The organism is Flavobacterium sp. MK4S-17 (assembly GCF_009848495.1).
In the GTDB taxonomy this organism is placed as follows: Bacteria; Bacteroidota; Bacteroidia; order Flavobacteriales; family Flavobacteriaceae; genus Flavobacterium.
Window position 1 is genome coordinate 57,672 of record NZ_WWEP01000011.1, and the last position, 57,671, is coordinate 115,342.

46 protein-coding genes, 2 tRNA genes and 2 pseudogenes (1 of these 50 only partly in view) are annotated in these 57,671 nt (G+C 41.2%); 31 read left to right on the plus strand and 19 right to left on the minus strand.

Annotation, left to right across the window (positions count from 1 at the left end; all coding sequences use genetic code 11):
- The 3 genes in view from GSF09_RS05070 to GSF09_RS05080 are tightly spaced (each overlapping or abutting the next) and all read right to left on the minus strand, a layout consistent with a single transcriptional unit that may run on beyond the window.
- Positions 1-688: the 5' portion of an HpaII family restriction endonuclease gene (locus tag GSF09_RS05070; RefSeq protein WP_159799854.1), read on the minus strand. It extends 383 nt beyond the left edge of the window; the window shows 688 of its 1,071 coding nt (coding positions 1-688); its start codon is at positions 686-688; its stop codon lies beyond the left edge, outside the window.
- Entirely contained in the window at positions 672-1,949 is a 1,278-nt protein-coding gene (locus GSF09_RS05075) for a DNA cytosine methyltransferase (RefSeq protein WP_159799855.1), read from the minus strand. Before GSF09_RS05075 ends, GSF09_RS05070 begins: the two co-directional genes overlap by 17 nt.
- Positions 1,949-2,170: a helix-turn-helix domain-containing protein gene (locus tag GSF09_RS05080; RefSeq protein ID WP_159799856.1), complete on the minus strand. Its 222-nt coding sequence runs from the start codon at positions 2,168-2,170 to the stop codon at positions 1,949-1,951. The genes GSF09_RS05075 and GSF09_RS05080 overlap by 1 nt, the downstream gene beginning before the upstream one ends.
- A gap of 166 nt (positions 2,171-2,336) precedes the next feature.
- Here GSF09_RS05080 and GSF09_RS05085 point away from each other — a divergent pair, with 166 nt between their 5' ends.
- From GSF09_RS05085 to GSF09_RS05095, 3 genes are read left to right on the plus strand one after another with little or no spacing between them, the layout of a single operon-like run.
- Positions 2,337-3,368 (plus strand): ligase-associated DNA damage response exonuclease, encoded by a 1,032-nt coding sequence (locus tag GSF09_RS05085; RefSeq protein ID WP_159799857.1) that lies wholly within the window; start codon positions 2,337-2,339, stop codon positions 3,366-3,368.
- The gene (locus tag GSF09_RS05090; RefSeq protein ID WP_159799858.1) at positions 3,365-4,969 is read left to right on the plus strand and encodes an ATP-dependent DNA ligase; all 1,605 of its coding nucleotides are present in this window, start codon (positions 3,365-3,367) and stop codon (positions 4,967-4,969) included. Before GSF09_RS05085 ends, GSF09_RS05090 begins: the two co-directional genes overlap by 4 nt.
- Position 4,970: 1 nt before the next feature.
- Positions 4,971-7,430, plus strand: coding sequence for a ligase-associated DNA damage response DEXH box helicase (locus GSF09_RS05095; protein ID WP_159799859.1), 2,460 nt, complete (start codon positions 4,971-4,973; stop codon positions 7,428-7,430).
- Between the two features lie 13 nt (positions 7,431-7,443).
- On the opposite strand, the gene GSF09_RS05100 is transcribed toward GSF09_RS05095, so the two are convergent.
- Positions 7,444-7,641: a YqaE/Pmp3 family membrane protein gene (locus GSF09_RS05100; RefSeq protein WP_159799860.1), complete on the minus strand. Its 198-nt coding sequence runs from the start codon at positions 7,639-7,641 to the stop codon at positions 7,444-7,446.
- A 56-nt stretch (positions 7,642-7,697) separates the two neighbouring features.
- Here GSF09_RS05100 and pdeM point away from each other — a divergent pair, with 56 nt between their 5' ends.
- From pdeM to GSF09_RS05130, 6 genes are all read left to right on the plus strand, one after another.
- On the plus strand, positions 7,698-8,339 hold the full coding sequence (gene pdeM / locus GSF09_RS05105) for a ligase-associated DNA damage response endonuclease PdeM (RefSeq protein ID WP_159799861.1): 642 nt from the start codon (positions 7,698-7,700) through the stop codon (positions 8,337-8,339).
- A 164-nt stretch (positions 8,340-8,503) separates the two neighbouring features.
- The gene (locus tag GSF09_RS05110) at positions 8,504-9,583 is read left to right on the plus strand and encodes an acyl-CoA desaturase (RefSeq protein ID WP_159799862.1); all 1,080 of its coding nucleotides are present in this window, start codon (positions 8,504-8,506) and stop codon (positions 9,581-9,583) included.
- 144 nt (positions 9,584-9,727) lie between these two features.
- Complete coding sequence (locus tag GSF09_RS05115) at positions 9,728-11,122, plus strand: dicarboxylate/amino acid:cation symporter (RefSeq protein ID WP_159799863.1); 1,395 nt, start codon at positions 9,728-9,730, stop codon at positions 11,120-11,122.
- A 101-nt stretch (positions 11,123-11,223) separates the two neighbouring features.
- The gene (locus GSF09_RS05120; protein ID WP_159799864.1) at positions 11,224-11,721 is read left to right on the plus strand and encodes a DinB family protein; all 498 of its coding nucleotides are present in this window, start codon (positions 11,224-11,226) and stop codon (positions 11,719-11,721) included.
- A gap of 292 nt (positions 11,722-12,013) precedes the next feature.
- A complete protein-coding gene (locus GSF09_RS05125; protein ID WP_236564851.1) occupies positions 12,014-12,907 on the plus strand; it encodes a glycosyltransferase family 9 protein in 894 nt (297 codons plus the stop codon).
- An 87-nt stretch (positions 12,908-12,994) separates the two neighbouring features.
- Positions 12,995-13,630 carry a response regulator transcription factor gene (locus GSF09_RS05130; protein WP_159799866.1) on the plus strand — a complete coding sequence of 212 codons (636 nt, stop codon included), beginning with the start codon at positions 12,995-12,997 and terminating at the stop codon, positions 13,628-13,630.
- On the opposite strand, the gene GSF09_RS05135 is transcribed toward GSF09_RS05130, so the two are convergent.
- Positions 13,631-16,633 carry an ATP-binding protein gene (locus GSF09_RS05135; protein WP_159799867.1) on the minus strand — a complete coding sequence of 1,001 codons (3,003 nt, stop codon included), beginning with the start codon at positions 16,631-16,633 and terminating at the stop codon, positions 13,631-13,633.
- A 341-nt stretch (positions 16,634-16,974) separates the two neighbouring features.
- Here GSF09_RS05135 and GSF09_RS05140 point away from each other — a divergent pair, with 341 nt between their 5' ends.
- On the plus strand, positions 16,975-17,142 hold the full coding sequence (locus GSF09_RS05140; RefSeq protein WP_159799868.1) for a hypothetical protein: 168 nt from the start codon (positions 16,975-16,977) through the stop codon (positions 17,140-17,142).
- 130 nt (positions 17,143-17,272) lie between these two features.
- Here the strand turns inward: GSF09_RS05140 and GSF09_RS05145 are convergent.
- The 3 genes from GSF09_RS05145 to rseP form a co-directional block, all read right to left on the minus strand.
- Positions 17,273-17,344 (minus strand) — tRNA-Arg (locus GSF09_RS05145).
- Positions 17,345-17,387: 43 nt separating this feature from the next.
- A tRNA-Asn gene (locus GSF09_RS05150) sits at positions 17,388-17,461 on the minus strand.
- Positions 17,462-17,618: 157 nt separating this feature from the next.
- The gene (rseP, locus tag GSF09_RS05155) at positions 17,619-18,968 is read right to left on the minus strand and encodes an RIP metalloprotease RseP (protein ID WP_159799869.1); all 1,350 of its coding nucleotides are present in this window, start codon (positions 18,966-18,968) and stop codon (positions 17,619-17,621) included.
- 221 nt (positions 18,969-19,189) lie between these two features.
- Between rseP and GSF09_RS05160 the strand changes: the two genes are divergently transcribed.
- Genes GSF09_RS05160 through GSF09_RS05195 form a run of 8 tightly spaced genes read left to right on the plus strand, consistent with a single transcriptional unit; the run spans position 19,190 to position 26,465 of the window.
- Positions 19,190-19,570 carry a DoxX family membrane protein gene (locus GSF09_RS05160; protein WP_236564852.1) on the plus strand — a complete coding sequence of 127 codons (381 nt, stop codon included), beginning with the start codon at positions 19,190-19,192 and terminating at the stop codon, positions 19,568-19,570.
- Positions 19,571-19,586: 16 nt separating this feature from the next.
- Positions 19,587-20,672 carry an NADH:flavin oxidoreductase/NADH oxidase gene (locus tag GSF09_RS05165; RefSeq protein ID WP_159799870.1) on the plus strand — a complete coding sequence of 362 codons (1,086 nt, stop codon included), beginning with the start codon at positions 19,587-19,589 and terminating at the stop codon, positions 20,670-20,672.
- Between the two features lie 3 nt (positions 20,673-20,675).
- A complete protein-coding gene (locus tag GSF09_RS05170) occupies positions 20,676-21,719 on the plus strand; it encodes a Gfo/Idh/MocA family oxidoreductase (RefSeq protein ID WP_159799871.1) in 1,044 nt (347 codons plus the stop codon).
- Positions 21,720-21,730: 11 nt separating this feature from the next.
- Entirely contained in the window at positions 21,731-22,681 is a 951-nt protein-coding gene (locus tag GSF09_RS05175) for an aldo/keto reductase (protein WP_159799872.1), read from the plus strand.
- Positions 22,682-22,697: 16 nt separating this feature from the next.
- Positions 22,698-23,678 (plus strand): D-glycerate dehydrogenase, encoded by a 981-nt coding sequence (locus GSF09_RS05180; RefSeq protein WP_159799873.1) that lies wholly within the window; start codon positions 22,698-22,700, stop codon positions 23,676-23,678.
- A 17-nt stretch (positions 23,679-23,695) separates the two neighbouring features.
- Positions 23,696-24,193 carry a cupin domain-containing protein gene (locus tag GSF09_RS05185; protein WP_159799874.1) on the plus strand — a complete coding sequence of 166 codons (498 nt, stop codon included), beginning with the start codon at positions 23,696-23,698 and terminating at the stop codon, positions 24,191-24,193.
- Positions 24,194-24,228: 35 nt separating this feature from the next.
- A complete protein-coding gene (locus GSF09_RS05190) occupies positions 24,229-25,443 on the plus strand; it encodes an MFS transporter (RefSeq protein ID WP_159799875.1) in 1,215 nt (404 codons plus the stop codon).
- Positions 25,444-25,469: 26 nt separating this feature from the next.
- Positions 25,470-26,465 (plus strand): aldo/keto reductase, encoded by a 996-nt coding sequence (locus tag GSF09_RS05195; RefSeq protein ID WP_159799876.1) that lies wholly within the window; start codon positions 25,470-25,472, stop codon positions 26,463-26,465.
- A 24-nt stretch (positions 26,466-26,489) separates the two neighbouring features.
- Here GSF09_RS05195 and GSF09_RS05200 read toward each other — a convergent pair whose 3' ends face one another.
- Positions 26,490-28,409 carry a M1 family aminopeptidase gene (locus GSF09_RS05200; protein ID WP_159799877.1) on the minus strand — a complete coding sequence of 640 codons (1,920 nt, stop codon included), beginning with the start codon at positions 28,407-28,409 and terminating at the stop codon, positions 26,490-26,492.
- A 132-nt stretch (positions 28,410-28,541) separates the two neighbouring features.
- Here GSF09_RS05200 and serS point away from each other — a divergent pair, with 132 nt between their 5' ends.
- The 5 genes from serS to mgtE are packed head-to-tail and all read left to right on the plus strand — an operon-like array spanning position 28,542 to position 34,144.
- A complete protein-coding gene (gene serS / locus GSF09_RS05205) occupies positions 28,542-29,813 on the plus strand; it encodes a serine--tRNA ligase (protein ID WP_159799878.1) in 1,272 nt (423 codons plus the stop codon).
- Between the two features lie 57 nt (positions 29,814-29,870).
- Complete coding sequence (locus GSF09_RS05210) at positions 29,871-31,649, plus strand: tetratricopeptide repeat protein (protein ID WP_159799879.1); 1,779 nt, start codon at positions 29,871-29,873, stop codon at positions 31,647-31,649.
- A gap of 11 nt (positions 31,650-31,660) precedes the next feature.
- Entirely contained in the window at positions 31,661-31,981 is a 321-nt protein-coding gene (locus GSF09_RS05215; protein WP_159799880.1) for a DUF4286 family protein, read from the plus strand.
- Between the two features lie 41 nt (positions 31,982-32,022).
- Entirely contained in the window at positions 32,023-32,802 is a 780-nt protein-coding gene (gene rsmA / locus GSF09_RS05220; protein ID WP_159799881.1) for a 16S rRNA (adenine(1518)-N(6)/adenine(1519)-N(6))-dimethyltransferase RsmA, read from the plus strand.
- Complete coding sequence (mgtE, locus tag GSF09_RS05225; RefSeq protein WP_159799882.1) at positions 32,792-34,144, plus strand: magnesium transporter; 1,353 nt, start codon at positions 32,792-32,794, stop codon at positions 34,142-34,144. Before rsmA ends, mgtE begins: the two co-directional genes overlap by 11 nt.
- On the opposite strand, the gene GSF09_RS05230 is transcribed toward mgtE, so the two are convergent.
- Entirely contained in the window at positions 34,141-35,088 is a 948-nt protein-coding gene (locus GSF09_RS05230; RefSeq protein ID WP_159799883.1) for a hypothetical protein, read from the minus strand. The genes mgtE and GSF09_RS05230 overlap by 4 nt on opposite strands.
- A 107-nt stretch (positions 35,089-35,195) precedes the next feature.
- Here GSF09_RS05230 and GSF09_RS05235 point away from each other — a divergent pair.
- Positions 35,196-36,158 (plus strand): annotated as a pseudogene (locus GSF09_RS05235) (2-hydroxyacid dehydrogenase); the annotation flags it as partial.
- A gap of 81 nt (positions 36,159-36,239) precedes the next feature.
- Positions 36,240-36,569, plus strand: coding sequence for a VOC family protein (locus GSF09_RS13830; protein ID WP_370515980.1), 330 nt, complete (start codon positions 36,240-36,242; stop codon positions 36,567-36,569).
- A gap of 29 nt (positions 36,570-36,598) precedes the next feature.
- On the opposite strand, the gene GSF09_RS05240 is transcribed toward GSF09_RS13830, so the two are convergent.
- Entirely contained in the window at positions 36,599-38,419 is a 1,821-nt protein-coding gene (locus GSF09_RS05240) for a lysophospholipid acyltransferase family protein (protein ID WP_159799885.1), read from the minus strand.
- A 190-nt stretch (positions 38,420-38,609) separates the two neighbouring features.
- Here GSF09_RS05240 and GSF09_RS05245 point away from each other — a divergent pair, with 190 nt between their 5' ends.
- Entirely contained in the window at positions 38,610-39,371 is a 762-nt protein-coding gene (locus GSF09_RS05245) for an exodeoxyribonuclease III (RefSeq protein ID WP_159799886.1), read from the plus strand.
- Positions 39,372-39,396: 25 nt separating this feature from the next.
- Positions 39,397-40,356: an OmpA family protein gene (locus tag GSF09_RS05250; protein WP_159799887.1), complete on the plus strand. Its 960-nt coding sequence runs from the start codon at positions 39,397-39,399 to the stop codon at positions 40,354-40,356.
- 42 nt (positions 40,357-40,398) lie between these two features.
- On the opposite strand, the gene GSF09_RS05255 is transcribed toward GSF09_RS05250, so the two are convergent.
- Positions 40,399-41,364, minus strand: a complete 966-nt coding sequence (locus GSF09_RS05255; protein WP_159799888.1) for a succinylglutamate desuccinylase/aspartoacylase family protein — start codon at positions 41,362-41,364, stop codon at positions 40,399-40,401.
- A gap of 87 nt (positions 41,365-41,451) precedes the next feature.
- Here GSF09_RS05255 and uvrC point away from each other — a divergent pair, with 87 nt between their 5' ends.
- Both uvrC and GSF09_RS05265 read left to right on the plus strand, forming a co-directional pair.
- Positions 41,452-43,245 carry an excinuclease ABC subunit UvrC gene (gene uvrC, locus GSF09_RS05260; RefSeq protein WP_159799889.1) on the plus strand — a complete coding sequence of 598 codons (1,794 nt, stop codon included), beginning with the start codon at positions 41,452-41,454 and terminating at the stop codon, positions 43,243-43,245.
- A 1-nt stretch (position 43,246) separates the two neighbouring features.
- Positions 43,247-45,448, plus strand: a complete 2,202-nt coding sequence (locus GSF09_RS05265; protein ID WP_159799890.1) for a patatin-like phospholipase family protein — start codon at positions 43,247-43,249, stop codon at positions 45,446-45,448.
- Here GSF09_RS05265 and dinB read toward each other — a convergent pair.
- Together dinB and GSF09_RS05275 are read right to left on the minus strand one after the other, a co-directional pair.
- Positions 45,445-46,536, minus strand: coding sequence for a DNA polymerase IV (gene dinB / locus GSF09_RS05270; protein WP_159799891.1), 1,092 nt, complete (start codon positions 46,534-46,536; stop codon positions 45,445-45,447). The two genes, GSF09_RS05265 and dinB, sit on opposite strands and share 4 nt — an antisense overlap.
- A gap of 38 nt (positions 46,537-46,574) precedes the next feature.
- Positions 46,575-48,611: a recombinase gene (locus GSF09_RS05275; protein WP_159799892.1), complete on the minus strand. Its 2,037-nt coding sequence runs from the start codon at positions 48,609-48,611 to the stop codon at positions 46,575-46,577.
- Between the two features lie 147 nt (positions 48,612-48,758).
- On the opposite strand from GSF09_RS05275, the gene GSF09_RS05280 reads away from it, so the two are divergent.
- Entirely contained in the window at positions 48,759-49,232 is a 474-nt protein-coding gene (locus tag GSF09_RS05280; protein ID WP_159799893.1) for a CYTH domain-containing protein, read from the plus strand.
- Positions 49,220-50,200 carry a YpdA family putative bacillithiol disulfide reductase gene (locus GSF09_RS05285; RefSeq protein WP_159799894.1) on the plus strand — a complete coding sequence of 327 codons (981 nt, stop codon included), beginning with the start codon at positions 49,220-49,222 and terminating at the stop codon, positions 50,198-50,200. The genes GSF09_RS05280 and GSF09_RS05285 overlap by 13 nt, the downstream gene beginning before the upstream one ends.
- On the opposite strand, the pseudogene GSF09_RS05290 reads toward GSF09_RS05285, so the two are convergent.
- The 5 genes and pseudogenes from GSF09_RS05290 to GSF09_RS05310 form a co-directional block, all read right to left on the minus strand.
- Positions 50,186-51,233: pseudogene (locus GSF09_RS05290) on the minus strand (PA0069 family radical SAM protein). The gene GSF09_RS05285 and the pseudogene GSF09_RS05290 sit on opposite strands and share 15 nt — an antisense overlap.
- 170 nt (positions 51,234-51,403) lie before the next feature.
- Entirely contained in the window at positions 51,404-52,795 is a 1,392-nt protein-coding gene (locus GSF09_RS05295; protein ID WP_370515979.1) for an efflux transporter outer membrane subunit, read from the minus strand.
- A gap of 11 nt (positions 52,796-52,806) precedes the next feature.
- The gene (locus tag GSF09_RS05300; protein ID WP_159799896.1) at positions 52,807-55,956 is read right to left on the minus strand and encodes an efflux RND transporter permease subunit; all 3,150 of its coding nucleotides are present in this window, start codon (positions 55,954-55,956) and stop codon (positions 52,807-52,809) included.
- A gap of 9 nt (positions 55,957-55,965) precedes the next feature.
- A complete protein-coding gene (locus GSF09_RS05305; protein WP_159799897.1) occupies positions 55,966-57,129 on the minus strand; it encodes an efflux RND transporter periplasmic adaptor subunit in 1,164 nt (387 codons plus the stop codon).
- Between the two features lie 10 nt (positions 57,130-57,139).
- Positions 57,140-57,652, minus strand: coding sequence for a GbsR/MarR family transcriptional regulator (locus GSF09_RS05310; RefSeq protein ID WP_159799898.1), 513 nt, complete (start codon positions 57,650-57,652; stop codon positions 57,140-57,142).
- Positions 57,653-57,671 lie beyond the last annotated feature (19 nt).

Genomic DNA, 57,671 nt, shown 5'->3' on the forward strand with positions numbered 1-57,671 from the left:
CAATTTCCGCTAATATATCAGGTAGTAAACTATCAATCAGTATTAAATTATTTCCAAAGACTTCTTTATTGGTTTTAAAAAAATTTATCTTGGTACCCTGTCTTAATATCGCATTTAATCTGTCTTTAATTTTGCTTCCAGTACTAATGCTATTTATTAAATCAATTTCGGCGTTCGAAAAATTATATCCAGTTATTTTATATATAAAATTAGTAGTTTCTCCTGCATTTAATAAAGTTGAGTTGCCTCCAAGTTCTGATTTTATACTAAAGCCTAAATCTGCTGTTTGTCCTATTCTTAAATCATGTATAACAATTCTTATATCCGTTTTTGAAGATGATTTTGCTTTTAATTTCCTTGAATTAAAAGAATGCATAAAGTTTTCAATGTCTGAATCTCCAAACGTGCCTTCTTGAGATTTTATTAGTTGGAGTAACTTGACCGCATTGGAGGCAAAATCATCAACCGAAATTCTAAATTCATCGTATATATTGCTGATTATTACTAAATCACCGTCAATTGTATATTCACAGTTAATACCTAATTCATTCTTTATAATTTTTATTATAGGAAAGAATAGGTTTGTAATCTTATTTAGATTTTTATCTCCAGGATATAGTTTTCCGTCCCCAAGAAGTTTAAATAAGGCATATACTTCACTCCATTCACCTTTATTTCCTCTTAGCATGAAATTCAATTTTAGCAGTTTCTAAGATTTTTTCGGCAGTTGCCTGTATTGCAGGAACTGCTACAGAATTGCCGAATTGTTTATAAGCTGAAGCATCGGCAACTGGAATTATAAAATTATCAGGAAAGCCTTGTAGCCTTGCCCATTCTCTAGGTGTCATTTTCCTAATGCCTTCACGGTTTACCTCTCCTTTAATTTTAGTAGTAGGATTAAAATCTGTAAGCCGGTCATCATATACAAGATTTCTTTCTCTCCCCATACCGCCTACAACAATTGCATTTGCAATTCCGTCGTCAGGAATGATATTATATCCAAAGCCATTGCCTTTTTTCTCATGTCGGGCTTTGTGTTGTTTTAAAGTGTCTAAATATTGAGTTGATAAATAATATTTAGTAGCTACTGTTTGTCCCTCTTTTACATTTTTACCAAATGTTACATGTATCCCTTTTGGTTCTGGATAAATAAATTTTTCAATGTTTAAGTTTTTATGAAATCCTACAATAAATATTCGCTCACGGTTTTGTGGAACTCCGAAATCTTTTGCGTTTATAATTTGAGGTTCAGGTACAAAATAGTTTAAGTCATTACGTAGTACATTCAAAATTGTAGCAAGCGTTTTGCCTCCGTTGTGATTCCGCAAACCTTTTACATTTTCAAGAAAAATTGCCTTTGGTTTTTTTCTTTTAATAATTTCAGCAACATCAAAGAAAAGTGTGCCACGTGTATCTTCAAAGCCCCCTCTTTTACCAGCGATTGAAAACGCTTGGCATGGAAATCCCGCACAAAGAATATCAAAATTGTCAGGTATGTAAGCTTTATTTTTTTCTTTAGTAATATCGCCGAAAGGGACTTCCCCATAATTTGCTCGATATGTTTTTTTTGCTTGCTCATCCCATTCTGATGTATAAACGCATTTTCCCCCTAAATTTTGTAATGCCATTCTAAATCCACCAATCCCAGCAAAAAGATCTATAAATTTAAATGAGTAGTTTTTTGGAGTAGGAAAAGGTACATCATTGACTTCAAATAAGAGTTGCTGCATCGCTTCTTCAGCAACTATTTTCAACTCTTCTTCATTATATTTATAACTTAAAAAATTATTTAAATATTCTTTTGCATCTTTCTCATAATACTTTGCAACCCCATTTTCAATATTATGTAAGTAATGAGTAATAACGGCTTTACCGTCATCATCAGGCTCAACTAGACGTATTTTATATTTTTTTCCGTCAAGTTCAGTTATTGATATATTCTCTTTCATTATTTTTTAAAGCTTTTATCATTAAAAAAAGTTGTAAGATCAGTGTCAAGAGCATGAATTATCTTTTCCATAATTACAATTGAAACATTACGTTTACCTTTCTCAATGTCGGATATATAATTACGGTCTACGTTGGAAATATTTGCCAAGTGCTCGATTGACAACCCCTTATTTTCTCGCAGATTCTTAACCTTTAACCCAAATTTTTCTCTGATATCCATAAGCTTTTAAAATTATTACCATGCATACAACTGGCCCGCCTACAATTGGCCTCAAAACTTCCTATTTATTAACATGTTCATAGTCAACAAACGTTAAACTTACCTCAACCTGCTTTCAAAAAATACTTACAGTTTGTAATTTTATTTAGTTGTAAAACTTTGATTTATGAGGCAGCCCCTGCTCGCATTTAACGATAAAGGCATTTATTGTGCCCGTGCCAATGTATATCTGGATCCCTGGCGCCCGGTAGATAATGCCATTATCACCCATGGGCACAGCGACCATGCACGCTGGGGGCATTCCCGCTATATAACCCATCACCAAAACATACCTATAATCAGGCACCGCCTGGGCGATATTATAGTTTCGGGTAAAGACTGGGGCGAAACCTTTACTATTAACGGCGTTACTTTTTCGCTTCATCCCGCGGGCCATATTATCGGCAGCGCACAGGTACGGGTAGAATATAAAGGTGAAGTGTGGGTTTTTACGGGCGATTATAAAACTGAAGAGGATGGTATTTCAACGCCTTATGAGGTGGTAAAATGCAACACTTTTGTAACTGAGTGCACGTTTGGGCTTCCTGCATTTAAATGGCAGCCTCAGGCCGAGGTATTTAATGAGATAAACGCCTGGTGGGCACAAAACAGGGCGGAGGGGAAAACATCTGTTTTATTTGGTTATACGCTGGGCAAGGCACAACGCCTTTTAAAATATCTTGACACTGATATTGGTAAGATTTTTACGCACGGCGCAGTGGAAAATATGACGGAGGTAATTCGCCCCATGGCTGATTTACCGCCCACTACACTTATAACCCGCGAAACCAAAAAAGAGGAAATAGCAGGCAATATAGTTATTGCACCACCCAGCGCACATGGCAGCCCCTGGATAAGGAAAATGTCGCCCTACGTTACAGGAACGGCAAGCGGCTGGATGGCTTTCCGCGGGGCACGCCGCCGCCGCGCCATTGATAAAGGTTTTGTGCTTAGCGACCATTGCGACTGGCACAGCCTTTTGGAAAGCATTAAGGCAACCGGGTGCGAAAAGGTAATTTCAACACACGGTTACAGTGATATTTTTTCGGCTTACCTGCGGGAACTTGGTTATGATGCCCGTACCGAGCATACACAATATGAAGGTGAAACGGATGAAGGAGAAGGCAAAACACCGGCAGAAAAAGCAGAGGAATCATGAGGAATTTTGCACAGCTTATAAAAACCCTTGACAGCTCCAACAAAACCAACGTAAAGGTAGAAGCGTTAACGAAGTATTTTCGGAATGCCAACGATAAAGACCGTGTGTGGACAATTGCCATACTTTCGCACCGCCGCCCGCCCCGTCCTGTAAATACTACTTTACTGCGGCTATGGGCCAGCGAGCTGGCAAACATTCCGCTGTGGCTATTTGAAGAAAGTTACCATATTGTTGGCGACCTTGCGGAAACCATTGCACTGGTTATCCCTGCCACGCAAAACCAAAGCGATAAAAGCCTTACGGAATTTATTGAGGAAATGATTGTGCTTAAAAAAAAGCCTGATGATGAAAAAAAGGAATACCTGCACCGTAACTGGCTGTCATTAAATTATTATGAAAGGTTTGTATTTACAAAGCTTATAACGGGCAGTTTCCGCATTGGTGTAAGCCAAAAGCTTATGACGAGGGCCCTGTCGCGTGTTACAGGTGTTGATGAGGATATCCTGGCACATAAGCTTATGGGCGACTGGAATCCGCAAACGGTTACTTTTAAAGAGCTGGTGCTTGATGAAAAGGCTGCTGATATGCTTTCCAAGCCTTACCCTTTTTACCTTGCCTATGCCCTGGAAGGTGGAGTTGAGGATTTGGGCAGCCCTGACGAATGGAGTGCAGAGCATAAATGGGACGGGATACGCTCGCAAACTATTATACGTAACGGGCAATTGTATGTTTGGAGCCGGGGCGAAGAACTGGTTACGGATAAATATCCTGAATTCAATATGTTTTTAGGGATTATTCCCGATGGCACTGTGATTGATGGCGAAATACTTCCATGGGTGGATAATGCCATTGGCAGCTTTAATGACCTGCAAACCAGGATAGGGCGGAAAACGGTTTCTCCTGCGGTACTTAAAAAAACGCCTGTAATAATAAAGGCGTATGACCTGCTGGAATGGCAGGGGGAAGATATAAGGCACCTGCCGTACATGAAACGCAGGGAACTATTGGCAGGATTATATACTCAGGTAAAAAATTTCGGGCTGCCGTTGCATTTGTCCGAACAGGTTTTTTTTAAAGACTGGAATGAAGCCTTGCTTGAAAAGGAAAAAGCCCGTGAAGTGCGGAGTGAAGGACTAATGTTTAAAAGAAAAGACTCCCCGTATCTTGTTGGGCGTAAAAAAGGCGACTGGTGGAAATGGAAGCTTGACCCTTACAGTATTGATGCCGTGCTTACTTATGCCATGCGCGGGCATGGGCGAAGGAGTAATCTTTTTACCGATTATACATTTGCGCTGTGGCAGCAAAGTGAGGCAGGTGAAAAAGAATTGGTAACATTTGCCAAAGCCTATTCGGGCCTTACTGATGCAGAATTCCGGATGGTGGATGATTATATCAAAAAGAATACACTGGAACGTTTTGGGCCTGTGCGCAGTGTAGTGCCTAAACTGGTGTTTGAAATAGGGTTTGAGGGCATAGCACTATCCGGCAGGCATAAAAGTGGAGTGGCTACGCGTTTTCCACGCATACTGCGCTGGCGGCATGATAAAAGCATTGAAGAAGCGAACACCATAGAAGATTTAAAAAACTTAATACCCAAATAGGTTGAACCGCGAAGAGTTATATGGCATTGCTACAGGATGGTTTGAAAAGCAGGGGTGGAAGCCTTTTCCTTTTCAAACCCAGGCTTGGAATGCTTTCCTGCAGGGCAAGAACGGCCTGCTCAATGCACCTACAGGCAGTGGTAAAACCTATGCTTTGTGGTTTCCCGTTGTGTTGAATTATATTAAAAACAATCCTGAATATAAAACAAAGCACAAACCCGGGCTGAAAGCCATCTGGATAACACCCCTGCGTGCACTTTCTGTAGAAATTAAACAGGCTGCTGAAAGGGTAGCTAACGATTTGGAAACAGGGCTTACTGTTGGCGTGCGAACAGGAGATACTACTTCTGCCGAGCGCAGCCGCCAAAAAAATAAAATGCCCGACCTTTTGGTTACTACACCGGAAAGCATGCAGCTTATGCTGGCTTCCAAAGGATATGAGTCAGTTTTTAAAAGCTGCTCGGCTATAATTGTTGACGAGTGGCATGAGCTATTAGGCACAAAGCGTGGCGTGCAAACGGAGCTGGCCCTTTCAAGGCTGAAAGTTATAGCACCAAAATTGCGTATATGGGGCATTTCGGCTACAATAGGAAACCTTCAGCAGGCCATGGAAGTTCTGTTGGGGCCGGAATCCAAGGCTTTGGCAAATTCGGTTATGGTAAAGGCACACATCAATAAAAAAATAAATGTGCTTTCCGTACTGCCTGAAAAGATGGATGCCTACCCGTGGCGGGGGCATATGGGGCTGCACCTTATTGATGAAGTAGCAAAAATTATTAAATCGAGTAAAACCACATTGATATTTACCAATGTGCGCAGCGCGTGCGAAATATGGTTTCAGGCATTATTGGATAAATATCCTGAATTTGCCGGTGATATGGCAATGCACCATGGCAGCATAAGCCGGGAAACCCGCCAGTGGGTGGAAGAAGCCATAAGGCAGGAACAGCTTAAGGCTGTGGTTTGCACTTCCAGCCTGGATTTGGGGGTTGACTTTGCACCTGTAGAGACTGTAATACAAATTGGCGGGCCTAAAGGCGTGGCACGTTTTTTACAGCGGGCGGGCCGCAGCGGGCACCGCCCGGGGCAGGAAAGCAATATTTATTTCCTTGCCACGCATGCTATTGAACTGGTTGAAGCCTCTGCCCTGCGCCGTGCCGTTGAAGAAACAGTGGTAGAAGACAGGGTGCCCTACCTTAACAGTTGGGATGTATTGGTGCAGTATCTTGTCACACTTGCGGTATCTGACGGGTTTTATCCCCAAAAAATATTCAGCGAGGTTAAAAGTACATTCTGCTACCAGGCAATGACTGAAGACGAATGGCAGTTTTGCCTTAACTTTATTACCAAAGGCAGCCAGAGCCTGCAGGCTTATGATGAATATAAAAAAGTAGAGATAGAGGATGACGGAAAATTTAAGGTAAACAGCAGGGCAGTAGCATTGCGCCACCGCATGCAGATAGGTACTATAGTGGGTGATGCCGTAATGAACGTTAAATATTTAGGCGGCGGCTATATAGGCAGTATAGAAGAATGGTTCATATCAAAACTCAATCCTGGAGATGTATTTATTTTTGCCGGCCGGAAGCTGGAACTGTACAGGGTTAAAAATATGGAAGTGCTGGTTAGGCGGGCAGAGCCCGGAGCACAGGCAAAGCATGCAAGCTGGATGGGGGGCAGGATGACGCTCTCGGCACAGATGAGTGAACTGCTTAGGGAAGAATTGTATGCCGCCAATACTAAACAGATGTCGAAAGAATTAAAGGCACTTTCCCCTGTATTTAAAAGGCAGCGTAAAGAATCTGTTGTGCCTGATGAAAACCAGTTCCTGATAGAAACCTTTAAAACCCGCGAGGGCTACCATGCCATTTTTTACCCGTTTGAGGGGCGCTATGTGCATGAGGCATTGGCAAGCCTGCTGGCATTTCGCATCAGCCTTTTATCGCCCATTACTTTTTCATTGGCTTATAATGATTATGGTTTTGAGCTGCTTAGTGATAAAGAGATAGACATGCAGCAGGTACTGGATAATGATTTGTTTACACCTGCCTATCTGCACGCCGACCTGCAACGCAGCCTTAATGCTACCGAAATGGCAAGGCGCAAATTCAGGGATATTGCTGTTATTGCAGGGTTGGTATTTACAGGATACCCAGGCAAAGTGGTAAAAACAAAACACCTGCAAAGCAGCAGCCAGCTTATCTTTGAGGTTTTCCGTGACCATGAACCTGATAACCTGCTGTTTCAGCAGGCTTACCGGGAAACATTTGAACACCAGCTTGAGGAAGGAAGGCTGCTGCTGGCACTGGAGCGGATTGAACGGCAGGAAATTATATGGAAACAATGTGAAAAACCTACTCCTTTCAGCTTCCCTATCATCACCGACAGGCTTCGTGAAAGGCTGTCAAGTGAAACCCTGGCAGAAAGGATAAAAAGGATGACTGCCAGTTACATGAAGTAATTTTTGGGATAGTTTATTTTGCCATTGCTTTAATAATAGCCATTGTCCTTCTGTCGGCATACATCCTGTTTAAAGATGTTGCTGCCCATATAAATGCAGGTATCCAGCCTATAATTGTAAGTTGTAAAATAAGGCAAAGCAGGCCGCTGAATATTTTTCCCTGCAAGATTAACGAAAGCCAGGGGAAAAAGAAAGCTATTACATATCGCATAATATATGTTTGTTAATAGGTTTGTAAAGTAAAAACAAACTTAGTAAAATTACACTATGACTTTACAGTTTACAATTAACCATAATAATTTTATACTGCACTGTTCAGGAGCTATGTACTGGGAAGAAAAGCAAATGCTGCTGATATCTGATGTGCACCTGGGTAAAATCTCACATTTCAGGAAATACGGTTCGGCGCTGCCGGGCAATGCTGTCTACAGGAATTTTGAAAAGCTTACTGCTGTAATCAATTACTTTAACCCGGACAGGATATGTTTTTTAGGCGACCTTTTTCATAGCACTCTTAATAATGAATGGGAATTATTTAAGGATTGGGTTCAGCTTGTACCACAGCAAATTATACTGGTGGCAGGTAATCATGACATTATATCTCCGCACCATTACGAAGAGTTAGGTATAAAAGTTTGCAAAGAGTGGGCTGTTGATGGGTTTTATATTTCCCACCATCCTGAACGGCAGGAAGGGCTTTTTACGCTGTGCGGGCATATACATCCTGCAGTACTGCTGCAGGGAATGGGTCGGCAGTTTTTAAAATTACCCTGTTTTTTCCAAAGCCCCGGTCAACTGATACTTCCTGCTTTTGGCGAATTTACCGGTACTTTTATAATGGAACCTACTGAAAAAGACAATATATATGCCATAACAAAAGAAGATGTTATAAAGGTTGAAGGTAAATAATTTTAAAACTTGATTGCTGGCTTGGTTTTTGTTTGTCTATATAGTCCTACACAGGAAATACTGCAATACATCTCTGATACTTTCCCTATTACAGATTATTCGTTTCCGTATTCGCAAACCGTTGTATAGTATAACGGACAGTGGAAAAAACTGTAGTTAATATTATGAATACGAAATTAAAATTCAACAATGCATCCCGGTCACTTTTCTTTGCAACTATCAGGAAAAGGGTTGACCAGTATTTTAAAGATAATGATACAAGCCAGAATGCAAACAGGCAAATGTGGTTTAAAACATTATTTTTTATTACAGGCTTTTTTACGCTTTATGGGCTTATTATTTCCAATGCTTTTAATGTTTGGGTAATGCTTCCGTTAACTGTGTTGTTAGGAATGTTCAGCGCATTTGTAGGCTTTAATGTTTGCCATGATGCCATTCACGGCTCTTTTTCATCCAGTAAGGCGGTGAATAAAATTTTAAGCATGGTGTTTAACCTGCTGGGTGCAAGCCCTTATGTATGGAGCATTTCGCACAACGTGGTGCACCATACATATACCAATATACCCGGCCATGATGAAGATATAGAAGTAGCCCCGGGGCTTATACGCTTATCTGAACAGGAGCCAGTTAACCGGATTCAACGATACCAGCACCTGTATGCTTTTCCGCTTTATGGGCTGGCATCGGTTTCATGGGCTTTCCGGAAAGATTTTGTAAAGTTTTTTCAGCCCAAATTGGGCCAGCATAAAATTAAGCATCCTAAAAGGGAATATTTTAACCTGTTTTTTTATAAGGCAGTTTATTACTTTTTGTTTATTGTACTGCCATTACTGGTGCTTGACATTACCTGGTGGCAGTTCCTTATAGGGTTTGCGGCACTGCACACAGCGCAGGGTGTTACTATGGGGCTGGTGTTTCAACTGGCTCATGTGGTGGAGGGAACCGCTTATCCTGAGCCTGACGCTAATGGTAATATGGAAGAAGCCTGGGCGGAACACCAGATGCGTACCACAGCCAATTTTGCCGGTGAATGTCCTGTTGCAGCTTTTTTCCTGGGCGGGCTAAACCGCCAGATAGAACATCACCTTTTTCCAAAAGTATGCCATATACATTATGCAGAAATAGGTAAAATAGTTAAAGAAACAGCCATTGAGTTTAATATACCTTATATAGAGAACCCAACTTTTTTTGCCGCGTTGCAATCCCACTATAATATGCTGAAAAGGTTTGGTAAGGAAGCATGATACATTTATGCGGAATTTATTAAAAAGCACAGCTTTTTTAGCCTGAAAATTATTTTTCCTTTATTTTTACTGCCAAAGTAATAATTTACTTCTGTTAAAAAGGGAAGTGAATTCTTTATTGCAATAATTTTTAAAGGCTCTTTTATGTTCAAATCAAGGTTTATCAATCTTTTTACACTGGCTGTAATTACCTTAACGGCGATTATATATTCTGTACATTATATATTTGAAAATATACCTGAAGGCGTTTTAACCTTTTTCAGGTGGGCATCTGTAGCAGGGCTTATATTGTACGGGTTTAAAAAGAGAAGCCTTACAACGTGGATACTGGTATGTCTTGTTATAGGGGCATGCGTAGGCTATGAATGGCCCGATGTTGCGGTTAACCTGAGGATACTGAGCAAGATATTTTTAAAACTGATTAAAACAATAGTAGGGCCACTTATTTTTGGTACGCTTGTTTATGGCATTGCAGGACACAGCGATATAAAACAGGTGGGGCGTATGGGTTGGAAATCCTTACTGTATTTTGAGGTGGTTACTACAATAGCACTTTTTATTGGGGTTGCCGCCATTAATCTTTTTCCTGTAGGCAAAGGTATTGAAGCACCCGCTGCCATGCATGAAGAGGTTACCGCTGCAAAAGCACAAACCTGGCAGGATATAATATTGCATATTTTCCCTGAAAATATAGCCCGGTCTATGGCTGAAGGCGAAGTATTGCAGATAGTAGTATTTAGTGTATTATTTGGCTTAGGGCTTATAATGGTTCCTGAAAGGAAACGCAAACCGATGGTAGATTTTACACAGAGCCTATCGGAAGTAATGTTTAAATTTACCAATATTGTAATGTACTTTGCTCCTATAGGCGTGGGTGCAGCCATGGCTTATACTGTGGGGCACATGGGGCTTTCTATACTGGGCAATTTATTCGGGCTTTTGTTTTTACTATATGGGGCACTGGCTGCTTTTGTATTATTTGTGCTATTACCTATTGCCCTTATAGCCCGCATACCTTTAAAACCTTTTTTAAGGGCAATAAAACAGCCGGTATCTATAGCGTTTGCTACTACCAGCAGCGAGGCAGCACTGCCGCGCGCCATGGAAGCTATGGAAAGCATTGGCGTGCCGCGAAAGGTGGTGTCATTTGTTATGCCTATGGGTTATAGTTTTAATCTTGACGGAACAACACTTTACCTCTCCCTGGCAAGTATATTTGTGGCGCAGGCGGCGGGAATAGACCTTAGCCTGGGCGAACAGCTCATCATGGTATTTACGCTTATGGTAACCAGTAAAGGAGTAGCCGGCATACCAAGGGCATCACTGGTAATACTTATGGGTACTGCCGCATCATTCAACCTGCCTGTGTGGCCTATTATGGCTATTTTGGGTATAGATGAATTGATGGATATGGCGCGCACTTCCATAAATGTGGTTGGTAACTGCCTTGCATCCGCATTTGTTGCCCGTTGGGAAGGTGAGTTTGATGCCGATAAAGAAGGTGCTGATGAAGTTTTTGAAGCCGAGCCGCAGGAATAATCAAAAACTAAAAATTTTACCGTTTTAAAAAACCTGCTGACATACGGTTGTCACTTTGCCCGATTAGTTTTGACACATAATATAAACTTAAACTAATTATTATGGAAAATGTTGCAGTAAGGGGAGTACTTACTCCGCAGGAATTACTTGAGCACTGGCAAGGGCACAGGGGGCTTACGCGCCGTGTAATTGAAGCTTTCCCCGAAAAGGAATTATTTAATTTTTCTGTAGGCGGCATGAGGCCATTTGCAGTGCTTGTTATGGAAATGCTGGATATTGCCGGGCCGGGCATGCATGGTTTTGTTACCGGGAAGTGGGATGATATAAATGCCATGCCACACGCAACAGGTAAGGGCATGCCGGAAACTAAAGAAGCATTGCTGGCACTTTGGGATGAGATTACCGAAGTAATAAACAGGCTTTGGCCTGAGCTGAAGCCGGAGAAATTTCAGGAAAAAGTTTTGGCATTCGGCCAGTTTGAAGGTACTCTTACCAGTTCCTTATTATACTTTATAGATAATGAAATACATCACAGGGGGCAGGGCTATGTTTACCTGCGTGCCCTGGGTATAGCACCTCCGCCTTTTTGGGACAGGTAAAATAAAGCAAAAAAACCATGCAGAAAGCATGGTTTTTTTTATTTAACCAAGAGGGTTTATTAAGGAAACATTAAGACTTTATTACAAAACCATTTATTATTTTACACCTTTTTAAATTTATACCTATTAAAAGTGCAATAGTAATAAATGCAATATGCTTGAAAAGGTTAACAGGTTTCGTAAATTTTTAATGATGCGCCTAACAAAAAATGTTGGGTGTAATAAAATTGCCGGCAAACAATGTTCTATAAAGCGCATTTTAATATGCAGGCCTAATCATCGGTTGGGGAATATGCTGCTGATAACCCCGTTGGTACAGGAAGCTTCAAGAACCTTTCCGGATGCTACTATTGATATATTTGTAAAAGGCGGTGTGGCAAATGTAATTTTTCAAAATTATACATGCATAGGCCAAATATTTCAACTGCCTAAAAAGCATTTCAGCCAGTTGCTTGATTATTTAGGTAAGTGGTTTAAGTTGAAAGCTAAAAAATATGACCTGGTTATAAATGTAAGCCCTAAATCATCTTCAGGTAGGCTTGCAACAAAAATAACGCGCGCCCCTTTAAAACTATACGGCGATATGCAGGAAGCTACAAACTGCAGGAAAGATACTGAAATGTGCCATATAGCAAAATACCCTGTACATAACCTGCGGCAGTTTTTGGTAAAGGCGGGTATAACACCGCAAACAGGGGAAGTACCAACAATTAACATGAAGCTTAGCGAAGAAGAATTAAGGGCAGGAAATAAAAAGCTTAAAGAGTTGGCAGGAGGTGATAAGCCTGTTATCAGTATATTTACTTTTGCAACAGGTGCCAAATGTTATGAAACTGACTGGTGGGAAAAAACATACGCAAAGTTAAAGGCGGAATATCCCGGCTATACTATAATAGAGATACTGCCAGTGGAAAATGTTTCGCAAATTAATTTTAAAGCTCCTTCATTTTACAGCAGGGATATACGGGAGATAGCTTCGGTAATTGCTTCAACGGTACTTTTTATAGGAGCCGATAGCGGTATAATGCATTTGGCGAGTGCATCTCAAACTACAGTAATAGGTTTGTTTTCTTTAAAAAACAGCAGGATATATGCCCCTTATGGCAATAATAGTGAAGGGATTTACCTTCCTTCACCTGATACTACAGAATTATTCCGGCTTATCAGCAGTAAGCTTAACGGTTAAGTTTATCAAACAATTATTTTTGCAAAGCGGGAGCTACTATTTTTGCCAAATATTAGTAAGTTTATATGCAAAGTAACATTGTAAATAATGGCTGAGAAAAAAACTATTTTACTGGCAGATGACCACAGCGTGGTGCGTAGGGGCGTTGCACTTATTATAAGGGAAAAATTTCCATTTATTGAAACCATGCACGCTGAAAGTTTTGATGAGGTAAAAGTAAAGCTTAAGGATATGCCTGTAAGCCTGCTTATACTGGATATAAACCTGCCGGGGGGAAATACTGTAAAGATGATTGAGCAGGCTAAACAAATCCAGCCTGAGATGAAAATACTTATGTTTTCAGCGTTTGATGAAGAGCAATATGCGCTGCGTTACATACATTCGGGGGCGGATGGCTACCTGAATAAACTGACCAGCGAAGATAAAATTGCCGAAGCCGTACAGACTATTATTGATGGTGGTAAATATATAAGCGAAAAGGTAAAGGAAAAAATATTTGAAAATGCACTTAATAACACCCATTATAACCCTTTGGAATCCTTATCTAACAGGGAGATTGAAATAGCCGAGCTCCTTGTACAGGGTGAGGGCAACCTTGAGATAGCCAACAGGCTTAATATACAAATGTCAACCGTAAGCACCTATAAAAACCGCATTTTCGAAAAACTGGAAGTTAATAATATAGTATCGCTGGTAGAAAAGTATAAACTGTATAAGGAGTAATTACTGAGGGAATGATAAAGTTATCTGTGTACCCCAGTGTTCGGAAGAATTTATCTCGGCTTTCCCTCCTAATATTAAAAGCAGTTCAGCTACTATACTTAACCCCATGCTCTTTGCAGGCGTATCATCAGGGTTGTTTTGCAATAGGCTGTTAAAATATTCAATCTGACCGGCGTTCATGCCTTTTCCTGAATCTTTAATAGTAATTACAGTTGTTTTTTTCTCATTATCTGTATATGCAGAAAATGTAATGGCACCGTTGTAAGTGTTTTTTATAGCATTATCCAGCAGGTTATGCAGTATTATGGAAAGCAGGTGCCTGTTTAAAGTTACATACAGGTTTTTAGGTATTTCATTTAACAGGTTTATATTTTTATAATTGGCAATGGTACTGAAGAAGTCCATTTTTTCAGTTGCCAGCTCATTTAATGAAAAAGGTTCTGTATTATTGCTGGTATCGGCTTCTTTGGTATATTCCAGGAACTGATCCACAAAATGGTACAACTGTGATGATGATGTATAAATAGCCTGCACATCATCTTTAACAGCATCGGTGCCACTGTCTATATTATTATACACATAACGCCCGGTAATAGCCATAAATTTCAATGGGCTCTTAATATCATGTGTTATGGTTTTTATCAGGTTTTTGTGGTTAACAACCTGTTTTCCTAAATCTTCCTGTGTTTTCCTTAATGCGGCTATAGTGCTTCTTAACTGCGCAGTTTGCAGTGTTATCTGCTTTTGCAGTTGTATGTTTTTATAGCGTATGTATTTCAGGCGAAGCTTTATGGTAAAAAATATAAGCACAATAACTGCTGCGGTTATTAATATTAAAAACCATGTGGTTTGCCAAAATGCAGGCTTTACATAAAATGTAAAATTCCTGTAAATGTAGTCAGAGCCAAAACCTTTAATTTTTCGGGCAGTCAGGGTGTAATGACCTGGCGGCAGGGTAGAAAAGGCAATATTATTTTCGGTAAGCTGTATCCAGTCCTGAGATACGGGGCCCGAAAGTTTAACTTCTATATTCTGGTTATTATGGTTGCCGAAATAGGGACTGCTTATATATAACTTAAGCCTGTTAAAATTACGGTTCAGTGTAATAGAATCCTTAACAGCGCGTAAGGAATTATCTATTTCCGCTTCGTCAATAAAAATATCATTTCCAGGTTGTGTAAATGTAACGTTTGCAGGATTAAAACTTACAATGCCATCCATAGATGGCATAAAGATAGCATTTCCTATAGTTGCAGCATAGGGTATTCCGCCACCATTAAACTCATTTGTTTCAAAGCCTGATTCTTTACTGTAAAAATAGTAATATACAGCATTTTTCTTACCATTGGCATAATCATAAAGATCCTGCTTTTTTACCTGGAACAAACCCCTGTTGGTTGGAATCCAGAAAAACCCCTGCCCGTCAGGCATAATATAGTGGGAACAAAGCAGGTACTGATTTTTATCCACAGGGAAATTAGTAGTTTTCCCATCTCGGTATAAAAAGAAACCTTTGTTATAACTTGTAACCCACACATCATTGCCCAGTATTACAACCGAGCGTATTATGGCTTTATTAAACCCGGGAACTTTCTGCTCCTTCAAGGTTTTGGTTTCCATAATATACAGGCCATCGGGTGCACCTAACCATAATTTACTGTTGTTGTTGGCATATATATAATTAACCCTGTATGGAACGCTTTTGCGCCATTTAAAAGCAAAATCACTGCCGGGTATATTTGTATATATATTGCTCTTTAAAACTTTCCCCGCTTTTTCTATGCTGCAGGCCACCCATAATTTACCTTCAGGGGTTTTAACCATTGATATTATCCGGGTATTATTGTCAAATGTAAAAGAATCAAATTCCTTAAACCCACTACTTTTTTTAAACCTATATAATGTATTACCCTTGGCTACCATAAGGTTGCCCTCCTGGTCTTTTACAAGAAAATATTTGTTACTTACCTTGCTTATGGCTATATCGTCTATTAGCTTATTATCTTTAAATACAGCACCTGTTGAAGATATGAGGAAATCGTTATAATCAGTTAAAGCATAATAAACCCCTTCTATGCCGAATGCATGTTTGTTGGGTGACTTTAAAACAGTAAAATCCTGTTTTCTTACTACTATAAGCCCTTTATTAGTGCTGCCAAGATAAAGGGTATTGTTATAGCCAGAATAATACATGGCAACAATATTAAGGTCTTCATTAAAGTTGTCGTATAGCTCTGTTACTTTAAAATTGCCTTTTTCTTCCTGAAGCATCAAAATTTTATTGCCTGCAATTAAAAAAACCTGATTGCTAAGGTTATTTGTAAATACTTTACTGTACCTGTGGGACGCAGGCAACGTTTTATTTGTTTCCGTAAGGGGTAAACTAACCTTATTGTCCGGGCGTAGCAGGTACAGTTTATCGTTCAGTGTGAAAAATTGTGCCGAGTCCTTATGTGTAAAGTAAATTTTATTTTGAAGCACCCCATTTTTGTTGAACTGTTTTATGGAATCTTTGCTTACCACATAGTATTTGTTTTTAGAAGGGAAGCCCCAAACCTCATACTCATGGGCATAGCTTATGTTTTTTACAAACTCAAGGTAATAAGCCTTATTGTTTTTAATTGGTATTACAGGTTTAAATCTGTTTACAGAATCGCGGTAAGCAGTACGGTTTTTAATTATAATCAATTCGTTAGGCTCGTTCCGTATTATAATACTATCCTTTTCAATACTTCCGCCGAAAGAGCCCATCCTGTCGGATGTTATGCCCTTTATATTTTCTGAATTGAATATTTTAAAATTCTGGCCGTCATACCTCACAAGGCCGCTTTCCGTAGTAAGCCATATATACCCATATTTATCCTCTGTAATACTCTTAACACTGTTTTGCGGTAAATGGTTGTTATCGGCAGAGTACCATGCTGTAAAATACCGGTTTTGCGAAAAACCGGAAAAATATAAAAGCAATAATAAAAGCAGGGCTACCCTTTTTAACAAAACCATTGTGGCTTAATTATTTAGTATTTACAGGCAAATATATACCAAATAAAGAAGGAGGTAATTTTTGTAGAAATATTTCTACAGCAGTTTGGTTAATGTTGTACATGAATATTAATTTTTATCAGATAAGTTTGTCCTCCCCAAAAGATACTGAATAAGATTATGTTGATTTATCCTTACTGCACTATGCTGTAGTATTTTAGCAAAAATTCTTTCAATTTTTTTGGGATTATGCCCCCTCTGAATATCATAAGTATTTGGACATGACAAGGTGTGCAGGAAATGTACACCTTGCCTGTCTGAATCGAGCGGGCAGATTAAAAAGCAACCAAGAATTACTGAATATGATAGAAATTTTTTGCTACTGCCTGGCTTCGCTGTCATTTATGGCGTCCGGCAAACTAGTTGTAAGCTGTATTACCAGCGAAAAAAGGACTTTAAAACCGGTTGGGCTGCTTAACCTCCTGGTTTCATTTTTTCTTTTTATTATAGGAATTACCTTTGCCCTCTAAATTCTTTTATAGATAAGAAAGCCTCCTGTACTTGTTGCAGGAGGCTTTACTTATTTGCCGGAAATATATTTTGTAACCATACAAATTGCTGTAAACAAAAAACCCGCTTCATTTATATGAAGCGGGTTTGTAGCCTCGACAGGAATCGAACCTGTATCAAAAGTTTAGGAAACTCCCATTCTATCCGTTGAACTACGAGGCCGAATAAAAAAGGCCATCATTTCTGATAGCCTTTTCTTAAAAAGCTCCCCCTCTTGGGCTCGAACCAAGGACCCTCTGATTAACAGTCAGATGCTCTAACCAGCTGAGCTAAGGAGGAAACTGTATATTATTCTGTAATTTTCTAATCGGCGTCAGTTAATTACAATATATTTTCAAGAACTTCTGGCTTTATGCCGTTGCCTTTATAGCGGTGCAAATATAAAACCATTTTTAATTCCTGCAAACTAATTTTATAAAAAATATCCCTAAAATTTCTACTTGCCTGATATTGCCCTGAATATATCATTGCCATTGGCAAACAATACTAATGCTATAAGTATAAAAAAGCCTGTAATTTGTGCATACTCCATAAATTTATCACTGGGCTTCCTGCCGCTTATCATTTCATAAAGCAGGAACATTACATGGCCGCCGTCAAGTGCCGGTATGGGCAGCAGGTTCATAACCCCAAGCATAATAGAAAGTAAAGCAGTAATATTCCAGAAAGCATACCAGCTCCATGACTCTGGGAATATGTCGAAAATAGCATAAAAACCGCCAACACCTTTATAGGCACCTGTACTTGGTGTAAATATTGCCTTTAGCTGTTTCCAGTAACTAACCAATTGGTCTTTGCCTTTTTCCAAACCTACAGGAATCGACTCAAAAAAGCCATATTCTTCACGGCTTACAGGATAAAGGTTTAACTCTTCAATATTTTTTGGTATCAACCTGGAAGCATAGGCTATGCCTGATTTTCCTTCATCATTTATTATAATTTGTACAGGCACTTCTTTTCTATCCCTTATTACAGTGGCAGGTACGGTTTGCCCTTTATGCTTTTTAAATTCATCAATAATGCCATCAGCATAGGCAACTTCTTTTCCGTTAAAAGACTTCAATATGTCTTTTGGCTTTACATTATCTTTATTGGGAGAGTCGTCGGCAATCCCCGCCACTATAAACGGAATGCGCAGTTCAACTAAAGTGCCCGTTTTTTCCTGTTTCATCAACTTATCTATAAAGTCAATAGGGAAATCAACTACTTCCTGCGAGCCATTACGGTTTACAGTTACCTGCTTTGCCGTTAAAAGTTTTTGGTTTATTTCATAAAAATCCTGTATGCTTTCGCCATCAACAGCTATAATCTTATCCCCGGTTTTAAGCCCGGCCTGCTCAAGCGCAGGGTTGGTAACCCAAACACCGTCATTAAGGTTTTTATTTTCAATATAAAGGTCGCCGTAAAAAAACGCCATCCCAATATATATTACAAAAGCCAGTATAAAGTTAACGGTTACCCCGCCAAGCATTATTATCAGCCTTTGCCATGCAGGTTTAGAGCGAAACTCCCACGGCTGTGCCGGTTGGGACATTTGCTCCTTATCCATACTTTCATCAATCATACCGGCAATTTTTACATAGCCGCCAAGGGGCAGCCAGCCTATGCCGTAAACTGTTTCACCTATTTTCTTTTTAAAGAGTGAAAATTTCACGTCAAAAAAAAGGTAAAACTTCTCTACTTTGGTTTTAAATATTTTGGCAGGTATAAAATGCCCTAATTCATGCAGTATAATTAAAAGGGACAGGCTCAGCAGGAACTGAGTTAATTTAATAGCTATTTCCATTATTTGTGTTTCACTTTCTTGTTTAAACGCACAAAAATAATGTTTTCTGATAGACTTACCCTATTTTTAATTTACACCGCCGCATTTTAAAACTTTGTTAATAATTGCCTTTGTGGTTTCGGCTTAAAGTTTTGTAAGGTAATTTTACAATAACTAAATTTATTCCGTAAGAGTATTCTTTTAAATATTCAGCACTCTTTACTTCTTAAAAGCATTTATGTATGAAGCCACTTCCTTATTTATTGCTGCGGTTGCTTTTAGGGATAAGTTTTTTCGGGCATGGGCTTGTGCGCCTGCCAAAGCTTAATATGTTTAGCGGATGGATGGTAAAAACATTTGAAAATTCCATGCTTCCGCAGGCACTTGTACTCCCATTTAGCTACATGCTGCCTTTTGCAGAACTAATTACAGGTGCTTTGTTGCTCATCGGGCTGTTAACCCCGGTATGCGCTTATAGTCGCTGCCTGCATTGCTATTATACTCATATTCGGCTCCTGCCTTATAGAAGAATGGGGGTCAATACCCAGCCAGTTGCTGCATGGCGGTATGGCTGCATTATTATTAAATTTTATTCAGGGAAACACAATCTCTGCAGATTATAAACTAAAACAATAAACTATGGAATCGCAATTATTTTCGCTATTGCAGATAAAAAGCATAATATTAAAAAACCGTATAGTAGTTTCGCCCATGTGCCAGTATTCTGCTAAAGACGGCTTTGCCAATAACTGGCACCTGGTACATTTGGGTGCCAGGGCTATAGGTGGTGCCGGGCTTATAATACAGGAGGCAACGGCTGTGTCCCCAGAAGGGCGCATATCGCCTGATGATTTAGGTATATGGAGCGACGAGCATATAGAAAAGTACAGGGAAATAACCGAGTTTATTTTACAGGAAAATTCATTTCCGGGCATACAGCTTGCCCATGCAGGTCGCAAAGCCAGTACATCGGCACCGTGGCAGGGACACAGAAAACTAACGGTAACAGAAGAGGGATGGCAAACCGTTGCACCAAGCAGTATAAAGTTTAGCGAGGATGAAGCAGAGCCTCCTTTGGAGCTGGACGCGCAAGGTATTAAAAAAGTTATTGATGATTTTCGTGAAGCTGCCCGAAGGTCGCGGGAGGCTGGATATAAAGTAGTTGAAATACATGCGGCTCATGGCTACCTGCTGCACCAGTTCCTGTCGCCATTATGCAATAAACGTACAGATGAGTATGGAGGCAGTTTTGAAAACCGCATACGGTTGCTGCTGGAAGTTACAGAAGCGGTTAAACAGGAGTGGCCTTCTGACCTGCCTTTATTTGTGCGCATCTCCGGTACCGACTGGGCTGAGGGAGGTTGGAATGTAGAGGAATCAGTAAAGCTTTCAAAAATACTGAAGGAAATGGGGGTAGATGTAATTGACTGCTCATCAGGTGGTGCGGTACTTCACCAGCAGATACCTGTTGAACCCGGCTACCAGGTTTTTATAGCAGAGCAGGTTAAAAAAGAGGCAGGCATCCATACAGGTGCTGTTGGTTTGATAACCGAGGCTGAACAGGCAGAAGAAATTTTGGAAAAAGGGCAAGCCGATCTGATTTTCTTTGCAAGGGAGTCATTACGCGACCCAAACCTGGGGCTCACATTTGCCACCCGCCTGGATGCTGATGTTATATGGCCAAAACAATATGAAAGGGCAAAGCCCAGAAAACGCAATAAATAACAAATGCAAAAGATAAAAACAGCATTATTATCCTATGGTATGTCAGGTAAGGTCTTTCATGCCCCGTTCCTGGAGGTGCACCCGCGCTTTGAGCTTATGGGGGCATGGGAGCGCAGTAAAAAAAATATACAAAAAGATTATCCGGGGGTTAAAAGCTATAGTACACTTGAAGAACTGCTGGCAGACGATACAGACCTGGTAATTGTAAACACGCCGGTAGATACACATTTTGAATATGCAAAGCAGGCTTTGCAGGCAGGCAAACACACACTTGTGGAAAAGGCTTTTACAACTACCGCAGCGCAAGCACAGGAACTAAGGGATATAGCCCATGAAAAGGGGCTAAAACTGGCAGTGTACCAAAACCGCAGGTGGGACAGCGATTTTAAAACAGTAAAAGAAGTTTTGGATGAAAACCTGTTAGGTGAAATAATAGAAGCTGAAATTCATTTTGACCGTTATAACCCTTCGCTCAGCCCAAAGGCACATAAGGAAACCGGTAAGCCGGGAGCTGGTATATTATGGGATTTAGGCTCTCATATTATAGATCAGGCCCTATGCCTTTTCGGTATGCCACAAGCAGTTTTTGCCGATATGCGGATAACAAGGGAAAATTCTGTTACGGAAGACTGGATGGAAGCCTTATTGTATTATCCTGATAAACGGGTACGCCTGCAGGCGGGCTTTTTTATGCGGGAGCCATTGCCGGCCTACATACTGTACGGCAGGAAAGGTACTTTCCTGAAAAGCAGGGGCGATATTCAGGAGGACGTTTTAAAAACAGGCAAAAAGCCCGAAACGAAAGGATGGGGCATAGAACCGGAGGAAAAATCAGGGATTTTGCATACCGAAAAACATGGAGAGGTTTACAGGGGGCATATACCCACAAAACCGGGGAATTATTATGAGTTTTTAGAACTGCTGTACCAGTCAGTTACAATGGATAAAAAGGAACCTGTTACCGCCGATGAAGGTGTTAATGTAATGAAAGTAATAGATGCTGCACTCCTGAGCAGCAAGGAGAAAAAAGTTGTTCAACTAAAATAAATATAGAAAGTATGCAAAAAAGGCAGTTAGGCAATACAGGGCTTTATGTCTATCCGGTTACCTTTGGTGGTAATGTCTTCGGGTGGACGATAGATGAAAAAACTTCATTCGAAATTCTGGATGCCTTTACAGGGGCAGGCTTTAATTTTATAGATACGGCCGATGTGTATTCGCGTTGGGCAAAAGGAAATGAAGGGGGTGAATCAGAAACTATAATCGGCAACTGGTTACATAAAAATGGTAACCGTGATAAAGTTATTATAGCCACTAAAGTGGGCAGTGATATGGGTAACGGAAAAAAAGGGCTTTCACGAAAACGTATATTACAGGCAGCAGAGGAGTCGCTTAAAAGGCTTAAAACTGATTATATAGACCTTTACCAAACCCACTGGGATGATGAAAACACACCAATAGAAGAAACTCTTGATGCTTATGCACAACTTATAAAAGAGGGTAAGGTTCGGCACATTGGCGCATCCAACCTGTCGGCAGAACGTTTAAAAGAGTCGTTGCAGGTAGCTTTTGAAAAAGGGCTTCCCGCTTATGAAACATTCCAGCCCCATTATAATTTATACGAACGCAAGGCTTTTGAGGAAGCACTGGAACCGGTTTGCCTTGGCAATAACCTTGGTGTTTTAAATTATTATTCACTGGCAAGCGGTTTCCTTACCGGTAAGTACAGGGGTAAAGAGGATTTGGGAAAAAGCACGCGTGGCGGTGGTGTGGAAAAATATCTTGATGACAGGGGGTTTAAAATACTTGCCGCACTGGATGAGGTGGCGCAAAAACTGGATACAACCCAGGCTGCCGTAGCCCTGGCATGGCTTATTCACCGCCCTTCGGTAACGGCACCAATAGTAAGTGCAACAAGCAAGAAGCAACTGGAAAGTATTATAAAAGCGCCTGACCTGCCTATAACCGCCCATGAAATTGAGTACCTTACACAGGAGAGCGCATGGTAAGCTTTAATTTATTAGTATGACAATATTTTCAACAAGAGAAATTCCCGAGGCAGGGATAAGGCTATTGCAGGATAAAGGCATAAAGGTTGTTCAGTGGCACGAAAAAAGAGAGTTGACGCAGCAGGAATTAATTGATAATTCAAAAAAGGTGCAGGGCATTATTTTATCCGGCCGGATAAAAGCGGATGCCGAATTCTTGCAGGAATGCAGCCATTTAAAAGTTATATCGCTGTTTTCGGCAGGATTTGATAATATAGATGTAGCAGAAGCCACAAAATTAGGAATACCGATAGGCCATACACCCGATGTGCTGAGTAAGGCAACTGCTGATACAGCCTTCCTGCTTTTGCTGGCAACATCAAGAAAGGCATTTTACCACCACAGGCGCATAGTGAATGGGGACTGGGATTTTTTTGAGCCTAATGCCAACCTGGGTATAGATATACATGGAAAAACGCTCGGTATTTTTGGATTGGGAAATATAGGTTTCGAAATGGCAAAGCTTTGCAAAAATGCTTATGGCATGAATATAATTTACCATAACAGGAGTACTAATGAGCGTGCCGAAAAGGAACTGGGAGCCCAAAAAGTTTCGTTTGAGGAATTGCTTTCGCAAAGCGATGTGCTGTCAGTCCATGCAAACCTGTCGGCAGGTGTTCAGGGTATTTTTAATGCAGATGCTTTTTCAGCCATGAAGCCTACCGCTATTTTTATAAATACCGCACGGGGGCAAATGCATAACGAACAGGATTTAAAGCACGCTTTGGAAAAGGGTATTATATGGGGAGCGGGGCTGGATGTTACCAACCCTGAGCCGATGGATAAAGATAACCCGCTTTTATATATGCCGAATGTTGCCGTGCTGCCGCACATAGGTTCTTATGTATATGAAACAAGGGATGCTATGGCACTGCTTGCAGCACAAAACTGTATTGCAGGCCTTAAGGGCGAAAAGCTCCCCAAATGTGTTAACCCTGAAGTGTATAACCGCGGGTAGGATTAAAAATAATGATTATGGATACAGAACAATATTTTTTTCAGGATGATGGTACAATACCTAACAGTGTTTTCCCTTTAATAGTTTACCGTGCCGTTTTCCCCGATACGGGTGCGATAGCGGATAGTATGGAAGAAGAATTTGCTGCAAATAACTGGAAAAATTCCTGGCGTAATGGGGTTTATGCCTATCATCATTACCACAGTAATACCCATGAAGTGCTGGGTGTGTATAAGGGTTCGGCAACATTACAGTTTGGCGGGGAGAAAGGTGAAAAAATGAATGTACGGCAGGGTGATGTTGCAGTACTGCCCGCCGGTACGGGACATAAGAAAATAGAAGCTTCGGACGATTTTGGTGTTATAGGTGCATATCCGGGCGGTATGGATTATGACCTTATGAAAGGGGAGGATGGCGAAAGGCCCGGGGCTGATGAAAATATAGCAAAAGTACCTTTTCCCGATAATGACCCTGTTACAGGCAGCAAGGGTGGTATAATTGAGTTTTGGAAATGAATATAATTTTATAAGTACCAACTTCAGGTTAAAATATGGATAGTGAATTAAATATAGCCCGCAAGGTACGCAAGCCCCTTAAAGCCTATAGGGAAGCCAAATACAGCTACCTGAACCGGATACGGCTTGCAGTGTCGCTGTTTTACTTTTCAATGGGGCTTACTTTTGCTACCTGGGCAAGCCGTATTCCTGATATAAAGGAAAAGCTCGGGCTCAGCGAAGCCGAATTAGGTACGGTACTTTTTGCCATCCCATTAGGGCAGCTTTTAATGATGCCATTTTCGGGGCGTATTGTGGTGCGCTATGGCAGCAGTAAAACAGTTGTAGTGGGTATTATATTTTATATGCTTGCAATGGTTACGCTTGGTTTTGCCGATGAGGTATGGCAGCTCATGTTATCCTTATTCTTTTTTGGCATATTCAGCAACTTTACCAATATTTCGGTAAATACACAGGGAATATTAACGGAGGCTATTTTCCGCAGGCCCATTATGTCATCATTTCATGGTGCGTGGAGCCTTGCCGGTTTTACAGGAGCCCTTATAGGCTTGCTTATGATGAACTTCAGCGTAAGGCCGCTGTACCATTTTGCAATAGTTGCGGCAGTATTGTATGTAAATATTTATGCCAACTTTCGCTACCTTGTAAAAACCAGGCCGGCCAAACCTAAAAAAGTAGAGGAAGAAAGAAAACGAAGCCTGCTGCCAAAGCTTAACCCTGCACTGGCATGGCTTGGTGTTATAGGTTTTTGCAGCATGGTTAGCGAAGGCATTATGTTCGACTGGAGCGGAGTATATTTTAAAGATGTGGTAAAAGCCCCTGAATCGCTTGTAATATTGGGCTATACCTCATTTATGATTATGATGGCAACGGGCCGTTTTATAGGTGATAAGGTTACCACACGTTTCGGTCGTAAAAAAGTACTCGCTTTCAGCGGTGTGCTTATATCGGGAGGTATGTACATTGCGGTACTGTTTCCCTATGTAGTGCCTTCTGCAATCGGGTTTATGCTTGTGGGGCTTGGGGTAAGTACTGTAGTTCCCGGTGTGTACAGCCTTGCAGGACGAACGCCGGGTATTGAGCCAAGCCAGGCATTAACGGCAGTTTCCAGTATAAGTTTCCTGGGGTTTTTACTTGGCCCGCCCGTTATAGGTTATATAGCACATGCGGTAGGATTAAAAATGTCATTTGCAATTGTGGGGGTATTTGGCATTTGCATTGCCTTTTTTGTAAACAGGATAAATGAATAACAATAATATTTAGAAAAAGAAAAGAAATGGAATACAGGAAAATAGGAAATTCAGATTTACAGCTTTCAGCAATAACTTTTGGAGCATGGGCTGCCGGTGGATGGATGTGGGGTGGCACAGAGCGCAATGATGCTATTGAGGCAATAAGGAAATCGTATGATGAGGGTGTAACTTCTATAGACACTGCACCGATATATGGGCAGGGCGACAGTGAGGAAATTGTGGCACAGGCAATACAGGGAATAGGCAGGGATAAAGTACAGATACTTACCAAGTTTGGCATGCGCTGGGATTTGGCGAAAGGCGACTTTGCCATGAAAAGCAAAAATAACAGCGGGCAGGATATTGATGTGTATAAATATGCCGGAAAAGAAAGTATTATTAAGGAATGTGAAGACAGCCTGCGCAGGCTTAAAACCGACTATATAGACCTGTACCAGATTCACTGGCCGGAAAGCACAACACCTATACAGGAAACGATGGAAACCGTGGCACAAATTATAAAGGAAGGCAAAGTGCGTTATGCAGGTGTATGCAACTATAGCGCTGCTCAGGTACAGGAGGCTGATAAATATGTAAATATAATTTCCGACCAGGTACCATACAGCATGGTTAAGCGTGACATTGAAAAGGAACTCATTCCATATTGTATTGAGAGCGGGAAGGCGGTTATTGCCTACAGCCCTTTGGAAAGAGGATTGCTTACCGGGAAGATGAAGCCGGGCCATGTTTTTGCCGAAGGCGACCACAGGGCAAACCTTTATTTTTATAAAGAGGAAAACCTGAAACGCACCAGTGAGTTCCTTGATAAATTAAGGCCGCTTGCAGCAGAAAAAAATGCCACCCTTTCACAGCTTGTACTGCGATGGACTATTGAGCAGCCTGGTATTACCATAGCCCTTGCAGGAGCAAGAAATGCCGAACAAAGCGTGCAGAACGCCAGGGCTGTAAATGTGAAGCTTACGACTGATGAAATTACATTTATTACTGATGAAATAAATAAACTTGAGCTTGTTAAATAAAAAAGCTGCCATTAGGCGGCTTTTTTAGCCCTTTATAAATTTCAGGTATTTGTTACCCCTGTTGGTTAATAATGTGATAAAATATTCCCCAGCCGAAAGTGATGCTATATTCCATTGGTTGGTGTTCCCCGATTCAAGCACCTTTTGCCCGGCGGTATTGTAAAATGTAGCTTTTTGCACCGCCAGCCCATCGGGAAGGGTTATGTTTAGCTGGTTTTTTGATGGATTTGGAAATAACTTTATGGGTTCATTTCCTTCATAATCCTTTACTCCAAGTGTTGCAGAATTATTAGCGGAAATAATGTTGCGTTCAGGGTCAAACTGTACAGATATAATATTGAAAGGGACATTTACAATAAATTCCTGGCCGTTATAGGTATTATCCACAATTATATTTTGCTGCTGCCCTCCCGTGCCAATTAAACGTATGGGTAAAGGCATTTCAAAATAAGAAACCGAGGAATGCGACTGTGTTTGGCCTACAGTAATTTTTACCTGGCCGGCTCCCCAGTTTTGTGCTGTAACCGTATAGCTTGGGTATCCCTGGCGGTACACCCAGTCAAGGAAAAATTCGGTTAAATCCATACCGGAAGCAGCTTCCAGGTGCGCTTCCAAATCGGGCGTTTTTGCATAGCCATAAGCAAGGTTTTCGTCAGCCAGGTAATTTTTAATTCCCTGGTAAAAATTTTCATTTCCTACCTTAAATCGCAGCATGTGCAGCACCATTGCCCCTTTATTATAGCTAAGCCTGCTGCTGAAAATACGGTTAATGCTTGTAGTGTCGGCATCTGTTAAGTACAGGTTTCCGTTAGGAAAAGCAGTGATATTGTTTATTTTACCTGACTTCCACTGATTAAAGGATAAATTGCCATCCAGATGTTCCACAACAAGCCCCGAAAGGTATGTGGCAAACCCCTCATTAAGCCAAATGTCTTTCCATGAACCACAGGTTACTTTATCACCAAACCACTGGTGTGCAAGCTCATGTGCTATAAGCTCCCTGCTAAAGTTACCCATGAATGATACAGTGGTATGCTCCATACCACCTCCAAAACCGTATTGTGCATGCCCGTACTTTTCGGTATGGAAAGGATACGTTTCAAATAATTCCTCAAACAGACTCATTATAGGCAATGTAACACCAAGCAGGTTTTGCGCCTGAGTAAAATTTTCCGGATAAAGGTAATTAACTATGGGGAAAGTGTTAGGTGCCGTACCTGCCGTTTGATTGTATATGCTGTAATTCGTAACTGCTATAGCCACAAGGTATGCAGGTATAGGGTAGCCGTGGTGAAAATGTGTTGTTTTTGTACCATTGCTATTTATTGTTTGCGACTGCTCCATACCGTTGGCAACACTTATATACTGTTGGGGTGCTGTTATGCGTACATCTATGCTTTCAATCTTGTCAATCAGGTCCTGTTTGCAGGGCCACCAGTCTTTAGCGCCATAGGGTTCAGATAATGTCCATAAAACAGGTGTGCCATTATGTGCGCTTGTAACAAAGGCTTCCTGTTCCGTTGGGGGTGCGCCGGAATAAGTAATAGTAACTGTTGATTGTGCGCCTTGCGGCAATACCGAGGGAAAGGTTATCACCAGTTCATCATTATTATTTTGCTCAAAATTAAGTTGCGTACTATTTTGCGTAACAGCACTCACCGTAAGCTGGTTGCTTAGGTCGAAAGTAATGGTAGCCATATTTTCCTTTGCTGTAAAAGTGGTGGTTACTACCCCGCTTACAAATTGCACGGCCGGGTTTACATTAATTGCAAGATTATGATAGTTAACATCATAATTACCGGTGTTTTCATTAGCCGTAAAATTTTTAAGCCGGTAGCCCGATTTCATTTCGGCTTCAACTATACGGTTAAAATCCTGTTCCTGCTGGGCATATAAAAAAGTAAGCGAGCAAAAAAGGGATATAATAATGTAAATCGGTTTCATAAGTACAAAATTTTTCAAATGTAGTCAGAAAAAATATTTTTAAAGTTATTAAAAGTTTAGCATGGCTTGTTTAACCGGGTAATAATTAAAACAATTCATTAAATTTGCTCACTTTACTAAAAACCAATAATCATGTTACAGACAGCATTTCTCAGGGAAAACAGGGAAAAAGTAATACAGGGGCTGGGCAAAAGGAATATAGATGCCGCACCGCTTGTAGATGAAGTTATTGCTCTTGATGAAAAAAGGAGGGCAACACAAACAGAACTTGATACTATCCTTTCGGAATCCAACAAGCTGTCCAAAGATATTGGCGAGTTAATTAAGGCCGGAGAAAAAGCCAAGGCAGGCATATTAAAAGAAAAAACAACCCAGCATAAGGAAAAAAGCAAAGAGCTTACTGAAAAGCTGAATGCCGTAACTGAAGAACTTGCACAGGCATTATATAAACTTCCAAACGTTCCTGCGGATATTGTTCCTGCAGGTAAATCAGCAGATGATAATGAGGAGGTGCACCGCGAGGGCGATATACCGGTGCTTTTTGAAGGGGCACTGCCCCACTGGGAGTTAGCTAAAAAATATGATATTATAGATTTTGAGCTTGGAAATAAAATAACAGGCGCAGGTTTCCCTGTATATAAAGGCAAAGGAGCCAGGCTGCAACGTGCACTTATTACCTATTTCCTGGATAAAAATACCAATGCGGGCTATAAGGAATACCAGGTTCCGCATTTGGTAAATGAAGCATCGGGTTACGGCACAGGTCAATTACCTGATAAAGAAGGCCAGATGTACCACGTTGGGCTTGATGACCTTTACCTTATACCAACAGCAGAAGTTCCTGTAACTAATATTTTCCGCGATGTTATATTGCAGGAAAGTGAGCTTCCTGTAATGTGTACAGGCTATACACCTTGTTTCCGCAGGGAGGCAGGCTCTTACGGGGCACACGTTCGTGGCCTGAACCGCCTGCACCAGTTTGATAAAGTGGAGATTGTGCGCATTGAGCATCCTGACAAATCGTTTGAAGCGCTGGATGGTATGGTGGAGCATGTTAAAACACTGCTTAAGGAGTTAAAACTGCCTTACAGGATATTGCGCCTTTGCGGCGGTGATATGGGTTTTGCTTCGGCGTTAACGTATGATTTTGAGGTGTTTTCTACTGCACAGGACCGTTGGCTGGAAATAAGCTCTGTTTCGAATTTTGAAACTTTCCAGTCAAACAGGCTTAGACTGCGTTTTCGCGATAAGGAAGGCAAAAACCATTTGGCACATACTTTGAACGGGAGTTCACTTGCGTTGCCAAGGGTGCTTGCAGGCATACTGGAAAACTACCAGACGCCCGAAGGGATTGTAATACCCGAAGTTTTGCGCCCTTATACCGGTTTTGACATTATAAATTAGTAAATTTGTTTAGGGTGGATGTTTTTTCATCTTTTCTCATTTTACAAAAAACAAGGGATGAAGAAAATTATTACCGTATTGGTTTTTTTATGGTCAGTTGTGGTTTTTTCGCAAAACGAACAACTGGCCTTAAATTATTTTGATGCGGGCGAATTTGAAAAAGCACTTGTTATCTATCAGGATATAGCCGAAAAACAGCCTAACAATACTTTTTTAATACAAAAGATAACAGCCTGTTATCAGCAGCTCCAGCAATATGATAAAGCTGAAAAATTGCTGAAAGAAAAAATAGTAAGCCTAAAACAACCCACATTGTATGTAGAGCTGGGCTATAATTACCAGCTAAAGGGCGATATGGCCAGTGCCGAAAAAAATTACCAGGCGGCAATAGATGCAATTGCCGAAAATCCCGGCTATGTATATACTGTAGCCAATAATTTTGAACAGAAGGTATTGGTGCAGCAGGCTTTAAAAACATACGAAACCGCTGTTTCGGTAAATAAAAGCCTGAATTTTGATTACCAGACTGCAATATTGCAGGGGCAATTGGGCAACATAGACCTGATGATTGAAAAATTATTGAGCTATGCCTATAGTAACCAGCACAACCTGCATTTGGTGCAGGGGCAGCTTTCGCGTTTTATGAATGAGGAATCGCAGGATACTTTTGTTTCCTCATTACGCAAGGCGCTATTGGTGAATACGCAAAAAACACAGGATATTTTCTGGAATGAATTTCTTAGCTGGTTTTTTGTGCAGCAAAGGGATTATGGTAAAGCCTTTATTCAGGAAAAGGCCATTTACAGGAGAAACCCCGATAGCTTTGGTAATATTGTAAACCTCGCAAAGCTTGCCATTGATGAGGACGAGAAAGACGCAGCCCGCGAAATACTGTCGTTTATCCTTGAAAACACACAGGATCCGGACTTGCAAATGCAATCGCATTATTACCTGCTTGAAATGGAAATTGAATCGGCCGGCGAAAAAGATTACCCTGCCATAGAAAAGAAAATAAATAACCTCCTGTCGCAATATGGTATTACGCCTTACTCACTTGCTTTACAGGTGCAAAAGGCAGATTTTGAAGCGTTTTATCTAAAAAACATACAGGCAGGTATTGCAACATTAAACAACGCACTTAAGCTGCAGCTTAACAAATATCAGACAGCAACTGTAAAAATGAAGCTTTCGGATATATTGCTGCTGGATGAAAAATTTAACCAGGCAATAATTTATTATGCCCAGATAGAGGAAGACCTGAAAAATGATGCAGTAGGGCACGAAGCCAGTTTAAAGGTGGCTAAAGCCAGTTATTTTAAAGGTGATTTTGAGTGGGCGCAAAAGCAGCTTAAGGTATTAAAATCATCAGTTTCCCAGCTTATTGCCAATGATGCCCTGGAATTGTTTTTACTGATAAATGACAATACTGTGGAAGACAGTACACAAACCGCACTTAAAAAATTTGCGCGGGCAGACTTTAAGCTTTACCAGAATAAAAAGGAGGAGGCACTTGCACAGTTTAAGGATATACTGGATAATGATAACACCAAAAGCATACAGGATGTAACATTGCTGCGTGTAGGCAAGATTTATGAGGAGAAAGGCGATTATACTGCAGCTCTTGAATACTATGCCCGTATTATTGATAATTATGCCGAAGGCATTTATATAGACGAAGCCCTGTTTTTTTCGGCAGAGATATATAATAAAAAATTACAGGATGCCGAAAAGGCAAAGCCCCTATATGAAAAGGTACTGTTTAACCATCAGGACAGCATTTATTTTGTGGAAGCAAGGAAGCAGTTCCGCCAGTTGAGGGGCGATATGAACACTTAACTTTTAATAAGATGATTATATATAATGTAACTATAAATATTGACGACAGTGTACACGAACAGTGGCTTCGCTGGATGCAGGAAAAGCATATACCCGAAATGCTGGGAACAGGAATGTTTACCGAAGCAAAAATGGTAAAGGTGCTAATAGTGGAGGAGTCCGGCGGTACTACGTATTCTGTACAGTTTTTTACAGAAAGCAAGGAAAAGCTTGAACAGTATTACAATGATTTTGCCCCACGTATGAGGGAAGAAGGAGCCAGGCTTTTTGGCGACAAAATGCTCGCTTTCCGTACCGAGCTTGAGCTGTTGAAGGAATTTAAACCTGAATAATTACCCGGCCTGTGCCTGTAGTGCAGCAGGCAATATAAGTTATGGATAAAGTTAAGGCCAAAAAACATTTGGGGCAGCATTTCCTCAAAGATGAAAATATAGCGAAAGATATTGCCGATACACTAACATTAAGCGGTTACGGCAAAGTATTGGAAATTGGCCCGGGTATGGGCGTGCTTACCAAATACCTGCTTGAAAAGCCGGTTGAAACCTATGTTATAGAAATTGATACAGAGTCGGTTGAGTATCTTGAAAAAAATTATCCTGCGTTGCAGGGTAAAATAATCTCGAAAGACTTTCTTAAATATAATCTTTCCGAAGTTTTTGGCGATGCACCTTTTGCCATCATTGGAAATTTTCCTTACAATATATCTTCGCAAATTGTATTCAGGGCATTGGAAATGCGCGACAGGATACCGGAGTTTGCAGGCATGTTCCAAAAGGAGGTGGCAGAAAGGATTTGCGAAAGCAAGGGCAGTAAAACTTACGGTATCCTATCGGTACTGGTGCAGGCGTTTTATGATGCCGAATATCTTTTTACTGTGCCGGAACATGTGTTTAACCCGCCGCCAAAGGTTAAATCAGGGGTGCTGAGGCTCCGCAGGAAAGAAAACTATAACCTGCCGTGCGATGAAAAACTGTATTTTAATGTGGTAAAAACTGCATTTAACCAGCGCAGGAAAACCCTGCGTAACAGTTTAAAAACATTTAACCTGGCCGATAATTTAAAGGAAGATAGTATCTTTGACCTCCGTCCGGAACAGCTTTCGGTAGCACAGTTTATTGAGTTAACCCAAAAAATAGCAGCCTATGGAGTTTAAAATCAGCAGGGATTTCATAAACCAGATAGAGCAATATATAAGTGAGAACAGGGAGAAGGAACTTCAAAACCTCCTTGAAGACCTCCACTATGCCGATATTGCCGAAATAATGGGCGAACTTGATGATTCCGGCGCGATTTATATATTCCATATACTTGACAGTGAAAAAACAGCGGAAATTCTTCTTGAGCTTGATGAAGAGGTAAGGGAAAAAATATTAAAGGAACTTTCGCCCAAAGAAATTGCCGAAGAGCTTGACGAGTTAAGTACCGATGACGCTGCGGATATTATTGCTGAGCTTCCGCAGGAAAGGAAGGAAGAGGTTATTTCGGAATTGCTTGATGTTGAGCATGCCAAGGATATTGTTGACCTGTTGCGCTATGATGAAGATACTGCGGGCGGGCTTATGGGGAAAGAGCTTGTTAAGGTAAACGAAAACTGGAACGTGCTTACTTGTGTTAAGGAGATGCGCGTACAGGCCGTAAATGTACAGCGTGTGCACTCTATATACGTTGTAGATGATGAAAACAGGCTGAAAGGCAGGCTTTCACTTAAAGACCTGCTGACAACGTCGACAAAAACGCCTATCAGCGAAGTATATATTCCTAAAGTGGATTTTGTGAAGGTAAACACACCCGATGTGGAAGTGGCACGTATAATGCAGCGGTATGACCTTGAGGCCATACCTGTTGTAGATGAACTAGGCAGGCTTGTAGGGCGTATTACCATTGATGATATTGTGGACGTAATTAAGGAAGAGGCCGATAAGGATTACCAGTTGGCTGCGGGTATCTCACAGGACGTAGAGGCGGACGACAGTATTATTGACCTTACCAAAGCGCGCCTGCCCTGGCTGGTACTGGCATTACTGGGAGGGTTTATTACCGTTAAGGTAATGGGGCTTTTTGATGATGCTATGGAAAAGCACAGCGAATTGTTTTATTTTACACCACTTATTGCAGCTATGGCGGGTAATGTGGGTGTGCAATCTTCTGCAATTATAGTGCAGGGCCTTGCCAACAACAGCCTTAGCGGCTCGCTTTTTGGAAGGCTTATAAAGGAAGTAATGCTCAGTCTTTTAAATGGCTCCATATTGGCTGTAATCCTGGTTTTAGGCAGCCATTTTTTACTTAATGTGGATTATGATTTAGGCCTTACGGTTAGTGTATCATTAGTTTCAGTTATTATTATTGCGTCGCTTATAGGTACTTTTATACCTATATTGCTTAACAGGGGGGGTATTGACCCTGCGCTTGCCACCGGGCCTTTTATCACAACCAGTAATGATATCTGCGGAATATTGATTTATTTTTCTATAGCAAAGGCTATACTTGGGTTTTAAAAAAAAGTAATTTCGATTTCCCGTATTACTTCATCTCTTATATATATAAAGGCAAAACCCTTTTCACCGGTAAACTGTACTTCATAATAGGAGCTGGCCTGTGGGGCGGAAGTATGTGCACCCCAATTCCTGAATTTTGCTGAGGCAGGAAACAACTTTATTACTTTTCCTATACTGTCACCTGCCTGCAAACCGCCCAAGCGAAGTGTAAATGTGTCCTGGAAATCGCCGGTTGCATATCTGTAATTCAGTTCATGTATTTTTCCCGAAGGTTCGTTAAACTTTGTTTGCAGGTTGTTAAGCCAGTATTCCTTATATACTTCTGTAGTACGGTTAAAAACAGAATCGGTTCGGGCAAGCTGAAATTTTCCTATCTTTTTCTCAAAGCTTTTACGGTTCAGGTTATAGGGCGACAACCCGTTTATAGTTACCTTTTCTACCGAAATGGAATCGGGTTTGTGTTCCTTTATTTCTTTTGTAAAATCCCTGCTGAAAAAGTCTTTAAAAGTATCATTTAATGTACCTGTGATAGCGCTTTCATTGTCAAAAAATACTTTTCCTTCAGGTATAAAAAAAGCACAATTATCTGTAGTGGTGTAAAGTGTATCCCTATGTTTATTAATTTCTATTATATACATGTTGCGTATAGTTTCATTGCCGCTCCAGTTATTACTGCATTCATGCTTTTGTGCAGGCCAGTTTAGCAAGGCCTCGTTTTTTAAACGTAATAATCCGTAGGCCATACCGGCATCTGTAGATTGTTCTGCCTGTATGTAATAACCTACCCTTTGTTCGCGCTTTACATACTCTTTTATGCTGCATGGTTTTTCCCTGCTCTCATATTGGTTTACAAGTCTGTATGCAGTTACTCTGGTAAAATTGCCATAATCTTCCTGTGCTTTGCATAAGCCTGCCAATAAGATAAAAGGTAATAGGTATTTCATAGTAGTAAGTTGGTTTGGTACTTATTATAACTGTTAAATTACTTTATTTATTATAAAGGCGTTTGCCGCTGCTTTGTGTAATTTTGTAAAAACAATCAAAAAAGGAAATGACCGATACATCTATAGCAAAGGAAATTAAAATATTGCATTTAGATACTAACCACCCCCTGTTGTGGCAGCAGCTGGAGCAGGCAGGGTTTACCAATGAGGCAGATTATACCTCGGCTAAAGAAGATATTGAAGCCAAAATAGAGCTGTATAATGGCATCGTGATACGCAGCCGTTTTATCATTGATAAAGCTTTTTTGGACAAAGCGATAAACCTGAAATTTATTGCAAGGGTGGGTGCCGGGCTGGAAAGTATTGACTGCAGTTATGCTGAAGCTAAAGGCATTCATTTAATTGCCGCCCCTGAAGGAAACAGCAATGCTGTTGGCGAGCAGGCTTTGGGAATGCTACTATCTTTATTCAACAACCTGAACAGGGCCGACAGGCAGATAAGGCAGGGGCAGTGGATAAGGGAAGGCAACCGCGGGCATGAGCTGGAAGGTAAAACGGTGGGTATTATAGGTTACGGCAATATGGGCAAATCATTTGCTAAAAAACTACGTGGTTTTGATGCAGAGGTGCTTTGCCATGATATAAAGCCAGGCGTGGGTGATGCAAACGCAAAACAGGTTACACTAAACGAACTACAGCAAAAGGCAGATGTACTTAGCCTGCACACACCCTGGACTCCTGAAACCAATAAAATGGTAAACACTGATTTTATTAATGCATTTGCAAAACCTTTTTGGCTTATAAATACTGCAAGAGGTAAAAGTGTTGTTACAAAAGACCTGGCCTTGGCTCTGCAAAAGGGCAAAATTTTAGGTGCTGCGCTTGATGTGCTGGAATATGAAAAATTATCATTTGAACACCTTTTTGCGGACAACGCTGTACTGCCGGAGGACTTTCAATATCTTTTAGATGCCGATAATGTACTGCTTTCGCCACACATAGCTGGCTGGACTTTTGAAAGCCATGAAAAACTGGCACAGGTAATTGCCAATAAAATAAAAGCAATTTATTTTGAAGATGAGATTGCTGCCGAGGAAGAAAAACGCGTTACGGGAATAGGAGGCGTATTTTTTAAATCTGATAACCCGGCAGTGCTGAAAGAATGGTACAAAAAACATTTGGGGCTTACTATTGATAACTATGGCTGTTCATTTTGGTGGAAAGATACATCGGGTAATGATGCAATGACACAATGGTCGCCTTTTGATGCCGATACTAAATACTTTGAGCCTTCACAAAAACAGTTTATGCAAAACTTTAGGGTTCACGATTTAGATAATCTTTTAATAAAACTTAAAGCAGAAGGTGTAACACTTGTAGGTGAGCCTGAAGCTTATGATTATGGTAAATTTGCCTGGATACTTGATGTAGAAGGCAATAAAATAGAATTATGGGAGCCCAACGACAGGGCATTTCTTTAAATATAAAAGCCTTAATTTGAAGGCCTTTTTTAATTTTCTTCCCTTTCAGCAAGTTTGCGCTCCAGTTCTGCCTGAAATTCTTCCATAACAGGTTTTACGGTGCTTTCCGGCAGGTCGGCTATGCGTATATACATAAGCCCGTCAACAGCATTATTAAAAAGCGGGTCTACATTAAAGGCTATAACACGCGCATTTTGCTTAATATATTTTTTTATAAGTACCGGCAGGCGCAGGTTGCCCGGCTCTACTTCTTCAATAATTTTGTCAAATTTATTCAGGTCGGCTTCTGCCTCATTAAATACAAAATCTTTATCGGCATCTTTAAGTTTTACCTTATATTCCTTTTTAGGATGTACATATTGTGCTATATAAGGGTCGTAATAATGCGATTTCATAAATTCAATCATCAGCGATTTGGAGAACTGCGAAAACTGGTTGCTGATGCTAACCCCGCCAATAAGGTATTTGTGTTCAGGATAGCGCAGGGTAGTATGCACAATACCTTTCCACAGCAGGAATAAAGGCATGGGCTTTTGCTGGTAATCCTTTACAATAAAAGCACGGCCCATTTCAATGGATTTCGACATCATGTCATACAATTCCGGCTCAAAACGGAAAAGGTCATGAAGGTAAAAACCGCCTATACCATGCTGCTTGTATATTTCGCTGCCAAGCCCCATACGGTAAGCCCCGGCTATCTCTTTTGTGTCGTCATCCCACAGGAACATATGGTGGTAATAACGGTCATACTGGTCAAGGTCTATGGATTCATTGGTGCCTTCGCCCACAGCCCGGAATGTTATTTCGCGCAGGCGGCCTATTTCATGCAGGATGTTGGGTATTTTATCTGCCGAAACAAAAAACACCTCATAGTTTTTGCTTTGCAGTAACCGGTAGTCTCCTTTTCTTATAGCCTTTATTTCCGAAAGTATCTTGTCGGGTGTTGCAGGTGTTGCAATCTGCTTCGGGTTTTTAGGGCTTTTAGGCAGTTTCAGGTTTAACTTGTCAGGGTCAATAAGCTTGGTTCCCTTCTCAAAAGGGTTAGCCAGCATATAGGTTTTCCTTCTCAGGAATTCAGAGTAAGCATCAATATTTTCATGCTCATTTTGCTCTGCTACAGATATTGGCTTGCCTATCCTTACTTTTATAACCCTGTCCTTTTGAGTAAGCAGTTCCGATGGCAGCTTTGCAGTCCGCAGCGTGTCGCTAAGCCTTGACAGGAGGTAAAAAAGCTTGCTGTTTTTAGCGTGGAAATATATAGGCACCACGGGCACCCCCGCTTTTTTAATCAGCTTTATGGCACCTTCTTCCCAAGGCCTGTCAACTACAAGCCTGCCATCCCGGTAGGTTGATACCTCACCTGCGGGAAATATTCCCAAGGGCTTGTTTTCGCTAAGGTGGCGCATTGCATCCTTTATCCCCGCCACGCTTGATTTTGCATCCTTATGGCTTTCAAACGGGTTAACCGGCATAACATAAGGCTTTAGCGGCTCAATGCGGTGCAGCAGGAAATTGGCAATAATTTTAAAATCAGGCTCTCTTTCAAGCATCAGCTTTAAAAGCAATATACCGTCTATACCACCAAGGGGGTGGTTGGATATTGTTATATAGGCGCCGTCTTTTGGAAGGCGTTTTAGGTCTTCTTCGGGTATTTCAAATTTAATCTGGAATTCGTCAAGTATGCCATTCAGGAATTCAACATCTTTCAGGTGCTTATTCCTGTCGTATATTTTGTTTAAAGCAGATATTTTTAAAACCTTCATAAGTAACCATCCTGAAAAAGTTCCTAGAAAGCCGTATTTATCAGTCTTTATTACTTTTGCAACTTCTTTAGGGGTAACTAAACTCATCTACATTTGGTTATTTCAGCAAAAAACAAAGATAGCAATTCTAACCAAATGTTAAAGAGTATAATTTTTTTTAACGATTTTGCCTACTGTTCTATTATACAGTGTGTTAATAAGGCGGTTAAAAAGCTATGGTTTGTAGGGTGCAGTTATTGAATACTTTTTTGATAATTTTGGAGTTACAAATTATACAATGAAAATTATTTCTTATAACGTTAACGGGATTCGTGCTGCGTTTACAAAAGGTTTTATAGACTGGCTTAAACAGGCAGGGCCTGATATTATTTGCCTGCAGGAAACAAAAGCAATGCAGGAGCAGGTGGCGGTTGATGAAATTGAGGCAGCAGGCTACCCTTACCACTACTGGTTTTCGGCAGAGAAAAAAGGATATAGCGGTGTAGCTGTATTTTCCAGGCACAAGCCGGAAAGGGTGGTATATGGAACAGGTATTGAGTATATGGATAGGGAGGGGCGTAACCTCCGGCTGGATTTTAAAACATTTTCGGTAATGAGCCTGTACCTGCCATCGGGCACAAATATCAACAGGCTGGACCATAAATTTCAGTACATGCACGATTTTTATGATTATGTGCACGACCTGAAAAAGGAGATACCTGATTTAATTATATGCGGCGATTATAATATATGCCACCAGGCAATAGATATACATGACCCTGTGCGTAATGCAAAGGTGTCGGGGTTTTTGCCGGAGGAAAGACAATGGCTGGATGCATTTATTAAAAACGGCTTTGTTGACAGTTTTCGCCATTTTAACCAGGATCCGCATCATTACAGCTGGTGGAGCTACCGCGCCAATGCCCGCAATAATAACAAGGGCTGGCGCATAGATTATGCACTGGTAACCGAACCAATGCGGGAAAGGCTTACAAGGGCTGTGATTTTGCCTGAGGCAAGGCACTCTGACCATTGCCCGGTATTAATAGAATTTGAGTAATAAGTAATATAAAACAAACAGAAAAATGGTAAAGAAGATTTCTGCAGGTGTATTGGCACTGGCACTCACAACATCATGTGTTTCGTCAAAGGTGTATAAAGACCTCGAAAATAAATATGCCGACCTTAAAAAGGAAAACCGCCAGCTTTCCGATGATAATGAATCATTAACAAAGGAAAGGAACCAACTGGATATGCAGGCAAAAGATTTGCAGGGACAACTGGAAAAACTCAAGGCGGAAAGAGACAAGCTTGCTGCCGACTATGCAGCAGCACAGTCTAACCTTAAAACACTTAAAGAATCCTATTCTGCGCTGGAAAAAAACAGCAGTGAGGCGCTGGACAGCAACATGAAGAAAAACAGGGAACTTTTAGCACAGCTTGAAGCTAAGGAAAAAGCACTTGCTGCCGAGCAGGAAAGGCTTAACAAGCTGAAAAGTGAACTTCAAAACCGTTCGCAGCGTGTAGATGAGCTGGAGGGTATGATTGCTGCGCAGGAGGCCAACCTTAAAAGGCTTAAGGAAACACTTTCAAGGGCGCTTAACAGCTTTGAAGGCAAGGGGCTTACTGTAGAGCAGAAAAACGGTAAAGTATATGTATCTATGGAAAATAAACTACTTTTTGGTTCCGGTAGCTGGACAGTGGGCACAGAGGGTAAAAAAGCGGTGAGCGAAGTTGCCAAGGTACTTGCAGATAATCCTGATATTGCAGTACTTATTGAGGGACATACCGATAACGTACCTTACAATGGCAGCGGGCAGATAGCTAATAACTGGGATCTTTCTACAAAAAGAGCTACAGCCATTGTTAACATAATCAGGGAAAATAAAGGTGTTGACCCTAAAAACCTTACCGCAGCAGGCAGGGGTGAATATGCCCCGGTAGCCACAAATGAAACTGCTGAAGGAAAATCTAAAAACAGGAGGATTGAAATTATACTAACCCCTAAGCTTGACGAGATTTCGAAAATGCTTAATGAAATATAATTCCTGGTTTAAGTGATACAAAAGCCCCGAATAACGGGGCTTTTATTTTTCTATATCCTGTGATATGTGGAAAATGGCATCTCCCTGATATACAATAGGGGAGTCATTTGAATTGATTATATACCCGGTGTTAGGCGACTTTACTTTGTGTTCAAAATTGCCGAACGGGTCAGTAATGCAGGCTATAACATCGCCTTTGTTTACAAACTTCCCTATGGTGGCGGCATTTTGCAAAAGCCCTGAATATTTAGCCCTTACCCAGCCTGATTTTTCAATATAAATAGTGGTTTTGCCACGCTCCGGCAACTTTTTTCGCGGGTTCAGCATATCAAAATGCAGCAGGAAACGCTTTGCGCCCTCTACGGCTTCATGCGTTATTCCATGGTTAATATCCAAAGACTTGCCACCTTCAAAAAGAAGCATTTTTACTCCAAGCTTATCGCACGAACTGCGAAAGGAACCCTGTATGTTTTTAGAATACAAAGTAAAAGGCGCATTAAAAACGTCTGACAGTTCTTTTAGTTCCCTGTTGTTGGGCACAATACGTATCTGGGCAGCATTAAAACGGCTGGCACCGCCGGCATGAAAATCAATGCAGTAATCGGCATGCGGAACCACTTCCTTTAGCAGGTACCATGCAAACCTGCTGGCCAGTGAACCTGTTTTGCTTCCGGGGAAAACCCGGTTAAGGTCGCGCCCGTCAGGAAACTCCCTTGTTTTGTTTACAAACCCGAAAATATTAATTATTGGTATGCATATAATAGTGCCTCTTTTTGGCTTGTTAATCCTGCGTACAATTAGCTGGCGCACTATTTCCACACCGTTAATTTCGTCGCCATGCAGCCCTGCCGTAAACAGCACCACAGGCCCCGGGTTTTTAGAACGCTGGATTATTATGGGTATTTTAAGTTTGGTCATAGTGTGCAGGCGGGCAATTTCCATATTTATGGTTTTGCTTTCGCCCGGCAATATCGTTTCACCAAGAATAGTTATCTCCTTATGGGACATTAAAATTGATTTGTTGTAAATGTAACGAAAAATATTTCCTCAAAAAATACCATTTCATACTACCTCATTTGTCACTAACTTTGTAGTATGCAAACGCCGTTGGAACTACAAATACAAACCCTGCCCGATAGCCCGGGCGTGTACCAGTATTTTGATAAGGATGATAAGCTCCTGTATGTGGGTAAGGCAAAGAACCTTAAGAAGAGGGTGATGTCCTACTTTAATAAAACCCACGATACAGGGAGGATACGGCTTATGGTGCGAAAAATAAACACCATTAAGCATATTGTGGTACCAACCGAAAGCGAGGCCCTGCTGCTGGAAAACAATCTTATAAAAAAACTGCAGCCGCGCTATAACGTAATGCTGCGCGATGATAAAAGCTATCCCTGGATATGCATAAAAAAAGAGCCTTTCCCACGCATTTTTTCTACCAGGAATGTAATACGTGATGGCTCGGAATACTTTGGGCCCTATACAACTTTTAGGACAGTGCACACGCTGCTGGACATGATAAAGGAATTGTACCCGCTGCGCACCTGCAATTATGATTTAAGTGAATCAAACATACGTTCAGGCAAGTACAAGGTGTGCCTTGAATACCACATTGGCAATTGCAAAGGGCCATGCGAGGGTTATGAAACATTTAAAAATTACCAGGATCATGTAGATTCCATACGCGAAATCTTAAAGGGTAATTTTAAGGACAGCCTCCGCCAGTTCAGGAAACAGATGCAGGATTTGGCTGCCGATATGCAATTTGAGGAAGCACAAAAAATTAAGGAGAAAATAGAAACGCTGGAAGGCTACCAGGCAAGGAGCACAGTGTTTAACCCGCGTATATCTAATATTGATGTTTTTAGTATTGTGAGCGATGAAAGCATGGCTTATGTTAACTACATGCAGGTTTCGCATGGTGCCATAATACGTTCACACAATATGGAAATTAAAAAAAAGCTGGACGAGCCGGATGACGAACTGCTTGAAATTGCTGTGGTGGAACTGCGCGAACGTTTTAACCTTAAGGCAAAAGAGATACTGCTGCCATTTCCTATAGACTTAGGGGGTACAGTAAAAGTAACAGTACCTAAGCTTGGCGATAAAAAGCAGGTGCTTGACCTGAGTGAGCGCAATGCCCGGTTTTACCGTATGGATCAGCTAAAACAGATTAAAATTGTAGATCCTGACCGCCACACCAACCGCATAATGGCCCAGATGAAAAAGGACCTGCGCCTGCCGGAAGAACCACGCCATATAGAATGTTTTGACAACAGTAATATTCAGGGTACTAATCCTGTTTCTGCCTGTGTGGTGTTTAAGGATGGCAAGCCAAGCAAAAAAGATTACAGGCATTTTAATATAAAAACGGTTGAGGGCCCCAATGATTTTGCCAGTATGGAAGAAGTTGTTTTCCGTAGGTACCGCAGGCTGCTGGATGAAAACGAACCGTTGCCCCAGCTCATAATTATAGACGGTGGCAAAGGGCAGCTTTCCTCTGCATTAAAAAGCCTGGACGTGTTGGGATTGCGTGGTAAAATTACTATATTAGGCATCGCTAAAAGGCTGGAGGAAATATATTATCCCGGCGATTCTGTTCCACTGTACCTGGACAAGAAATCGGAAACGCTCAAAATAATACAGCACCTCCGTAATGAGGCACACCGGTTTGGGATTACCTTCCATCGCGATAAAAGGAGTAAGAGTGCTTTGCAGACATCGGTGGAAACAATTCCCGGAATAGGTGAAAAGACCATGGTAACGCTGCTAAAACATTTTAAGTCGGTAAAGCGGCTCACTGCCGCCCCTGAAGAAGAAGTTGCCAAGGTGGTAGGCCCGGCTAAAGCCAGAAAAATTGCTGAGTTTTATAAATCAACCAAATAAAATGAAAAAACCGCTTCTCCTGTTATTTTGCTTGTTGCTTTTAGGCACGGTTGCCGCACAGGAGGGCGAAAAAAAGCCGAAAGTGGGCGTGGTGCTTAGCGGCGGCGGCGCCAAAGGGCTGGCACATATAGGCGTACTCAAGGTGCTGGAAGAAGCGGGGGTGGAAGTTTCTTATATTGGTGGTACCAGCATGGGGGCCATAGTAGGGGGGCTTTACGCTTCGGGCTATTCGGCAAATGAGCTTGACTCCATTTTCAACTCGCTGGATGCAGATGCACTTTTGCGCGATTATACGCCCCGCAGTTCACAAAGCTTTTTTGAAAAAAGGAATGATGAAATGTATGCCTTAACGCTTCCTTTTAAAGGTTTCAGGCTGGGTTTTCCAACGGCTATATCTAAAGGGTTATATAATTATACTACTATCAGCAAACTGACAGACCACGTGAGGCATATAAGGGATTTCACTAACCTGCCCATACCGTTTGTGTGTATTGCAACCGATATTGAAACCGGGGAAGAAGTAGTGCTGCATGAAGGTGTATTACCTGATGCTATACTGGCCAGCGGCGCTTTCCCATCATTATACTATCCGGTAGCTATTGATGGCCGATTACTTATTGACGGGGGCGTTACCAACAACTATCCGGTAGAGGAATTAAGGAAGATGGGCGCAGATATAATTATAGGGGTTGACGTGCAGGACGGTTTAAAGGACAGGGATGAAATAAAAGGCGCAACCGGGGTGCTGGTACAGATTAACAACTACCAGATGATTAAAAAAATGGAGCAGAAGCGCAAGCTTACTGATATTTATATAAAGCCTGATATACACGCCTATAATGTAATTGATTTTGATGAAGGAAAATCTATTATAGAAAAAGGGGAAGAAGCTGCGCGCAAAATGTTTGATACCCTTGCCGCTTTAGGTAAAGGAGCTCCTCTTAAAAAAGAGCGTGTACCGGTTACTGACTCTCTTTCCATAGAACAGATTAAGGTTAAGGGACTGGATAGCTATACAAGGTCTTATGTTATTGGCAAGTTAAGCTTTAAACCTGATAGTAAAATATCGTATGACAGGTTTAACAGGGGGATAAGCAACCTTAATGCCACACAAAACTTTAATACAATTTCTTATAGTTTTGAGCCGGGGAAAAAAGACGATGTTTTAATACTTAACCTTACAGAAAACCCCGTAAACAGGTACTTAAAATTTGGGTTGCATTATGACGGGCTTTATAAAAGCGCCATACTGGTAAACCTCACCCAGAAAAAACTGATAATGCGTAATGATGTAACATCGCTTGATGTTATACTTGGAGATAACTTCCGCTATAATTTTAACTACTATATTGATAACGGCTTTCATATCAGCTATGGCTTCCGTTCCATAATGAACAGCTTTAACCGGAATATTGCCACCGACTTTAGTGAAGGCGAGTTGCTGGACCAGCTAAACCTGGGTTCGGTTAACATAGATTTTACCGATATAAGCAACCAGATATACATACAAACCATATTTGCACAAAGGTTTATGATTGGTGCGGGTGCAGAATTGAAATTCCTGAAGATAAAATCAGAAAACCTGGATGAAAACGAGCCGGTTTTTGATAACAGTAATTACTTTTCATTATACGGATACCTCAAGTTTGATTCTTATGATAACCGTTATTTTCCAAATGAGGGCTGGTATTTTTCAGGAGAGGCAAAATCCTATATTTATTCCTCTGATTTTACAAGGACATTCAGCCGCTTTAATATTATAAAAGGCGATATAGGAACGGCCAAGAATTTATGTAATGGATTTACACTGGAGCTCCAGGCTGAAACAGGTTTTGCATTAGGTGAGGAAACCGTTCCGTTTTTTGATTTTATACTCGGGGGTTACGGTTACAACATGATAAATAATTTCCGTCATTTTTACGGTTATGATTTCCTTAGCCTTTCGGGCAACAGTTATATAAAAGGCGCAGCCACGCTGGATTATGAGTTTATCAGGAAAAACCACATTAATGTAACGGCAAATTATGCCAACATTGGTAAAAATATTTATGAAGAAGGCAATGTGCTTTCTATACCGCAATACAGCGGCTATGCAGTGGGTTATGGAATTGAAACCATAATAGGGCCGGTAGAGATAAAGCACAGCTGGTCTCCGGAAACCAAAGAGCATTTAACATGGTTTAGTGTAGGCTTCTGGTTTTAAAAATCAAATTTTAGCTGTACTGCCACTATTGCCTTTTTTTCTCCCGCCTCGGTATTGAGGTTAGAAAGTGAAATGCCCAAAAGCCTTACCGAATCTTTTGGTTTTTCCTGATAGAGCAATTCCTTAACCGTTTCAAAAATCAGGCTTTTATCCGATATAAAATAAGGCAGGGTTTTGCTGCGGGTTTGCTGTGTAAAATCGCTGTACTTTAATTTAAGGGTTACAGTCTTGCCCGCAATTTTCTTTTTCTGGAGTCTTTTTTCCAACTCCTTTGCAATCTGTTCCAGCTTTTCTTCCATAAAAACTTCCGAAACAAGATTTTCAAAAAAAGTATGTTCCGTACCTACGGATTTTGCAATGCGGTCGGGTTTTACCGCACTGTTGTGTATGCCCCGAACCACGTTATAGTAATGGCTCCCTGATTTCCCAAAATGTTCCGAAAGGTATTCTTCTGATTTTAATTTCAGGTCTTTGCCGGTAAAAATGCCCAGTTGGTACATTTTTTCCTGGGTAACTTTTCCCACCCCGTAAAACTTCCCTATGGGCAAAGCTTCCAAAAATTCAATTACCTCGTCAGGGTTAACCGTTTTTTGTCCGTTGGGTTTGTTGTAATCGCTGGCAACCTTAGCTATAAATTTATTTATGGAAATACCTGCCGAAGCTGTGAGCCCTGTTTCTTCAAAAATGCGCCGGCGTATTTCTTTTGCAATCATTGTAGCGCTGGGGTTGCCTTTTTTATTGTGTGTAACATCAAGATAGGCTTCATCAAGAGACAAAGGCTCAACAAGGTCGGTATATTCAAAAAAAATGTTGCGTATGCGCCCGGAAATTTCCCTGTAACGCTCAAAGCGGGGCTTTACAAAAATCAGTTCCGGGCATTTTTTTTTGGCCAGGTAGCCGCTCATGGCACTACGCACGCCAAACTTCCTTGCCTCATAGCTTGCCGCAGCCACAACACCCCGGCTTTCGCCACCGCCCACTGCAAGCGGTTTCCCTTTTAAAGCGGGATTGTCCAGTTGCTCAACCGATGCGTAAAACGCATCCATGTCAACGTGGATTATTTTGCGGTTTGGCAATTGCGGTTCCATGATGTAAAAATAAAAAAAGGAATCCTTTACTATAGCTTTCAGCTCTTTTTAAGGCTTGGGAAAAAGAAAGAGGCAGGCTTATGCTTAAAGTATTTCCATATAGACCGTGCTATCAGACCAAGTTCTGAAAGCGGAATATTTCGGGAACGGAAAGCAAGGCCTACAGAAAGCCCGAAGCTTACAAGAAAGTTAACAAGCCCTATAATGCCTATGCCGAATATACCCCAAAACAGCATGGCATTAGATACATTATAGTTTGCTCCATAAAGCCCCAGCGCCAGGTTACCGCTGGCAAAAGTAATATGGCGTATATCAAGGTTAAGGCCCAGGAACATGCCTATAGAGCCTGTGCTGCCCATAAAAACACCAAACCAGAAGTTGGAAACTATGCCTGCCCATTTTTTTTCGTACCATTCGGAGAGCTTTTGGGTGCGCACACGACCCAGGCTCATTTTCAGCAAAGGGTGTTCCTGTATCCTGTAATATATATTTCTGTGTTTGTCCCGGTTGGCCACGCTACCGGCTATTATTCCCGAAAGGAAAAGGAAAACACCGGCTATGGCCGCATGGAATACAGCGGCTGAATGTATGGGGCTAAGGTCATTTACCAGTTTGAACCACTTGGTTAATGCAATATTGTATTGAAAAACAATATCTATTAGCCAGATACCCAAAAGGGCTACAGGGAAAGCCACAATAACATTACCCACAAAGGCAATAAACTGGGAACGGAATACACGTGCAAAAAACTCGGCAAAAGCGCGGTGTTTCTCGTCTTCATCAACATCTTTATTTTTACGCCCTGTTTCAAGTGCCCTCACCAGTGCTGCGGCGGTCATGGCGGGCTGCTTGGTTGCCAGGCTGAATCCGCACAGGTATATGCCTATAAAGGCAAGCGCATAATTAATACTGTAAAGAAATGCATAACCAAAGGCACTGGTGTCTATTTTAGAAAGCAATACCTTAAAAATACAGGCAAATGCCACAATTACACCGCCACCTGCCGATTTCCAGAACATCCTGAAATATTCGTTACGGCTTTTTGTTATATAGCTTTCACCGGTGTTTGCTGTATGTTGTGTTACCTCATAAGATAAAAGCTGAGTGCTTTCATTTATTAGTTTTCTTACATTGTTTTTATCACAATTATATTCAATAAGGTCATAAGCCAGGTAAATGGTATTTCGTTTGGCATCTTCCACTTTTTCCAAAACCAGCAGCGGCAGCAGTGTTTTTAGCCTGTAAAGGTATTGGCGGATGCGCAGCAGGCTTTGGTTAACCCTTAATGATATACCGTATTTGGCACTGTTTTTAAAAGCGGTATCTACATAATCCACACATTGTTTGTACAATATTAGTATTTGTTTATAGCCCAAATCGCCTGGAGATATATAATTTTTACGCTCTTCAAGCAGTTTGTCGGTTATAAGTGCAAATTCCTTTTGTATGGCAAGAAATGGGCTTTCAAGGTTTTCATACTCCGGTACCATTTGTATTACTTCACTTTCCAGTGCGCGGCCTGCTATCCTGTGCAGGGTTACTTCCATGGCGAAAAGGAGTTCGGCAAGCGGTGTGCGTGGTGCGGTTGATATATAAATAGCCCGGAAGTTAAGCAGCTCAAATAAATCCTCAACCTGCCGGTAGGCTATTTTGCTTATCCATTCAGGATCGGTTTTCATAAAAAACACCTGGTTTAAAACATACTCCAGCGTGTCTTTTTTAGGCTGGTCGGGTATCAGTTTTGCAAAAAGCCTTTTTTTAACCTCAAAGAAAAAGTCAGCATCTGTAAGTATACCTGCATCTGTAAGTATTTTGCTGAATTTTTTATTTTTTAAAATACCCTTAAGGTAGGCGGCAAGGCCGGAGCTGTAACGCTCATTATCCCTTAAAAGCTCCAGCAGCGGGTTAATATCAACAGATAAAACGGTTTTAAGTTCCTTAGGACGTATAATATCTACCAGCTCTGCCAGCATATCCACATCATCGGCCTTGTATTCCCAAAGGTTATTCTCATCAAAATTTAATTTGAAGAATTCCTCAAAGGTTTTTTTTGTCCTGGGTTTCCTGAACTTCATACCGGCTTGAAATTGGGAGTAAAAATACAAATACCTTACTATTAATTGTTATGCCCGGGCTTAATTTATTGTACAGTAAAAACTGCCTGTATTTAAAGGCTTTTTTACCAAAATTAAGTAACTTGGCTACAGTATATTTTTAGCATTATGAAAGAAATTGAGCGCAAGTTCCTGGTACTGTCAAATCAATATAAAGCTGAGGCTTTTAAGCAGAGCAGGATTATGCAGGGTTACCTTAATTCCAACCCTGAGCGTACAGTGCGGATTAGGGTAAAAGGAGAAGAGAGCTACCTTACTGTAAAAGGGAAAAGTAATGAGGCGGGAACAACCCGCTTGGAATGGGAAACAAAGATACCGCTTGAGGATGCCCGGCAGCTATTGCCTTTATGTGAAAAGGGAGCTATAGATAAAATGCGTTACGAAGTGAGTTACGGCAGGCATATTTTTGAAGTAGATGAATTTTTTGGTGACAACAATGGGCTTGTTATTGCTGAGGTAGAACTGGCGGCTGAGGATGAATATTTTGAAAAACCCCAATGGCTTGGTGAGGAAGTAACGGGAGATGAACGTTTTTATAACGCTTACCTTAGCCATAAACCATATAGTACATGGAGCAGGTAAATAAAATATATGATGTTATAATTATTGGCGGTGGCCCCATAGGCATGGCCTGCGGAATTGCGGCGCAGCAAAATGGCCTGGATTATTTAATGTTGGAAAAAGGTGCGCTGGTAAACAGCCTGTATAATTACCCTTTATATATGACATTTTTTTCAACTGCAGAAAGGCTTGAAATTGGGAATATACCCTTTAACTGCATAGCCCCTAAGCCGGGCAGGCAGGAAGCCCTGGAATACTATAGGAATATCCACAGGCATTTTAAACTGAATATCCGCTTATATGAAAAGGTGGAAACTGTAACAAAACAGGATAATATATTTTTTAATGTACAAACAGAAAAGAGCAGGTATCAGGCTAAAAATGTGATTATAGCAACCGGCTTTTACGATATACCTGTTTATATAAATGTGCCTGGCGAAGACCTGCCTAAAGTAAGGCACTATTATAAAGAAGCGCATGAGTATGCTTTCAGGAAAATAGTGGTTATCGGCGCAAATAACTCCTCGGTTGATGCCGCACTGGAATGTTGGCATAAGGGCGCGGAAGTAACCATGGTGATAAGAAAGGGAGAAATAAACGAAAGGGTAAAATACTGGATAAAGCCCGATATAGAAAACCGTATTGCCGAAGGCAGCATTAAGGCTTATTTTCATTCTGAAGTTAAGGAGATAAAAGAGGATGAAGTAATAATAAACACTCTTCAGGGTACAGTTGCCATTGAAAATGATTTTGTACTGGCATTAACCGGCTACAGGCCCGATATTGAGTTTTTGCAAAGGACAGGAATTACCATTTCTAATGGCATTAACTGTACACCACACTATAACTCCGAAACAATGGAAACCAATGTTAAAGGAATTTATCTTGCAGGGGTGGTGTGCGGTGGTATGGAAACGCATAAGTGGTTCATTGAAAATTCACGCATACATGCCGAAATGATTATAAGCAATATACTAAAACAAGGATAGCTGCTCCCCCTTTGTGCCATCAAACAAATGTGTTGAAAGCTGTGGCACTTCTCTCCCCTGCAGGTATTTTTGCCTTGCTATCCTAAAGGAGGTGTGTATCATATCCGCAATATTTCCATCACCTTTCTGGCGCAAAAAATACCTTTTGTCGCCAAGCCTGCCCTCCCGCATTGACTCAATCTGGTGCAGTACTTTTTCTTTCCTGTCAGGGTAATGCTCCTCAAGCCAGTTAATAAAGACAGGCGCTACCGTATCGTTAAGACGCACGAGCGTATAACCGCAACCCAACGCACCACGTTCGGCTATGGCTTTTACTATGGGCAGTATTTCCATTGTATTCAATCCCGGAATCATAGGGGCAGCCATTACAAGTAGGTATGCCGTTTTGTGAAAGCATTTCCAGTGCCTTAAGTTTTGTTTTTACCGATGAAGTGCGCGGCTCCAGTTTGCGGCGCAGCTCTTCATTTATGGTAGGGATACTAAGCGCAGCAGTAACAAGGTTTTTTTCTGCCAGTTGCTTTAATACATCAATGTCGCGGGTTATAAGTGCATTTTTTGTGAGTATGTTTACAGGATGCCTGTATTCCAGGCAAAGCTCCAGCAGCCTGCGGGTAATTTTATATTTACGCTCTATGGGTTGGTAACAATCGGTATTACCGGATAGCATTATCGCTTCTGCCTTATAGCCCTTTTTACGGAAAAACTTTTCCAGCAGTTCAGGTGCATTTTTCTTTACCAGTATGGTGCGCTCAAAATCAATGCCTGCACTGTAACCCCAGTATTCATGTGTAGGGCGGGCATAACAATAGGCACAACCGTGTTCGCACCCCTGGTAAGGGTTCATTGAATAAGCCATTTTAAGGTCGGGGCTTTTTACTTCATTTACCAATGTTTTAGAATATACATACTGCACCTGCGTTTTAAATTCAGGTTCTTCAAAATCATCGTCATAAATACTTTTTTCATATTTATTCTTTTCAAAATGATTATGAATATTACTTACAGCTCCCTGCCCTTTTATTTCCTTTTTCATACCCGCCTGTTTAAAAAGCCAATATATAAATATAAGATTATTTTCTAATAAATAGATAGAAAATATTATCAACAAAAAAACCGTCCGATAAAAGAGGCCTTTTACCGGACGGTAACATAAAACAAACAATTAATCTAAAATAATTCGGAAAAAAGCTTCCTAATTATATTTTACTGCCATCCGCCGCCCAATGCTTTATATAGGTTTATTATGGCCTGGTACTGCCTGTACTTATTGTCTATAAGCTTTAGCTCGCTATTCAGCGCGTTATCTTTTGCCGTTAACACTTCCAGATAATTTACAAGTCCATACTCCAGTAATTCATCCGAATAATCAGCAGCTTTGGTGAGGGCGTCTACCTGCTGCTCCCTTATGGCAAGCTTGGTAGTTTCATTATTATAATTGGCAAGGGCATCACTCACTTCACGCCCGGCATTTACCAAAGCCTGCTGAAACTGCACGTATGCCTGTTCCTGTTGTGTTTTTGCCACTTCATATTGTGTGCGTATCTGCCTTTGGTTAAAAATTGGCTGTGCCAGCCCGGTTACTATATTGGCAAATAGTGAATTGGTGCTAAACCACTGGTCTAAGTCAATACTTTGCAAACCACCTGTTGCTGTAAGCGTTAACGAGGGGTAAAAGTTGCTCCTTGCCACATTGGTAAGCTCAAAAGCATTTATCAAACCATATTCCGCAGCAATAACATCTGGCCTGTTACGCAATAAGGATGCTGAAAAGCCTAATTTTATTTCAGGATTAAGCACCTGTTCGTCAAAAGTACTGCGTTCAATTTCATGTGGGGCTTCACCTAATAATATACTGAAAGCATTTTCCACCAGTATAATATTATTTTTAAGGTCTTCAATAATCAACTGTGTTGAGTATTTCTGTGCCTCAGTCTGTTTAACGCCTACTTCATTTACATTTCCTGCATCTTTAAGGGCTTTAATAACATCAATACTTTCACTCCTGTTAATAAGCGTTGAGTCTGCCAGCTGCAACTGTGCATCAAGCGAGAGCAACTGGTAGTACATGGCTGCAATATCTGTAATAACCCTTGTTTTTACAGCCTGGTTTGCAGCAATGGTTTGCAGGTATGAGGCATTGGATGCCCTTTTGTTACTGCGTATTTTTCCCCATATATCAGCTTCCCAGGAAAGGTTGGCACTTAGCAGGTACTGGTCAAGCGCGCCATTAAAAAAACTACCGAACTGGCTGTTTTTTGCAAGCTGCTGGTGTGTCCAGGTGGCATTGCCCGCAAGTGTAGGCAAAAAGCCTGCCTTGGCCTGTTTTAAATAGGCTTGTGCTGCCGCAACATTTTGTATGGCAATCCTTATGTCAAAATTATTTTGAAGCCCCCTGTTAATGTGCTTTTGCAATATTGGGTCAGTAAACAGTTTGTCCCACGATACATTGGCAAGCGATGCGCTGTCCTGTGCAATAACTTCTGTACGGTAAAGGTTTTCTGCCTGTATATCGGGCCTTTTATATGTTTTTGCCGTAAAGCAGGACTGCATCAGCAGCCCTATACTTACCGCTATTAGTATTCTATATGATTTCATTTTAAACATGTTTATGCTACAGTGTTTTCTGTTTCTTCAGTTTTCTTTCCTGATATCCTTTCCTGTAATGACTGGAATATAACAAACAGTACAGGTACTGCAAATACCCCGAATAATGTTCCTATAAGCATACCGCCCACGGCACCCATACCTATAGAACGGTTACCCACGGCACCTACACCGCTTGAAAGTGCCAGCGGCAAAAGGCCGAAAATAAATGCAAAAGATGTCATTAGGATAGGCCTTAAACGTGCCTTGGCCCCTTCAATGGCTGCTTTGGCAAGATCCATACCATGCCGCCTTCGCTGTATGGCAAACTCCACAATAAGGATGGCATTTTTGGCAAGCAATCCTATAAGCATGATTAATGCCACCTGGAAATAAATATTATTTTCCAGCCCGGCCAGCTTAACAAAACCAATAGCTCCCGCTATACCTACAGGCAGTGAAAGCAATACTGAAAGCGGTACAATATAACTTTCGTACTGTGCACTAAGCAGGAAATAAACAAATATCAGGCTTAAAAGGAACACGCCGGCTGCCTGGTTGCCTGCTATAATTTCCTCACGTGTCATGCCCGAAAATTCGTAGGTATAAGTGTTAGGCAGGTGTTTTGCCGCTACTTCCTGTATGGCTTTTATAGCATCACCGCTGCTGTAGCCAGGGTTTGCCTTACCGTTCACGTTTACGGCTTTCAGCATATTGAAACGCGATACCGCTTCAGGGCCGTAAATCTTCTTAAAGTCAACAAACTGGCTAATACCTACCATTTGCCCTTTATCATTACGCACATAAACATCGTTAATGGAGTTTTCATCAGCCCTGTCATTTGGCAGTGCCTGTATCATTACACGGAACTGCTTACCAAATCTGTTGAAATCTGTAGTGTAAAGCCCGCCGTAATAACCCTGCATAGTATTAAATATATCACTTACGGAAACCCCGGCATCTTTAGCCCTTTCCACATTTATATCCATTTGATATTGTGGGAAGTTAGGGTTAAAGTTGGTGATGGCATATTGTATTTCAGGCCTTTTGGAAAGGTCGGCAAGGAACTCGTTTGAAACTTTACTTATGGTTGCCCAGTCATCATCACCTTTGGCCTGCAGCTTAAATTCAAAACCGTCTGCTGTACCAAAGCCCTGTACACTTGGTGGTGTAAAGAAAAGCACCCGCGCATCTTTAAAACCTGCAGTCCTGGCGAATAGCTGTCCTACAATGGCGTCTACCGACTGGTTTTCGTCTTTTCTTTCCTTCCAGTCTTTAAGGCGTATAATGGTAAAGGCATAGGAGCCGCCGTTTACCCTGTTTAAAAGGCTGAAGCCTACTACGCTCATCCTCGCCTCAACCTCCGGCATAGATTGCAGTATGCTGTCAAGCTGGTTCACCGCCTTTTGGGTTTGTTCCAGGGTTGTTCCCGGTGGCATGGTAAGGTCAGACATAATTATACCACGGTCTTCATTAGGAATAAACCCTGACGGTGTTGTTGTAAACAGCAGGTAGGTTGCGCCTGTAAATATCAGCAGCCCTATTACTGTAATCCATTTTTTGCGTACCAGGAAGCCTAAGGATTTTGTATATTTATTATTCATAGAGTCGAATCCGGCATTAAATGCTATAAAGAAACGCTCTTTAATGTTTTTCTTTTCATGGTGCTCACCTTCTTTGTGCGGTTTAAGGAAAACGGCACACAGCGCAGGGCTTAAGGTTAATGCGTTTACTGCCGAAATAAGGATTGATACCGCCAGTGTTATGGCAAACTGCTGGTAAAATACCCCCGATGGACCTTTAAGGAAAGATACCGGGATAAATACGGCAGACATAACCAATGTAATGGAAACAATTGCACCGGTAATTTCGCTCATTGCTGAAAGCGTTGCCTTTTTAGCTGATTTTTCCCCTTCATCCAGCTTGGCATGCACTGCCTCAACCACCACTATGGCATCATCCACCACAATACCGATGGCAAGCACGAGAGCAAACAGCGTTAAGAGGTTTATGGAAAATCCAAATACATTAAGGAAGAAAAATGTACCTACAATAGCTACCGGAACGGCAATGGCAGGTATAATTGTGGAGCGAACATCCTGAAGGAACAGGAATACCACTATAAATACCAGTATAAACGCTTCTACAAGGGTAGAGGTTACCTTGTCTATAGAGGCATCAAGGAATGTTTTGGTATTAAAAGGCACAACATATTCTATACCTTTTGGGAAGCTTGCCTTAGATTGTTCCAGTATAGCCATTACTTCATCAATAATGTCGTTGGCGTTGGAACCGGCAGTTTGGAAAATACCTATTGCAACACCCTGGTTGCCCATACCAAAATTCTTTTGCCCGTAATTAAATGCACCAAGTTCAATTTTTGCTACGTCTTTAAGGCGAAGGAAATTTCCATTACCTGTGGCCTTTACAATTATATTTTCATATTCCTCCACCTGGGAAAGGCGGCCTTTGTATTTAATAACATATTCATATATACCATCGGCATTTTCACCAAATTTACCAGGTGCAGCCTCCACATTCTGTTCCTGCAGGGCGGCCTGTATGTCTTTTGGTGTAAGGTTGTAGGCGGTCATTTTTTCAGGATCTATCCATATACGCATGGAATAGTCCTTACCACCAAAAACGTTTACCTGCCCAACGCCCTTAACCCTTTGCAGTTTCGGTACCAGGTTAATTTTAGCGTAGTTCTGTACAAATGTACCGTCATATTCTTTGTTGGTAGAATATAACGAAAGGAACATCAGCGCACTTGTCTGGCTCTTGAATGTAGTAACACCGGTTTGCACTACTGCCGCAGGCAGCTTGCTTGTGGCACGTGATACCCTGTTCTGCACGTTTACCGCAGCAATATCAGGGTTTACACCAAGTTCAAAAAATACATTTATTGATGCACTACCGTCATTGGCAGCAGTTGAGGTCATATAAGTCATTCCCTCCACACCGTTGATTTCTTCTTCAAGCGGTATAATAACACTGTTAAGCACAGTACCGGCATTGGCACCTGTATAGGTTGCAGATACCTGTACCGTAGGCGGGGCAATTTCGGGATACTGCTCTACAGGCAGTGCCATAAGGCCCAGTATACCCAATATGGTTATCAATATCGAAATTACGGTAGAGAGTACCGGCCTTTCTATAAATATTTTAAGCATGTTAAGTTTTTATTTTTTTTGTGTTGAACTGGTTTTTGTACTGGCTTCGGCGGTCATAGTGCTGTCTGTTTCAGTATTGGCAGCCTCCTGTGCCTGTCCTGCCTGTTGCGGGGCAATCTGCTGGCCTTCTTTAAGTTTGGTTGCACCTTCCACAACAATAACTTCTCCGGCCTTAAGTCCGTCAGTAACTATAAAGTCCTTGCCCGATGTGGTACTTGTGGTTATAATGCGCGATGTAACAGTGTTATCTTTACCCACAACATAAATCATTTGCTTGCCCTGCATATCTATAACAGCATTTTGGGGTACAAGTATGGCATTGTCCTTTTCAATTGGCAGGCGCACTATTCCGCTGCTTCCGCTTCTCAATATGCCTTCGGGGTTAGGAAACTCTGCCCTGAACTCGGTTGTTCCCGTAGTAGGGTTTACCAGGCCGTTTACCGCCGTAAGTTTACCTTTTTGGTCATATTCGCTGCCATCAACAAGCAACAGGCTTACCTCTGGAGTATTTTTTAATTTATCCTGTAATGTAGGGCCTTTAAAAATGCGGGTGAAGTTTAGCAACTGTTTTTCGTTCATGGTAAAATAGGCACGCACTATCCTGCTGTCAGAAACTGTAGTTAACGGCATTTCGCTGGTTGCGCTTACAAGGCTTCCTTCTTTATAGGGAAGGCTTCCAACTACACCATCAACCGGAGATGTTATAGTGCCGTAACCAACATTTGCAGCAACACTGCTGTAAGCTGCTTTTGCCTGTGCCAGTTTCGCTTTGGCGGTTTCAAGCTGTACATTGCTTATAATTTTCCTGTCAACAAGCGGTTTAAGCCTTTCTACCTCTACCTGCGCGGCATCAACGGCAGCTTTTGCCGCGGCTGCATCCTGGCTTAGTGTTTGTGTTTCCAGCTTAAATAAAAGCTGGCCCTTTTTTACATGCTGGCCTTCATCAACATATATTTTTTGTATAAACCCATTTACCTTAGGGCGTATTTCAACATTTTGCTGCCCCTCAAGGTTAGCGGTATATTCTTCATACACCACTGCATCCTGTGGCGCTACTGTTTGTACGGGGAAGGGTACAGGGCCCTGTGGCTGCTGCGCCTGTTCCTGTTTTTTACCGCATGATGCTACTATAAATAAGGCTGCTAATGAGCCGAGTAAAAATCTGTTTTTCATGTGTAACTGTTTATTCTGATTGTGATTTGTATTGCTCTTCTTTGTTTTTCTCTATTATTTTAAATCGCTGTATGGTTTTTAATAAAAGCTGTTCAATTTCCAATACATGTTCCTTATAGGCTTTGGTATTTTCCAGATTACACCTTTCTGCGGGACACGAAGCTGTTTTTTCCCTATACGCAAGCATACGTTCTATAATCTCCTTTTCAAACTCAATCATTTTCATGTAGCTTGTAAGCCTTTCACTAAGCGGCGATGGCCTAAAGTATTTTTTCCTGTCGCCGGCCACTGTATAGTATTTTATTTTGCCAAGCTTTAAAAGCAGGTTCAGGTTAGTGGAAACCGAACTTTTGCTTGCACCCATGCGCTCCAGTAAATCTTCAAAGGTTAGCCCTGTACGGCAACTGTCTATAATAAGCGTGCCTAATATCCTGGATGCCAGTGGCGGCAGGTTGTAAGTCGACTCAAAATGAACGCCAAACATTTCAATCAGTTCCTCTTTCTCTTTCAATATGTCTGTCATTATTTTATAAAAAATTTCG

Coding starts and splice junctions, on each gene's coding strand:
- GSF09_RS05075 (WP_159799855.1), bottom strand. CDS start 1,949: ATGAAAGAGAATATATCAATAACTGAACTTGACGGAAAAAAATATAAA.
- GSF09_RS05080 (WP_159799856.1), bottom strand. CDS start 2,170: ATGGATATCAGAGAAAAATTTGGGTTAAAGGTTAAGAATCTGCGAGAA.
- GSF09_RS05085 (WP_159799857.1), top strand. CDS start 2,337: ATGAGGCAGCCCCTGCTCGCATTTAACGATAAAGGCATTTATTGTGCC.
- GSF09_RS05090 (WP_159799858.1), top strand. CDS start 3,365: ATGAGGAATTTTGCACAGCTTATAAAAACCCTTGACAGCTCCAACAAA.
- GSF09_RS05100 (WP_159799860.1), bottom strand. CDS start 7,641: ATGCGATATGTAATAGCTTTCTTTTTCCCCTGGCTTTCGTTAATCTTG.
- pdeM (WP_159799861.1), top strand. CDS start 7,698: ATGACTTTACAGTTTACAATTAACCATAATAATTTTATACTGCACTGT.
- GSF09_RS05110 (WP_159799862.1), top strand. CDS start 8,504: ATGAATACGAAATTAAAATTCAACAATGCATCCCGGTCACTTTTCTTT.
- GSF09_RS05115 (WP_159799863.1), top strand. CDS start 9,728: ATGTTCAAATCAAGGTTTATCAATCTTTTTACACTGGCTGTAATTACC.
- GSF09_RS05120 (WP_159799864.1), top strand. CDS start 11,224: ATGGAAAATGTTGCAGTAAGGGGAGTACTTACTCCGCAGGAATTACTT.
- GSF09_RS05125 (WP_236564851.1), top strand. CDS start 12,014: ATGCTGCTGATAACCCCGTTGGTACAGGAAGCTTCAAGAACCTTTCCG.
- GSF09_RS05130 (WP_159799866.1), top strand. CDS start 12,995: ATGGCTGAGAAAAAAACTATTTTACTGGCAGATGACCACAGCGTGGTG.
- GSF09_RS05135 (WP_159799867.1), bottom strand. CDS start 16,633: ATGGTTTTGTTAAAAAGGGTAGCCCTGCTTTTATTATTGCTTTTATAT.
- GSF09_RS05140 (WP_159799868.1), top strand. CDS start 16,975: ATGATAGAAATTTTTTGCTACTGCCTGGCTTCGCTGTCATTTATGGCG.
- rseP (WP_159799869.1), bottom strand. CDS start 18,968: ATGGAAATAGCTATTAAATTAACTCAGTTCCTGCTGAGCCTGTCCCTT.
- GSF09_RS05160 (WP_236564852.1), top strand. CDS start 19,190: ATGAAGCCACTTCCTTATTTATTGCTGCGGTTGCTTTTAGGGATAAGT.
- GSF09_RS05165 (WP_159799870.1), top strand. CDS start 19,587: ATGGAATCGCAATTATTTTCGCTATTGCAGATAAAAAGCATAATATTA.
- GSF09_RS05170 (WP_159799871.1), top strand. CDS start 20,676: ATGCAAAAGATAAAAACAGCATTATTATCCTATGGTATGTCAGGTAAG.
- GSF09_RS05175 (WP_159799872.1), top strand. CDS start 21,731: ATGCAAAAAAGGCAGTTAGGCAATACAGGGCTTTATGTCTATCCGGTT.
- GSF09_RS05180 (WP_159799873.1), top strand. CDS start 22,698: ATGACAATATTTTCAACAAGAGAAATTCCCGAGGCAGGGATAAGGCTA.
- GSF09_RS05185 (WP_159799874.1), top strand. CDS start 23,696: ATGGATACAGAACAATATTTTTTTCAGGATGATGGTACAATACCTAAC.
- GSF09_RS05190 (WP_159799875.1), top strand. CDS start 24,229: ATGGATAGTGAATTAAATATAGCCCGCAAGGTACGCAAGCCCCTTAAA.
- GSF09_RS05195 (WP_159799876.1), top strand. CDS start 25,470: ATGGAATACAGGAAAATAGGAAATTCAGATTTACAGCTTTCAGCAATA.
- GSF09_RS05200 (WP_159799877.1), bottom strand. CDS start 28,409: ATGAAACCGATTTACATTATTATATCCCTTTTTTGCTCGCTTACTTTT.
- serS (WP_159799878.1), top strand. CDS start 28,542: ATGTTACAGACAGCATTTCTCAGGGAAAACAGGGAAAAAGTAATACAG.
- GSF09_RS05210 (WP_159799879.1), top strand. CDS start 29,871: ATGAAGAAAATTATTACCGTATTGGTTTTTTTATGGTCAGTTGTGGTT.
- GSF09_RS05215 (WP_159799880.1), top strand. CDS start 31,661: ATGATTATATATAATGTAACTATAAATATTGACGACAGTGTACACGAA.
- rsmA (WP_159799881.1), top strand. CDS start 32,023: ATGGATAAAGTTAAGGCCAAAAAACATTTGGGGCAGCATTTCCTCAAA.
- mgtE (WP_159799882.1), top strand. CDS start 32,792: ATGGAGTTTAAAATCAGCAGGGATTTCATAAACCAGATAGAGCAATAT.
- GSF09_RS05230 (WP_159799883.1), bottom strand. CDS start 35,088: ATGAAATACCTATTACCTTTTATCTTATTGGCAGGCTTATGCAAAGCA.
- GSF09_RS05240 (WP_159799885.1), bottom strand. CDS start 38,419: ATGAGTTTAGTTACCCCTAAAGAAGTTGCAAAAGTAATAAAGACTGAT.
- GSF09_RS05245 (WP_159799886.1), top strand. CDS start 38,610: ATGAAAATTATTTCTTATAACGTTAACGGGATTCGTGCTGCGTTTACA.
- GSF09_RS05250 (WP_159799887.1), top strand. CDS start 39,397: ATGGTAAAGAAGATTTCTGCAGGTGTATTGGCACTGGCACTCACAACA.
- GSF09_RS05255 (WP_159799888.1), bottom strand. CDS start 41,364: ATGTCCCATAAGGAGATAACTATTCTTGGTGAAACGATATTGCCGGGC.
- uvrC (WP_159799889.1), top strand. CDS start 41,452: ATGCAAACGCCGTTGGAACTACAAATACAAACCCTGCCCGATAGCCCG.
- GSF09_RS05265 (WP_159799890.1), top strand. CDS start 43,247: ATGAAAAAACCGCTTCTCCTGTTATTTTGCTTGTTGCTTTTAGGCACG.
- dinB (WP_159799891.1), bottom strand. CDS start 46,536: ATGGAACCGCAATTGCCAAACCGCAAAATAATCCACGTTGACATGGAT.
- GSF09_RS05275 (WP_159799892.1), bottom strand. CDS start 48,611: ATGAAGTTCAGGAAACCCAGGACAAAAAAAACCTTTGAGGAATTCTTC.
- GSF09_RS05280 (WP_159799893.1), top strand. CDS start 48,759: ATGAAAGAAATTGAGCGCAAGTTCCTGGTACTGTCAAATCAATATAAA.
- GSF09_RS05285 (WP_159799894.1), top strand. CDS start 49,220: ATGGAGCAGGTAAATAAAATATATGATGTTATAATTATTGGCGGTGGC.
- GSF09_RS05295 (WP_370515979.1), bottom strand. CDS start 52,795: ATGAAATCATATAGAATACTAATAGCGGTAAGTATAGGGCTGCTGATG.
- GSF09_RS05300 (WP_159799896.1), bottom strand. CDS start 55,956: ATGCTTAAAATATTTATAGAAAGGCCGGTACTCTCTACCGTAATTTCG.
- GSF09_RS05305 (WP_159799897.1), bottom strand. CDS start 57,129: ATGAAAAACAGATTTTTACTCGGCTCATTAGCAGCCTTATTTATAGTA.
- GSF09_RS05310 (WP_159799898.1), bottom strand. CDS start 57,652: ATGACAGACATATTGAAAGAGAAAGAGGAACTGATTGAAATGTTTGGC.